The organism is Pseudarthrobacter sp. SL88 (genome assembly GCF_026672455.1).
Lineage (GTDB): Bacteria > Actinomycetota > Actinomycetes > Actinomycetales > Micrococcaceae > Arthrobacter.
Map to the genome: position 1 here is coordinate 1248133 of NZ_JAPPRD010000001.1, position 57671 is coordinate 1305803.

Below are 57671 nucleotides of genomic sequence, written 5' to 3' on the forward strand. Positions count from 1 at the left end.
TTGGAGGACCGCATCCTGGGCGGGCTAGACGCCGAACAGCGCGAGGTGGCCAGCACCCTGAACGGACCCCTGTGCGTGCTGGCAGGTGCCGGAACCGGAAAAACCCGGGCCATCACCCACCGCATCGCCTACGGGGTCCACTCCGGCGTCTACACACCGCAGCGGCTCCTGGCTGTGACCTTCACGGCGCGGGCCGCGGCGGAGATGCGAAGCCGGCTCCGGGACCTTGGGGCAGGCAACGTCCAGGCCCGGACGTTCCATGCGGCGGCGCTGCGCCAGCTGCAGTTTTTTTGGCCGCAGGCCGTTGGCGGCACGCTGCCGAACCTCCTGGAGCACAAGGCACAGACCCTGGCCGAAGCGGCACGCCGGCTGCGGCTCAGCACGGACAGGGCGTCCATCCGCGACCTCGCCTCGGAAATCGAGTGGGCGAAAGTTTCCATGCTAACCCCGGCCAATTACTTGGAGAACGCGCAGGAGAGGGGTGCGCCGGGCGGCTTCGACCTCACCGCCGTGGCGCGCGTCTTCCAGTCCTATGAGGACGTGAAGACAGACCGCAACGTCATCGACTTCGAGGACGTCCTCCTGATCACCGTGGGGATCCTCCAGGAGGACGAGAAAGTGGCGGCCACCGTCCGGGAGCAGTACCGGCACTTCGTGGTGGACGAGTACCAGGACGTGTCGCCCCTGCAGCAGCGGCTGCTGGAGCTGTGGCTCGGTGGCCGGGACGAACTCTGCGTGGTGGGCGACGCCAGCCAGACCATCTACTCCTTCACCGGAGCCTCGCCCCGGCACCTCCTGGACTTCAAGGCCCGGTATCCGCAGGCGAACGTGGTCAAGCTGATCCGCGACTACCGGTCCACACCCCAGGTGGTGAAGCTGGCAAATGACCTGCTGGCCGGACGTCGCAGCGGTGGTCCGGCAGCGGATGCAGCGTGGGCCGCGCCCCTGCAACTGGTAGCCCAGCGGCCCGCGGGCCCGGTGCCCACGTTCACCGAGTGCACGGACGACGAAGCCGAGGCGGCCACCGTCGCCCAAAAAATCAAGGCACTGCTCGACGCCGGCACCCCGGCAAGCGAAGTTGCCATCCTTTTCCGTACCAACGGGCAGTCCGAGGCCTACGAACAGGCGCTCGCCGCCGCCGGCATCGGCTACCAGCTACGCGGCGGAGAGAGGTTCTTTGCCCGCAAGGAAGTCCGGGACGCCATCCTCCAGTTGCGTGCGGCCACGAGGGCGGTGAGCGAAGAGGGGGCCAGTGAACCGCTCGGGCAGTTGGTCCGGGACATTGTCTCCTCCCTCGGGTATACGGACTCCGCCCCGCACAGCGGCGGCGCACTGCGGGAACGGTGGGAGTCCCTGGCGGCGCTGGTGGCCCTCGCCGATGAGCTGGTCCAGGTCCGCGGCCAGGAGTTCGGACTGGCGGACTTCGTTAACGAACTCCAGGAACGATCGCTCGCCCAGCACGCCCCCACGGTGCAGGGCGTCACCCTGGCGTCCCTGCACGCCGCGAAAGGCCTGGAATGGGACGCCGTGTTCCTGGTGGGCCTTAGTGAAGGCCTGATGCCCATCTCCTTCGCCGATTCCCCGGAATCGGTGGATGAAGAGCGCCGGCTCCTGTACGTCGGCATCACCCGTGCACGGGAGAACCTTTCCCTGTCCTGGAGCACGGCGCGAACTCCTGGCGGACGGGCCAACCGGAAACCGTCCAGGTTCCTTGACGGACTCCGCCCCAATTCCGTGGCAACGTCCAGCACCCGTGGAAAGGGCCCGGCTCCACGACGGAAGGCTGCAGCCCCCGCAGTGTGCAGGGTCTGCGGCAGCATGCTGTCCTCTGGCGCGGAGCGCAAGGTGGGAAGGTGCAATGCGTGCCCGCCCAGCTACGAGGAACAGACGTTCGAAGCCCTGCGGAGCTGGCGCCGCGAAGTTGCCCTCTCTGCCGATGTGCCCGCTTTCGTGGTCTTCACCGATGCCACCCTGACCGCCATTGCCGAGGCGAGGCCGGCATCAATTGAGGACCTCGCCGGCCTGGCGGGCGTAGGTCCATCAAAGCTTGAGAAGTACGGCGAAGACGTCCTGAAGGTGCTGACCGAAAGCACTGAGCTGTGAGGTCCGGCGGGCCGCCCGCAATGACCACAGCCGACGGCGCGCCGGTGGAGGTCAGGCGGTCTTCCCGCCGGACCCGGACGGTGGCGGCGTTTTGGGAGGACGGGACTGCCGTCGTCGCCATCCCTGCGCGGTTTACGTCGGCCCAGGAAACCGAGTGGGTCCGGCGCATGCTGGCAAAGCTGCAGCGGCAGGGGGAGCGGCGCAGCGCGGCGGGTAGGAAACGGCCGGCGTCCGATGCCGCCCTCGCAGCCCACGCCGCCCACCTTTCTGCCCAGTACCTGGGTGGGCGGTCAACTCCGGCTTCCGTCCGGTGGGTCAGCAACCAGAATTCACGTTGGGGCTCTGCCACGCCGGCGGAGGGCACTATCCGGCTTTCGGACAAGCTGAAGCCGATGCCCCAGTGGGTTATTGACTATGTCCTGCTCCACGAACTCGCGCACCTCCTCGTGGCCGGGCACAACGCCGCGTTCTGGAAGCTGCTCGAGGCGTATCCGGAAACGCAGCGTGCGAAAGCCTTCCTGGAAGGGGTGTCCTATGCCTCGGCGCGCGGTCTGGCCACCGGCCGCGGAGCCGGGGACAACAAAACCGGCGCCCTGCCGGAGCCCGAAGGCTGGCCGGAGGACGCCGACTAGGTGGAGCGTGCTGCCGCCGCAGCGGGAAGGTCAGGCCTTCGGCTGGGTACCTTCGCCGTCGCCGCCGGTGCCGTCGTCACCGGTGTTGTCGGCACCGGAGCCGGCTGAGCCCGGAGCCTCGCCGGAACCCGCGCCGCCGTCGCCGCTCTCGGCGGGGCCAGCCGACGTTCCAGCGGCATCATCGATGGTGGGGGCATCAAAACCACCGCTGAGCAGCTTCTGCAGGGCATCATCCACTTCGCTGTCGCTGGCCTCGGCCAGCTTGCGGCGGGCGCTGAAGCCCTTGGGATCGTCAAGGTCCTCGGCGGTGGGCAGCAGGTCCGGGTGGTGCCAGATGGCGTCCCGGCCTTCGACGCCACGCTCCTCCTTGAGGGCGGCCCACAGCGTTGCCGCATCCCTGAGGCGGCGCGGCCGCAGCTCCAGCCCCACCAGTGAGGCGAAGGCATGCTCTGCCGGGCCGCCGGTTGCGCGGCGCCGCCGGACGGTTTCACGCAGGGCGGCAGCGGAGGGGAGCACATTCTCGGTGGCCGCGGCCGTCAGTTCGTCGACCCAGCCCTCCACGAGGGCCAGCGCCGTTTCGAGCTTCTCCAGGGCCTGCTCCTGCGCAGGGGTGCGCTTGGGCATGAATACGCCCTGGGAGAGGGCTTCCTGGATTCCCTCGGGGTTGCTCGGGTCCAGGTCCCGGGCCAGTTCCTCGATGCGCGAGGTGTCGATGTGGATGCCGCGGGCGTATGCCTCGATGGCCCCGAGGAGGTGCCCCCGCAGCCAAGGGACCTGCACGAACAGCCGGGCGTGGGCGGCCTCACGCACTGCAAGGAACAGCCGGATGTCGTTTTCCGGCAGGGACAGGCCCTCGCCGAAAGCTGCGACGTTGGCCGGCAACAGGGCCATTTCCAGGTCCGCAAGCGGTACGCCGATATCCGTGGAGCTGACAACGTCCGCGGAGAGCGCGCCGATGGCCTGGCCCAGCTGCATCCCGAAGATGGCACCGCCCATGTTCTGCAGCATCGAGGAGGCGCCGCCCATCATGGACTTCATTTCCTCGGGCATCTGCTCAGTCATGGCGGAGGAGAGGGCATTGGCGATGCTGTTCGCCACCGGCTCCGTCAGCCGCTTCCAGGTCCCCAGTGTTGCCTCGACCCACTCCGCGCGGGACCATGCCCGCCCGATCAGTCCGGTGGACGGCAGGTCCGTGACGCGGTCCAGCCACAGCTCCGCCAGGCGAAGGGCCTCGTCCACCTCCCGGGACTGCTGGGAGGTCACCGAAGGATCGGAACCGCTCGCGGCCACGCGCCGTGCATTGTCGTGCGCCAGCGTCCAGTTGACGGGCCCTTCGGACGGGGCACTCATCATGGCCTGGACCTGGGAGAACATCTGGGCCAGCAGGTTGGGATCGTTCGGCAGGCCGGCAGCCTTGGCGAGCTCGGCCGGATCGAAGTTTTCCATGCCCTTGCCGCCCATCAGGTTCTGCAGCATCTCGGCCAACGGGTCCTTGGGGGTGTCGTCGCCGTTCGAAGAATTGTGTGGGTTGGAGGTCATGATCCCGCCGATCGTCGGTGTGACTGTTGCTCAACCTTCACGGTACCCCGGCCATCCACGGCTGTCTGCCGCACCGGCTTGACGTTCGCTGTGGGCAAAGAGCCCCCGGGTCCTGCCACCGCGTACTGTTGTTGGGTGACTACAACCCGTGGCGGGTACCCTTCCGAGGACCACGCTTCAGAGCTTCTTTCCCAGCCCCGGCAAGGGGATCACGACGGCGGCGCGGCAGGTGGCGATGACGCGGACGGCGGCGCGGCAACAGGACCTGCGTCCCGGCCGAGCCCCAGGGTTTCGGCCATGATGCTTGCCGGCGTGACGGCGCTGGGCCTGGGCATCGCCGCCGGGGTCCTCCCCGTGCCGTACGTCATCGAGTCCCCGGGGCCCACATACAACACCCTGGGACAGGGCCAGGGAACCCCCGTCATCAAAGTCACCGGGCATGAGTCCTACCCGGCAGCGGGCAACCTGGACCTCACCACGGTCTATGTCGATGGCGGACCCAGCAGCCCGGTCAGCGTCCTGACCGCTTTCTCCGCGTGGCTTGACCGGTCCAAGTCCGTCTATCCGGTGGAGCTGATCTACCCCACGGGGACCACGAAGGAAGAAGCCGCCGAGCAGAGCGCCGTGGCCATGACCACTTCCCAGGAAAACGCCGTCGCCTCCGCCCTGAACGAACTGAAGATCCCCTTCGGCCAGCAGCTGCAGGCCGCGGGACTGTCCGACGGGTCGGCTGCGCAAGGCAAGATCCGGACCGGGGACGTCCTCAAAACCATCAATGGCAAGGACATCACGTCACTGGCCGTCATCCAGGACGAACTCTCAGCAGGCAAGGGCGCCCCCGCAGCCGTGGTGCTGGAGCGGGACGGCCAGCCGGTGACTGAGACCATTACCCCCAAGGACAACGGAGAAGGCCGGTTCATCCTCGGGGTGATGCTCAAGTACCTGTTTACGTTCCCCTTCGATGTGCATATTTCGCTGGACAAAGTGGGCGGCCCGTCGGCCGGCCTGATGTTCTCCCTGGGCATTATCGACACCGTCACCCCCGGTGACCTGACCGGCGGCAAGCACATCGCCGGTACGGGCACCATTTCGCCGGACGGCACCGTCGGGGCCATCGGCGGCATCGTGCAGAAAATGCAGGGCGCCCGCGCCGGAGGAGCCACACTCTTCCTGGCACCCGCGGAAAACTGCGGGGAAGTGGTGGGGCACATCCCGGACGGGCTCCAGGTGGTCAAAGTGGGAAAGCTCGCTGAGGCGAAGTCCGCCGTCGAACGTGCGGGCAGCGGACAGGACACAACGGGCCTGCCCACCTGCGGAAACAACTAGACTGGGCGCATCTAGACTCGACAGGAACTAAGCCTTACCGCCACTCGTGGCAAAGGTGACGGACAATTCCAGCTGCAGGCCGGGGGAGTACGTCACTCGCACGCACGCTTCGAATATCTGACGACCAGCTATGAGGTACCCAGTTTGTCCCGTCCCGCCAGCACCATGTCCACCGGCAGACCCCCTTCCCGACGCGGCGCGCTGACGCCCACCCTGATCGTTGTTGCCCTCGTCGTCGTGGGCTTCATCTTCTTCGCCAACGTCTGGACCGATGTCCTTTGGTACCGGCAGCTGGGGTTCATGGAAGTCTTCATCACCGAGAACCTGGCCAAGATCGCCATCTTCGCTGCCGGGTTCGCCGTGATGTTTGCCGGCGTGTTCTTCGCCATCCGCATTGCCTACCGCTCCCGGCCGGTCTATGCGCCTGATTCCGATATCCGGGACAACCTCAACCGGTACCAGGCACAGCTGGAACCGGTGCGCCGGGTGGTCATGATTGGCCTGCCCATCCTGTTCGGCCTCTTCGCCGGAAGCGCTGCTGCGAGCCAGTGGCAAAAGGTACTGCTCTTCTTCAACCAGGTGGGCTTCAACAAGCAGGACCCCCAGTTCAACATGGACATCAGCTTCTATGTGATGGTCCTGCCCTTCCTGGGATTCGTCACGGGCTTCCTGATCAGCGTCGTTGTCATTGCCGGCATCGCGGGCATCCTGACCCACTACCTTTACGGCAGCATCCGGCTCATGGAGCGCGGCGTCTACACCGCCCGTGCCGCCCAGATCCACATTGCCGTCACGGGCGCCGCGTTCCTGATCCTGCTGGGCGTCAACTTCTGGCTGGACCGGTATTCCTCGGTCCAGAGCAATGGCGGCCGCTGGGCCGGCGCCCTGTACACGGACGTCAACGCCGTCATCCCCACGAAGGCAATACTCGCCGTCGCTGCCGTGCTTGTAGCTGCGCTGTTCATTGTGGCAGCCATCATTGGCCGCTGGCGCCTGCCGGTTATCGGAACGGCGATGCTGATCATCACGTCCATCCTGGCCGGTGGAGTATACCCCTGGGTGATCCAGCAGTTCCAGGTCCGTCCTTCGGAAGAAACGTTGGAGAAGGACTACATTCAGCGGAACATCGACAACACCCGCAGCGCATACGGGCTCGATGGAATTCAGGAGACCCGCTACGACGCCACCAACACCGCAACCTCAGGCGCCCTGGCCCCGGACGCGCAGACCACCGCGAACATCAGGCTCCTGGACCCCAACCTGATCTCTGACGCATTCGCGCAGCTGGAACAGTACCGCCCGTACTACCAGTTCCCCGAGGCCCTCAACGTTGACCGTTACGAGGTGGACGGCAAGATCCAGGACACCGTGATCGCTGTCCGGGAACTGAACCCCACCAACGTGGCATCCAACCAGCAGGGCTGGCTGAACCAGCACGTGGTCTACACCCACGGGTATGGCGTGGTGGCGGCCAAGGGCAACAAGTTCACCGTGGACGGAAAGCCTGAGTTCCTGCAGTCAGGCATTCCTTCCAACGGTGTCCTTGGCAACGACGCGTCCTACCAGCCGCGCATCTACTTCGGTGAATCCTCGCCCGAGTACTCCATCGTCGGTGCCCCGGAAGGCACCGCTCCGCGTGAGCAGGACCGTCCATCCGGGCCGGAAGGCGAAGGTGAAACCCAGTACACGTTCACCGGTAACGGTGGCCCGAATGTGGGTTCGTTCTTCAACAAGGTCCTGTACGCCATCAAATTCCAGTCCTCGGACCTGCTGCTCTCGGACGGCGTGAACTCCGAGTCTCAGGTCCTGTACGACCGCAACCCCCGCGAACGCATCCAGAAAGTTGCGCCGTACCTCACCGTTGACGGCAACGCTTACCCGGCGGTCGTTGATGGCCGGGTGAAGTGGATCGTGGACGGCTACACCACCAGCCAGTACTACCCCTATTCGCAGCAAAAGCAGCTGTCCGAGGCCACTGCTGATACGCAGACCACCTCCGGCCGTGCCGTGGCGCTGCCGAACAGCACTGTGAACTACATCCGGAACTCCGTCAAGGCAACCGTGGACGCCTACGACGGGTCCGTCACCCTGTACGCCTGGGATGACCAGGACCCCATCCTCAAGGCCTGGAACAAGGTGTTTCCCACGTCCCTGAAGCCCTATTCGGAGATGTCCGGTGCAGTGATGAGCCACGTCCGGTACCCGGAGGACCTGTTCAAGGTCCAGCGTGAACTGCTGGGCCAGTACCACGTGACGGACCCCCGCAGCTTCTACAAGAACAACGACGCCTGGAGCGTCCCGGCCGATCCCACCGTGGACACGGACGTCAAGCAGCCGCCGTTCTACATGTCGCTGCAGATGCCGGACCAGGACAAGCCGGCGTTCCAGCTCACGTCTTCCTTCATTCCGCAGATCGTGAACAACAACGCCCGCAACGTCCTCTACGGCTTCCTGGCGGCGGATTCCGACGCCGGAAACCAGGCAGGGGTCAAGGGTGAGGGCTACGGCAAGCTTCGCCTGCTCAATATCCCGCCGGAAACCCAGGTCCCCGGCCCGGGCCAGGCGCAGAACAAGTTCAACTCCGATCCCACGGTGTCCCAGGCCCTGAACCTGTTGCGCCAGGGCGCCTCGGACGTGCTGAACGGCAACCTGCTGACCCTGCCCGTGGGCGGCGGCATCCTGTACGTGCAGCCGGTCTACCTGAAATCGACCGGTGAGACCTCCTATCCCACCCTGCAGCGCGTGCTGGTGGCATTCGGTGACAAGGTGGGCTTCGCACCCACCCTGGACGAAGCACTCAAGCAGCTCTTCGGCGGTAATTCCGGCGCAGCGGCGGGCGATTCGGACAACAACGGGCAGGCGCCTGCGGGGCCGGCTACTCCGTCGGAGCCGGGAGCGGACGCCAAGGCTGAGCTGAAGGCGGCGCTGGACGAAGCAAATGCTGCCATCCAGGCCGGCCAGTCAGCTCTTGCATCCGGTGACTTCGCCGCTTACGGTGAGGCGCAGAAGCGGATCACCGCGGCGCTGAAGAAGGCCGTGGATGCCGAGGCCAAGATTCCCGGCACCACCCCGGAAGCCAGCCCGGCACCAACGGCAACGCCGTCACCGTCGCCTAGCAACTAGCGGGGTGTGCGGCGTCCTGAGGTACCCCCGGGCGCACAGGACCTGAACGAAAGTACGACGACGTAACGCGGCATCCGCTTCCTCCGGGAAGCGGGTGCCGCTTGCGTAACGGACGTCACGCTCCGTCGATTTGGCCTGGCGTTCACCTCCCGGTAAAGTAGTTCTTGCGACGCGGGGTGGAGCAGTTCGGTAGCTCGCTGGGCTCATAACCCAGAGGTCACAGGTTCAAATCCTGTCCCCGCAACTGGTAAAAGACCCGGACACTGGAAACAGTGTCCGGGTCTTTTTTGTGCCCCTGCGCGTGCCGTTGGCGGTGCCACGGCACGCCCCCGCCGCGTGGCTGGAAGGTGCTTCGGGCCCAGTGGTCACGGCGGCCGAAAAGATAGGGTAGTGTTGATCAAGCGACGCGGGGTGGAGCAGTTCGGTAGCTCGCTGGGCTCATAACCCAGAGGTCACAGGTTCAAATCCTGTCCCCGCAACTATGGAAAGACCCCGTTCGGCATACCAGCCGGACGGGGTCTTCTTTTTCCGTGGATGAGGGTAGTTCCTAGTATTCTCGTTCGCAGGGCTTGCGTGCTGCGAGCACCTGGCCAGTCATTCTCGAGAGGAATGTAGTTCGATGTCCACACCCACGAAGAAGCCCGGCACCGCCACGGGTAAGCGGTCCCGACTCTACTGGGGCGTCCCGGCCGTCCTCGTGGCGCTGGTACTGGTGGTCCTCGCTGCCCGATGGCTGGTGGGCCTTCCCGCCGTGGCTTCCTTCGTGGCTGACTACCCGGGGCATTCGGAGCTGCCGGACTCGGCCCCGCAGGGCTTCCCTGCGTGGCTGGCGTGGCAGCACTTCCTCAACGCCTTCTTCCTGCTGCTGATTATCCGAACGGGCTGGCAGGTACGGACCACCACCCGCCCGAGCGCGCACTGGAACCGCAACAACAAGGGCCTGATCCGTACCAGGAACGCGCCAACGAAGATCAGCCTTGAGCTGTGGTTCCACCTCACCCTGGACGCCCTGTGGATCCTCAACGGGCTGGTGTTCGCTGTTCTCCTGTTTGCCACGGGCCAATGGATGCGGATTGTCCCCACCAGCTGGGATGTCTTCCCGAACGCCCTTTCGGCCGCGCTCCAGTACGCCTCGCTGAATTGGCCCACCGAGAACGGCTGGGTCAACTACAACGCGCTCCAGCTGCTCACGTACTTCATCACCGTCTTCATCGCCGCACCGCTGGCGTTCATCACCGGGCTGCGCATGTCCGGTGCGTGGCCCAAGAAGGCTGCCGGCCTGAACAAGGCCTACCCCATCGAGTGGGCCCGTGCAGTGCACTTCCCGGTGATGATCTACTTCGTGGCCTTCGTGGTGGTGCACGTGTTCCTGGTCTTCGCCACGGGGGCGTTGCGGAACCTCAACCACATGTACGGTGTGCGTGACGATGACGGCTGGTTCGGCTTCTGGGTCTTCGCCGCTTCCGTGGCAGTCATGGTTGGCGCCTGGTTCCTCGCCCGCCCGCTTTTCCTGCGCCCCGTCGCCTCACTGATGGGTAAGGTCAGCCGCTGACCCTGCCGGCCCGTGCAGGCGGTCAGGAGTCCTTGAGCTTCTGGTAGGCATCCAGTGCCCGCTCCCGCGACTCCGGGAGCTCCACCAGGGGCTGGGGGTAGCCGTCCAACTCCGCCGTCCATGGTTCGTGGACCGCTTTGCCCTCAAGGCCGGCGATCTCCGGAATGAAGCGGCGCAGGTAGTCGCCGCCGGCGTCGAACTTCTTGCTTTGGGTCACCGGATTGAAGATGCGGTAATAGGGGGAGGCATCTGCGCCCGAGCCGGCCACCCATTGCCAGTTGGCGGGATTGTTTGCGGCGTCGGCGTCCACCAGGGTGTCCCAGAACCATTGTTCGCCCACCCTCCAGTCGGTCAGGAGGTTCTTGACCAGGAAGGATGCCGCTGCCATGCGGACGCGGTTGTGCATCCACCCGGTCTGCCAGAGCTGCCGCATGCCGGCGTCAACCAGCGGGTAGCCGGTCTGGCCCTGTTGCCACGCAGCCAGTTCCTTCCGGCTTAGGGATCCCCATTCGAACTTCTCAAAGTCCGGCCGGAAGCTGCGGGTGGCCAGTTCCGGATTGTGGTAGAGCAGGTGCCAGTTGAATTCGCGCCAGCCGAGTTCCGAGCGGAAGATGCCGACGTCGGCAGGAACCTGCCGCGGATGGCGGCGACGGATCTCACGCCATACCCGGAACGGACTGACTTCACCGAACCGGAGGTACGGAGACAACCGGCTGGTTCCTTCAGTGCCGGGGATGTTCCTTCCGGTCCCGTAGTCCTCGATGGGACCATCCAGGAAGTCAGTAAGGCGGTCTACCGCGCCCTTTTCGCCGGGCACCCACGTTTCGGCCAGTCCTCCGCTCCAGTCGGGCGAGGTGGGCAGCAGCTTCCAACTGCTCAGGGAGTCGCTTGACGGGAGGCCCGGGCCGGAGGAAGCGGGTTCGGGAAGGTCTTGAGGAGCGTCGAAAGGATCCCTGATGTCGCCGGCTGCCAGGCAGGCGCGCCAAAACGGTGAGTAGACCTTGTACGGGCCGCCGGCGCCGGTCCTGATGGTCCAGGGCTCGAAGAGCAGGTTGGCCTGGAAACTGGAGGCTTCGATGCCGTTCCTGGCAGCCCATTCCTTCAGGCCGGCGTCGATATCGCGTTCCGGTCCGCCGTAGCGGCGGTTCCAGAAGAGGTGGCCCGCATGCGTTTGCGTAGCCAACGAAGTGATGACATCGGCAGCCTTGCCGCGGCGCAGCACCAGCCGCGAACCCTTGGCTTCCAGGTCGGCGCCCAGTGCCGCCAGTGAGTGGTGGAGCCACCACCGGCTTGCCCTGCCGAGCGCCCGAACGCCGGGCGACTCCTCGTCCAGTACATAGACCACGGTCATCGGTGCACCGAGGTGGGCAGCTTCGGACAGGGCAGGGTTGTCGTCAAGGCGAAGGTCGTCGCGCAGCCATACGAGTGACGTCAGATCTGTGGAAGCCATGCCACCACGCTACACACCGGGGAACGGCAAAGGGCCGGGACTTTCCGTCCCGGCCCCTCAGCGTTGGCAATTACCTGCGTTCGCAGGCTCAGAGCTTGTCGAAATCCGCCTCATCCACATGGGATGCGGAAGCGGCCGAATTGCCCGAACCGATGGCCTGGGTGCTCTTGCCGCCGGACTTCAGTGCGGCCAGGCGGGCCTCGATCTCCACCTGCTCACCAAGGTCTTCCAGCTGGTTGAACTGTGCATCGAGACTCGATGCAGCGAGTTCCTGCTGGCCGCGGACCTTGGCCTCTTCGCGGCGGATTTTCTCTTCGAAGCGTCCCACCTCGCTGGTGGGATCCATGATGTCGATGCTCTTGATGGCGTCGTGGACCTGCGACTGTGCGGCCGCGGTCTTGGACCGGGCCACCAGTTCGTTGCGCTTGCTGGTGAGCTGGTTGAGCTTGCCCTTCATCTGGTCGAGGCCGGTCTTGAGCTTGTCGACCACTTCGCGCTGCGAGGCGATGCTGGGCTCCGCGCCCTTGGCCTCGCTTTCGGCAGCCATCTGGCGCTGCAGGGCCACCTTGGCCAGGTTGTCGAACTTCTCGGCGTCCGTCACATCGCCGCTGCTGCGGAACTCATCGGCCTTGCGGGAGGCTGCCAGGGCCTTGTTGCCCCAGTCGTGGGCATTGCGGACATCCTCGTTGTAGTCGTCTTCGAGCATGCGGAGGTTGCCGATGGTCTGTGCCACGGCTGACTCAGCCTCGGCGATGTTGTTGGTGTAGTCCCGGACCATCTGGTCCAGCATCTTCTGCGGATCCTCAGCGTTGTCCAGCAAGGAGTTGATGTTTGCCTTCGCCAGCTGAGCGATGCGGCCGAAAATGGACTGCTTAACCATGGTGTTACCTTTCGTCCTGCTCTGTTGTGGCCACTGCTGCCGGTGAACAGTGGTGTATTGCGCCTATCCGCCCGCCGGCATTCCGGCGGGCGCCTAGCTTGTGGTGATCAGAAGTCGCCTCCGCCGCCGGAGTCGCCGCCCCAGCCGCCGCCCATGTCGCCGCCGAAGCCGCCGGAGTCTCCGCCGAAACCGCCACCGCCGTCGCCGTGGCCGCCGCCCCAACCGCCACCGCCGCCGCCGTTGAGGATGGAGTTGATCAGGATGCCGCCCAAGATGGCGCCACCCAGGCCGCCGCCTCCGCCGCCGCCGCCGAACATGCCGCCACGGCCGTACCCCTGGTTGGCGTAGCCGTCAAAGTGGTCCACGTCCGCCTGCGCCAACTGGGCTGCCTGCGCGGCAAGGGCATGTGCCTGCTGTGCGTAGGTGAGGGCTGTGACGGGATCGGTCCGTGCGATGGAGAGCGCGTAGTCCAGGTTCCGCTGTGATTCCGCCAAACGGGTCCGTGCCTCAGTGCCGACGCCGCCTCGGCGGGCCGTGATGTAGTCCGAGGTGGCGCTGATCTGCGCCTGGGCGGACATGATGGTCTGCTGCAGCGAGGCCTGGGCCCGGCGCGCCTGCTCCTGCTGGTCGCGGATTCCGGTCAGCGACTGGTCAAGGGACTGATGGGCAGTCTCAACCCGCTGCAGCGTGGCAATGGGGTCGATCTTGCCACCCTGGATTTCGGCTTTGACCTGGGCAAGGGCAGCCTCGACGCCTGCTACCGGGCCGGCAAGCTCGGGATGGGCGCCGGATTGGATCATGGCCCGGGCCTGGGCCAGGTCCTGGGAGGTGTCCACCACCGCGGCCTCAAGGCTGTTCCGGGCCTCGTCCAGGCTGGACGAGAGCTTGGAGATGGCATCCATCAGGACATTCGTCTGGTGGAGGCTTTCCTCGGCAGCGCGTACGGCCACGGCGGCGAGGCTTGCTTCGCCCTCGTCGAGTTTCTGCTGTGCGGCGGTACTGGCGTTCTTGACGAAGGCGAGGCGTTCCTTGGCCTGGAGGATGTTGTCGGACACCTGGGCCAGGGCACTGTCGGCGTACTTGGCGCGCAGTGTGGTGAGCGATGCCTCGGCGTTGGTAATCTTCGCGTCGGCGTCGCGTGCTCCGGCATTGACGGCGGCCAGGGCCTGGGGCGCATTCTTTTCGAGTTCCCGCAGCGAGTCGAAGTCTGCCTTCTGCTCCTGCAGGGAGGCCAACGCGGCCTCTGACCGGCGGATGATCTCGCCCAGCCATGTCCGCTGCTGCTCTTCAGTGTCCGGGATGTGGTCGTCGAGCTGTTGCTGGAGCTTGAACGACTCGGTCATGTGGGCTTTGGCTTCGTCTAGGGCCTTGGTGAAGTTGCCAACGGCGGAGTCGCCGTATTGAGCCTGGGCGAACATGAGTTCCTGCTCGCTGGACTTGATGGCGTCATCAGCTTCGATCAGCAGCGACCCGCTCTTGCGGCGCAGCTCCTCGACCGTGAGGGAAGCCAGCGGGTCCACCTCGCCACCCTGGGGGCCGTAGCTGGCGCTCGAAGCCTGACCGGCTGCCTTCTTGCGGCGGTTTCGGAAGTACAGGTAGGCGCCGGCACCGCCGGCGGCCACAACGCCTGTGCCCACGAGCACCGCGGCACCGGCGCCGCCTTCGGACGGGAGCTTGCCGCTGCCGCCGCCCGCGGCGTCGCCGATCGCCGATGCCGCGTTGATTGCCGCCTGCGCGTAGTTGTCGTTGGCGAGCTGCGGCCCGATGGCTGTCGACTTGATGTTGTCGATTTGGGCGGTGGTGAACTTGCTGCCGCCCTTGTTCAGTGTGTACTGCCTGACACTGGGGTCGGTGGCAATCGCAAGTATCAGGGCATTCGGCCCCAGGTTCGCCTTCTGCGCTACTTCGTCAGTCCAGGCTTCGCGATCCGTGGGGTTTTCGAACTTCTTCACGGTGACGACATGCAGCACGGTGGCGTGGTCGGTACCAAGCTTCTTGATGGCAGCTTCGACCTTGGACTTGTCTGCGCCCAGCACTCCGGCTGAGTCGACGATCTTGCTCTGGGGATCCAGGCTGACCGGATCTTCGGCCCAGGCCGCGCCGGCGGGCACCGCAAGCAGGCCGGTAAGGCCAACGACGGCGAGAATACGTTTGAACTTTGACCGCATGTGCAACCCTTCAGCACGCCTGACACCGATTCCGGACGAATCAGTCGTCACGAAATCCAGCAGCGCCCCCACGCTTGGTGTGAAGCCGCAGGTCGCTGTGGCATTTCATCTTGATTCTATGGTGCACCCCACAGGCCGTCCATTGAGCTGAATATGCCACCAGCGAAACGTTGGGGGCAGGGCGGCTTCCAAGGGAGGTGATAGCTGGTGATCAGGCGCCAGCCGCGTTCAGCAAGCTCCCAGCAAACATCCGAACTTGTTCCAGCGACGGGGTACATAGTTAATGCAGACGAGGATGAAAGGAAGTCCCATGACTGAGAACCAAAGTTCCGGACACGGCCCCGAGGACCGGTCCACCAGCCGGAACCCCTGGCAGCAGCCCACCATGCCGGGAGACGGTCCCACGGACGCTCGGCATGCGGACAGTGCGGGTGCCGGTCCGGATGAAGCAGGAAACCAGGGCGCGGACGGCAATACTCCTACCCACGCGAACACCGGGGGAGTTGACCAAGGGCGCCAGTACCCCACGGAACAGTTTGACCGGCATGCCACGGACAACCCCACCCGGGAAATTCCGCGGGGCCAGCACCCCGAGTACCCGCAGCGCCAGCCCTTCTACGGCCAGTCGGCCTATTACGGGCAGAATCCGCAACACCAGCAGACCCAGCACGACGGGAACGCGCACCACTACGGCCAGCCCGCTGCCGGAACTGCCCACGGGGCGCCGGCCGGCGGCGTAGGACTTGCCCCCAACGCCAAGGATGCTCCGCGGCGCAAGGCGACGTTCGGCGTCGGGACCCTGGTGGCCAGCATCCTTGCTGCCGGCCTCGTCGGCGGAGGCGTTGCCACGGTGGGTTCCGGCGAGCTGTTCGGCAGCACGGGAACCTCCACTACGGCCAGCAGCAACAGCCAGCCAGGCACCGTGATCGTCAATAACCAGGACAGCGTCAATGAGATCACCGCGGCAGCCGTAAAGGCTTCGCCGAGCGTGGTCACCATCAGCGCCACCAGCGGGAGTTCCGGCGGAACCGGCTCGGGCATCGTCCTTGACGACCAGGGCCACATCCTTACCAACACCCACGTGGTGACCCTGGACGGCCAGTCCGCCAATGCCAACCTGGAAATCCGCACCAGTGGCGGCAAGGTGGTTCCCGCCAAGCTGGTGGGTACCGACCCGTTGTCAGACCTTGCGGTGATCAAGGTGGATGACACATCCGGCCTCACGCCTGCCACCCTTGGCGACTCTTCCAAGCTCAATGTGGGCGACACCGCCATTGCCATCGGTTCACCGCTGGGACTCACCGGCACCGTGACGGACGGCATCGTCTCAACCCTCAACCGCACCATCAGCGTGGCCTCATCGGCAGCGCCCGAAGGCGGTGACAACAGCCAGGGCGGGGACGAGGGCTTCCAGTTCGCGCCTCCCGGCGGCGGCCAGAGCCAGCAGAATTCAAGCCAGGGATCCATCGCCATCAATGTGATCCAGACTGACGCGGCCATCAACCCGGGCAACTCCGGCGGCGCACTGGTCAACAGCAAGGGTGAGATCATCGGCGTGAACGTTGCCATCGCCTCCGCCGGCTCGGGCACCTCATCCTCGTCCAGCGGCAACATCGGTGTTGGCTTCAGCATCCCGATCAACAACGCCAAGCGCGTGGCCCAGGAGATCATCGACACCGGCAAGGCGTCCCACGGGCAGCTGGGGGTCAGCGTCAAGGCAAAGACGACCTCCGGAGCATCCTCCGAGTTCTCCGTCGGCGCAGACGTGGCCACGGTCGAAGCCAACTCGCCCGCAGCCAACGCAGGGATCAAGGTGGGTGACGTCATCACCAAGTTCAACGACCTCGCCATCGGTGAGCCCAACCAGCTGACCGCCGCTGTCCGCGAACAGCCGGCAGGCTCTTCCGTGAAGATCACCGTCCTGCGCGGCGGCCAGGAACAGACGTTCGACGTCAAACTTGGCACCGCGGCCAGCTAGGGCAACTACACCGGTGAACCGGCAATAACGACGGCGGCGCCGCACCTTCGGGGGCGGCGCCGCCGTCGGGTGGACCACCCGGCCGCCGGGTTTCCGGATGCGGGCGTCCGCGCAGGGAAACGCACGGACACAGGGGTTAACCGGGCGTCACATGGCGGCCGCAATATGGTTAGCTAGACCTACCCGCATGCCGGGCACTCCGCGGCCACGACCTCACCCGGCTGGCTGTCCACAAGCATGGAAGGCTGCTGTCACTACAGTGGAAGATACTTTGAAGATTGTCGTCCTGGTCAAGCATGTACCGGACGCCCAGTTCGACCGCCACCTCAACGGGGAGGGCAACACTACGGACCGCGATGAAAGCATCCTGTCAGAGCTGGACGAGTACGCGCTCGAAGCGGCGCTGCAGCTCGCCGAGGCACGCGGCGGCAGCAAGGCCGGCAACCAGGTCATCGCCTTGAGCATGGGCCCCTCCGGCGCAGTCAACGCCGTCAAGAAGTCCCTGCAGATGGGTGCCACCGAAGGCGTCCACCTCACCGACGACGCCCTGGCAGGCTCCGACGCGGCCGCAACGTCGCTCGCGCTCGCAGCAGCCATCCGGCACCTCGGCCAAGTGGACCTGGTCATCACCGGCATGGCATCCACTGACGGTGAGACGTCCCTGGTGCCGGCACAGCTGGCCGAACGGCTTGGCCTCCCTCAGGTGACCTTTGCTTCCTCGCTGGAGGTCGCCGGCGGCAGCCTGACTGCGCGACGCGACGCGGACACTTCCTCGGAAACCGTGGAAGCGCCACTGCCCGCCATCGTGTCCGTGACGGACCAGATCAACGAGCCCCGGTACCCCAACTTCAAGGGAATCATCGCTGCAAAGCGCAAGAGCATCGCCACGCTGTCCCTCGCGGACATCGGAGTTTCCCCCGACCAGGTTGGCTTCGCCGGCTCCTGGACCACGGTGACCAGCGCCGAAGAACGGCCGCCGCGGACCGCCGGCACCATCATCACCGACGAAGGCGACGCCGGCATCAAGCTGGTGGACTTCCTGGCCGCCCAGAAGCTGCTCTAAGAGGATCACAGACATGGCAAAAGTACTCGTTTTCATTGACAACCCGGGCGCAGCCCTGAAGAAGAGCAGCCTTGAGCTGCTCACCCTGGCCCGCTCGCTGGGGGAGCCCGCCGTCGCCGTCAACGGTGAGCTCACCGACGCCGTCGCCGCCTCCCTTGCCGAATACGGCGCCGCGGCCGTGTTGCGGCCCTCTGCCCAGGACCTGAACGATTTCCTGGTTGCCCCCAAGGCCGCCTTCCTGGCGAACGCCGCAGAGAACACGGGAGCCGGCGTCGTCCTGCTGGATAACTCGCCGGAAGGCAAGGAAGTAGCGGCACGCCTGGCCATCCGGCTCAACGCCGGCGTCATCACAGACGTCGTGTCCGTGGATGCCGACGGAACCGCCCACAAGTCGGTCCTGGCGGGGTCCTACACCACCGCCTGCAAGGCCAAGACCCCTGTGTCCGTCCTGACTATCAAGGCCAACAACGTGGTACCGGAACCGGCGGCAGCAGCCTCGGCACCGGAAACCGTCACTGTGGAGGTTTCGGCCGGAACCGTTCCCGCTGCCCGCATCACGGCCCGCGAGCAGAAAGCGGCGAGCGGACGCCCCGACCTGACGGACGCACGCGTAGTGGTGGCCGGCGGCCGCGGAATGGACGGTGACTTCGGCCCCGTCGAGGAACTGGCAGACGCGCTGGGCGCTGCCGTGGGTGCATCGCGTGCGGCTACCGACGCAGGCTGGATCAGCCACGACGCCCAGGTGGGGCAGACCGGCAAGACCGTTTCGCCGCAGCTTTACATCTCAGCAGGCATCTCGGGGGCCATCCAGCAGAAAGCCGGGATGCAGACCTCCAAGGTCATCGTGGCCGTCAACAAGGACGCCGAGTCGCCAGTCTTCGAAATCGCGGACTTCGGAATTATCGGCGACGTGTTCGATGTGTTGCCCCAGGCAGCGGCGGAAATCAGGAAGCGCAAAGGCTGACCTTGGCTGCACTGATTCAGCAGGACCAGAGCCCGTTCAATCCGGAAATCCACCGGGTGGAGCGGGTGCTCTGTTTCGCGGCCCACCCGGATGACATCGACTTCGGCGCTGCCGGGACCATCGCCGCCTGGACGGCAGCAGGGGTGCAGGTAAGCTACTGCATCATGACCGACGGCGACGCCGGGGGATTCGATCCGGCCCACCGGGCAGACATCACCGCCATGCGTGACGCTGAGCAGCGAAGGGCCGCCGAACTGGTGGGTGTCACCGACATCCATTACCTCCACGAGCGCGACGGCTACCTCGAACCGACGCACGAGGTGATGCGGGGAGTGGTGCGGCTTATCCGCGAAATCCGTCCCGACGTCGTGCTTTCCATGCACCCTGAACGTAACTGGCAGCGCATCCAGAAAAGCCATCCGGACCATCTGGCGGTGGGGGAGGCCGTGACACGCGCCGTCTACCCGGCGGTCGAAAACCCCTTCGCCTACCCGGAACTGGCTGAAGCGGGACTCGAGGCCTACAAGCTGCCGTGGCTGTGGCTCTATGCGGGCCCGGAAGAGCGCGAAAACCATGTTGTGGACGTGACCGGCCACGTGGACGCGAAGCTTCAGGCCATTCACGTGCACGTGAGCCAGCACCCCGATGTGGCAGCCATGGAGGCAGCCGTCAGGCAGGGTATGAGCGTCAACGCCCAGCGGGCCGGGCTTCCGGCCGGCCAGAGCGCAGAGGCGTTCCATGTGGTGGCCGTGAACGGTCCAGGCACCATCGCCGGCTTCTAGCCGCCAAAGCAGAACACCCCGCCTCCTTCGGGAGGCGGGGTGTTCTTTGCATTCAGGGTCCGGCTACGCTCCGAGCGGAGCCGCTGCGACAGTGGGCAGGGTGGGGGTGCGGGAACCGCCCACAGGCTCCACGGTGATTCCTAGCGTTGCGGCTGACGAAATACCTTCAACCACAGCCGGCTTGGACAGGGCTTCCTTGTCCATCAAACCCTGGGAAACTGGTGCTGAACCGTCCTTGGGAATGAGCCACATCTGGTAGACCTTGCCCGCCGGGGGCGCCGGAACGCCGTTCATCTTCACCACTGCGGCGTTTTCCGAGGGCGAAATGAGCAATGTCGCCGTACCGCCGCCGGTAACGTCCACAGACGCTTCGCGAAGATCCGATGCCCTGACGACCTGGTTGACGGGATCGTTCTGGTCTGCGAAGTAGGCTCCCAACCCGACTCCGCCCAGGGCTATTGCCGCGGCAGCAGCAACGCCCGCGAGCCAGCGGCGTGTTCCCGAAGGCCGGCGCCGGTCTTCCCGGCGCTGGCGCGCCATGGCGAGTTCATCGCCATCGGCCGCGGCGGGCACTGTTGCCGGTGGGGCTTCGGTGGCCACTGCGTGCGCCGGAAGCTGGGCGACAATCCGTTCAAAGAGATCTGCGGGGGGTTCTTCCTCGACGCGGAAGGTGGCAGCCAGCGTTTCCCGCGCCTGGCGGACCCTGCCGAGGAAGGCCTGCCGCTCGGGCTCGGGTGCGGAGAAGACGTACTCGTCGATGGCGCGCCGCTCGTGGTCCGTCACGGCGTCCAGGGCATAAAGCTCCGCGAGATCCACGGCCCTGCCTGATGCGAGGTCCGCGGCAACCGTATCGCCGAAAGATCGGCCGTGGTGTCCTTGGTTCATGTCTGTCATCTCAACTCACCCCCAAACAGGTCTTCAAGCGGATCAGCCCGTCGCGGATTCGGGACTTAATGGTTGGTACTGCAGCGTTCAGCCGTTCAGCGACTTCCCGGTAGGTAAGGCCCCCGTAATAGGCCAGGCGTACTGACTCCTGCTGCGTTTCGGTCAAGGTCTCCAGGCAGCGGACCACAGCTTCGGCTTCCAGCCTGCTGCTGACCTCGTCGGAAACGCTGTCATGTTCGATGTCCTGCGAGCTCGCTCCGTATTTCGCTTCGCGGTCGGTGGAGGATTGTGCCGATCTCACCCGGTCCACGGCGCGCCGATGGGAAATAGTCATCAGCCAGGAGAGCGGGCTCCCCGCCGAGGAATCGAACTTTGCTGCGTTCTGCCACACCTGCAGGAATACCTCCTGGGTGGTGTCTTCGCTGAGTTCGGGATCGATCAGCACCCTGCGCGCCATGCCAAACACCCTGCGTGACGTGAGCCGGTAGAACTCGGCAAACGCTGCCTGGTCGCCGCGCGCTATCCCTTCCAGCAGGACTGCCAGTTGATGGCTGGAGTCAGCCGGGGGATCTGTTACTGCTGCCACAGCCTCGCTGTTTGGCGCCTTGGGAGTCTCCATTGCTTCCAAGCATAAGTCTCCTGGCGGAGAATCTTTAGCAATGCCATTGACATGCCGAGCGGGTCTGGACCCTGCCTCCAGAAGTGTCACCTGCTCCTCCTCCATCACGCGTGCGACGATTCCCAGCTGTAATTCGGGGCTGCGGAGCGCATGGATGGGCCGCCTGGCGGATTTCCTGAAGGCACCCGGCTCTGGCGCGACGCGGGGTGATGATGCCTGATTAGACTTTGGCGCCGGCAAACCCCTGCTGCCGCCACGCCTCATAGACGGCGATCGAGGCGGCGTTGGCCAGGTTGAGGGAGCGCAGTGCGGGCAGCATGGGCAGCCGGACCGTTGCCGTGACGTGCGGGTCGGTCTTCACCTCGGCGGGCAGGCCGTCGGATTCGCGGCCAAACATCAGCACGTCGCCGGGTTGGTAGGCGATGTCCGTGTAGCTGGCCGTGCCATCGGAGGTGAAGGCGTAGACGCGTTCGGGCTGCAGGTGGCGCCACGCGTCCTCAAGGGTGGCATGAACGGTGACGACGGCGAGGTCATGATAATCAAGGCCTGCCCGCCGGAGCTTCGCATCAGAAAAGTCGAAGCCCAGCGGCTCCACGAGGTGCAGTTCCGCACCGGTGATGGCTGCGAGCCGGATGGCGTTGCCCGTATTGCCGGGAATCTCGGGTTCGTGAAAGAGGATGCGGAACACCATCCCATCCTAGCTACCGCAGTCAGTGCATTCCGCGCAGGAGGCGGGCAAGGACCGGAACATTCACGGTGTTGGGGGCCGGGCCGGAGGACAGGAACTCCTTGAGCCCGCGGGTCAGCCCCGCAGCGTTGACGATCCTGACAGTTTCAAGTTCTCCCGCTGATCGCCGGTGCTGGTCAATCACCGGTTCGTGCAAGTTTCCACCGGGGCTGTGGACCACAGTCCATCCCGTCACGTTCAGTTCCGGGAAGATATCCTGCATTGCGCGCACCACCTGCCCAAGTTGCGGTGGTGCGATGGCGCGCCCGCCGTGGTTCAGCGTCCGGCCGTCCCACGCGTAGGCGCCCTTGGGAAGCAGCATGGAACCCACCAGCGCCAGCCGGTAGCCGGAGAGGACCGCGTGATCGATGTGGCTGTTGTCCGCGGGGGACAGGAGGCCGTTGATCAGCCTGGCGGCCGGGATGGCCGGCAGCACCTGCCGGGTGAGGAGCTGTACCGTGCGCATCTCGCGCTGGATCCTGGCCTCGGCGCCGAAGATGCCCCGTTTACGCGGCATGCCGTGGACCTGCTGGCTGGCCTGGGCGAGGGGAATCAGCGGAACCATGCCGCCGTCGTCGTAGGGCGGCACATAAACGGGCGGGTCTCCGGCGGTGTTGCGCGTCCCGGGCTGGCGGTGGACAGTGGCGGAGGCCCGGCTGCCAGCAGGCGGAGCGTCAAAATGCGGACCATTGTCCGCTGAGCCGTTCTGGAAGGAGCCTGCCGCATAGGAACGGTCGTACGCCTTGCGGCGCTGGGGATCGATGAGGGTTTCATATGCTGCTGTCACCTGCCGGAAAATCGCGGCATCGCCGCCGTGGTCCGGATGGGCCGAGCGGGCAGCGCGACGGTACGCCAGCTTGATTTCCTTGTCGGTGGCAGTGACGGCCACCTTGAGGACCTGGTAGTGGGAACTGTTGCCCTCAGTCAAACACTCATCCTTTTCTCCATACACCGGCCCGCGGGAATCCGGCCTGCCCAGTCTAGCCAGCGACCTTCCTTGCGAGACGGCCGCGGACCCTGTTCTTTCAACGTCTGTCCGGGCGCCTCGGGTTCCCGGTGCCCTGGAGTTTAGACTCGTTGGGGCACGGCCGCAGCGGCCGTCCGGGAACTGACTGGGGTGGAGATGGAGATGCCGACGGCGGACAGGGCTGCGCGCGTAAGGCCTCGGCGGGTGCCGCTGCAGGCGCTCGCGGCCGGAGCCGCAGTGGTGGGTACTTTGCTGGCGGGGTGCAGCGTAGATGTCCGTGATCCGTCCGTTCCCGAACCGGTGCAGAGTCCGTCGGTGCTGGCCACCCCCAGTATCACTCCAGGCCATGACGCTGAAGCTGTGGCTGCGCAGGACCTTCCCTTCAGCGCCGGCGGCATCCTGGCGCGCGGTGTTCCGGTGGGGCTGGCGGACGGCCTGAAGGAGGCCCCGGGGTGGAAGCAGGTCAAGGACAACGTCGCCGGTGAAAGCCAATATCTTAAGGCGGACGGTTGCCTGGTGGCGGCGAAGGTCCGGGCCAACCAGTCGGCGTTGGCCAAGGGGGACGACCGCGAATCCACAGTGGCGCTCTTCAAGTACCTGGATCCCACCATCCTCCCGGAGTACCTCAAGACGGAGAAGTTGCGGTGGGGCGGCGATCCTGACGCGCCCGCCCGTACCGTCGAGGTGCTGGCGCTGGAGCCCGCCGTTCCGCAGGGCGGCCGGGCCACGGCAATCCTGGCCCGGCTGTTTGCTACTGCAGGTTCTTCGGTCTACGTCAGTGTGTCCTGCCCCGATACCGCATCCTTGGGGTCGGCACGTGGAGACGTCGTAAAGTTCCTGCCGGTCCTGCCACCGTCCAACTAGGTGGTCCGCGGCGCTGTCTGCTCCTGCCGGGACGCTCCGTTCCGCTGGGCGCTGCTCCATTGCGCCAGGCGGTTGAGGGCCAGTGCACCCACCAGCAGGCCGAAATCCCGCAGGGCAACGTCGAAGAAACTTCCCAGGACGAGGAGGTTGATGATGATGCCGGCCAGCCATGCGGCCACCAGCAGGGATCCGAAGCGGGGGCGCACTGCGACGGCGATGCCCGCCACAACCTCCACGACACCCACCACGTACATGAAGGTCTGGGGTTGGAGCGGCACTACGGCGGTGGCCTGCGGGGCGAGGTAGATGGTCCAGTCCGTGAGCACGTTTGTGAACTTGTCCAGTCCGAACAGGATGGGCGCAACGGTGAACACCGTGCGCAGGAGCAGGAAGGCCTGCCGCGCCGGATCAACGGCCGTCAGGTGATAGGGGCGGGTGGCTGATGAAGTTTTCATGGCAACTCCTTCTAAAAGTAGATTCCACTATTTTAGAAACGTTGGGAGTCTATAATCAAGAGATCTTGACTATGGAAGTGGTGGACAATGGGTAGGCTTCCCTGGGCGCGTCGTGTGGCGGCCCTCGCCTCGCTGGCCGACGACAAGCGGCTCCGGATTTTTGAACTCGTCGCAGCCGCCCCGCATGCGCTGGGACGCGATGAAGTAGCCGGCGCGGCCGGTGTACCGAGGAGCACCGCCTCGTTCCACCTCGACCGGCTGGTCCAGGACGGCCTCCTGTCCGTGGAATTCCACAAGCCGCCGGAGCGCACCGGACCCGGATCGGGCCGGCCGGCCAAGATGTACCGGCCCGCTGCCCATGAAGTTACGGCCTCGGTTCCCGAGCGGAACTATGACCTTGCCGGAGAAGTCCTTGCTGCGGCCATTGAGCGGGCGCAAACCACGGGGGAGACGGTGGGCGATGCGCTTCGGGAAGCAGCCTTTACGGCGGGCCGCGACCAGGCCGGCGGCGCCGCCTCGCTGGAGGACTTCCTGACGGCCACGGGATACCGGCCGGTTCCGGACGGGAGTGGCGGCTACACGCTGCCAAACTGCCCGTTCCACCGGCTGTCACGGGAGTACCGGGACGTGGTCTGCGTCATGAACGGAGCCTTCCTGCGTGGCGCCGCGCAGGCCTGCGGGGGCAGCGGGGACGATGTGGCTGCCGCCGCCGTCCCGGGAGGATGTTGCGCCAGGATCAATGCAGACGCGGCCGCGGAGACATCTGCGGAGACCCTCCGGCCAGGGGCCGTCACGCCCCGGGGATAGAATTGCAGCGTGTCCGCCTACCTCGACCACGCCGCCACCACCCCACTTTCCGCTGAAGCGCTGGCCGCATTGACGCGCGAATTGGCCCGTACCGGAAACCCATCGTCGCTGCACGGCTCCGGGCGGCGGGCACGCCGCACCGTCGAGGATGCCCGGGAATCGGTGGCCGCCGCCGCCGGCGCCCACCCCTCCGAAGTCATCTTCACCTCCGGCGGTACTGAGGCTGACAACCTCGCCGTCAAGGGCCTGTTCTGGTCCCGCGTGGCTGAGGACCCGGCGCGCCGGCGGATCCTCTGTTCCGCCGTCGAGCACCACGCAGTACTGGACACTGTGGAATGGCTGGAGCGGCACGAACACGCCGACGTGACCTGGCTGCCCGTAGACAGCGACGGCGTAGTGGACCTGGACGTCCTGGGCGCCGAGCTTGCGCGCGATCCCGGATCCATCGCCCTGGTGACCGTGATGTGGGCCAATAACGAAGTGGGGACCATCCAGCCCGTTTCGCGGATTGTCGAGATGGCCCACGCAGCCGGCGTTCCTGTCCATTCGGATGCCGTCCAGGCCTTCGGCTCGGTAGAGGTGGACTTCAAGGGCTCGGAACTGGACGCCATGTCCGTGTCCGGCCACAAAATCGGCGGGCCGGTGGGCGTGGGGGCGCTGCTCCTTGGCCGGGCAGTCAAGTTGACCCCGGTCCAGCATGGAGGGGGCCAGGAGCGCGATGTCCGCTCGGGAACCCTGGATACGGCGTCGATCGCCGCTTTTGCCGCTGCTGCCCAGGGAGCCACCTCCGCCCTGGCCTCCGAGTCCAGCCGGATCGCCGCTCTTCGTGACCGGTTGATCGACGGCGTTCGGGAGCGGGTGCCCGAAGCGGTCCTCCGGGGTGCGCCCGGCGATGGCCGGCTCCCCGGCAATGCCCATTTCACCTTCCCGGGTTGTGAAGGCGATTCCCTGTTGTTCCTCCTGGATCTCGCCGGGGTGGAGTCCTCAACCGGCTCTGCTTGTACCGCCGGGGTGCCACGCCCCTCGCATGTCCTCCTGGCCATGGGGCTGGATGAGGAAACCGCGCGTGGTGCGCAGCGCTTCACCCTCGGCCACGCGTCCACGGAGGCGGACGTGGAGGCCCTGCTGGCAGCGCTTCCGGATGCCTGCGCCCGTGCGCGGCAGGCGGGGATGGCCGGCCACGAGTCCTCCATCCAGACGGCCGCAACGGTGGCCCGCCGAAGCGTACGCTGACCGTTTGCCGCTGCCGGCCGCGGGCGGGCAAGGGCGGCGATTTGCGGCCGGCCGTAGAATAGATAGGCGAGGATCGTTTTCCGGCTCGTGCCGGCGGTCCGCCCCGGGCCACGAGCCGAATACCTCCCACCAGAAAGCCAGCATGCGAGTTTTAGCAGCCATGAGCGGCGGCGTTGATTCCGCCGTTGCAGCCGCCCGCGCCGTCGAGGCAGGCCACGACGTCGTCGGCGTCCACCTGGCGCTGTCCCGGATGCCCGGTACGCTGCGGACGGGCAGCCGGGGTTGCTGCACCATTGAAGACTCGCGGGACGCCTGGCGTGCTTGCGACGTGCTCGGCATTCCCTACTACGTGTGGGATTTCTCGGAGCGCTTCAAAGAAGATGTGGTCCAGGACTTCATCGACGAGTACGCCGCGGGCCGCACCCCCAACCCCTGCATGCGCTGCAACGAACGGATCAAGTTCGCAGCGCTTCTCGAAAAGGCCATCGCCCTGGGCTTTGACGCCGTCTGCACCGGCCACTACGCCAAAGTCATCGAAGACTCCCACGGCAACCGCGAGCTCCACCGCGCAGCGGACTGGGCCAAGGACCAGAGCTATGTTCTGGGCGTCCTGACCCACGAGCAGCTCAAGCACTCGATGTTTCCCCTTGCAGACACGCCGTCCAAGGCCGAGGTCCGTGCGGAGGCTGAGCGCCGGGGATTGTCGGTAGCCAACAAGCCCGACAGCCACGACATCTGCTTCATTCCCGATGGCGACACTGCCGGATGGCTCGCCGAAAAGATCGACATGGCCACCGGGGACATCGTGGACGAAACCGGCGCGAAGGTTGGCGAGCACCCCGGGGCCAACGCCTTCACGGTAGGCCAGCGCCGCGGCCTGAAGCTCGGGCGCCCGGCCGCTGACGGCAAGCCCCGTTTCGTGCTGGAGATCCGGCCCAAGGAAAACAAAGTTGTGGTGGGGCCCGAGGCGCTGCTGGCCATCGACGAAATCCAGGGCATCAAAGTCTCCTGGGCCGGACTGCCCATCGAGGAAGTGGAAACCGGCGAAGAATTCGATTGCTATGCGCAGGTCAGGGCCCACGGGGACCCCGTGCCGGCGCGTGCCCGGATGGAAGCGGATCCCGACGCCGCGGACGCCGCGGCTCGGCTTGTGGTCACGCTGACCGACCCGCTGCGTGGTGTCGCACCAGGTCAGACGGTTGTCCTGTACCAGGGCAGCCGGGTGCTCGGCCAGGCCACCATTGACGCCGCCCGTTCGCTGCAGCGCGCAGTGCTCTAGGACATTTCCCCAGGCCGGGCAGTCGCCCGCCTCACGACGCCGCCCGGCACAATATGGGCGGCGTCTTTAGCCGTGCTGCCCCTTGACCGGCGGGCCGGAGGAAAACATCTGTTGCCCAAGGTAAATTTTGTGTCTCAACTCACAGGATTGGCGCTCCTGGGTGCTGACTCTCTGATTGAATCTACCCATCAGCACTGCGCGCCGCTGCCCGGGCTCATGCGCTTTTTCGTGGCCGGCGCGCAGGTACTCATCGGACAGAAAGTTCAGAGATGACCAAGAGCAACAAAGCACTGCACGGCGCCATCGCGCTGGCAGGCATCTCCGCGCTCGCACTGACGGCCTGCACGGGCCCGTCGGGCGGCGGCGGTACCTCCACAAACGGCAGCGGAGGCAGCACGATTACCCTCGGGACGACTGACAAAGTGGTCACCCTCGACCCCGCGGGTTCTTACGACGCCGGTTCCTTCCTGGTGATGAACCAGGTCTACCCCTTCCTGCTGAACGCCAAGCCCGGAAGTGCGGACGCCTCGCCGGACATCGCTGAATCAGCGTCCTTTACCGCCCCCACCGAGTACACGGTCAAGCTCAAATCCGGCCTGAAATTCGCCAACGGGCATGCCCTCACTTCGTCGGATGTGAAGTTCTCCATCGACCGCGTGGTGAAGATCGCGGACCCCAACGGCCCCGCGTCGCTGCTGAGCAACCTGGAATCCGTTGAGGCGACTGACGACACCACCGTTGTGTTCAAGCTCAAGGCCGCAAACGACCAGGTCTTCCCGGGCGTCCTGGCTTCAAACTCGGGACCCATCATCGACGAGGAAGTCTTCCCGGCGGACAAAGTCATGGGCGACGACGAGATCGTCAAGGCCAAGCCCTTCGCCGGTCCCTACAGCATCGACAGCTACAAGAAGAACGAGCTCATCAGCCTTAGCGTGAACCCTGACTACCAGGGACTGCTCGGCAAGCCTGCCAACGACGGCGCAAACATCAAGTACTACGCCGACGCCAATAACCTCAAGCTCGATATCCAGCAGGGCAACATCGATGTTGCCGGCCGGTCGCTGACCGCCACGGACGTCGCCGACCTGGAGAAAGATTCCAAGGTCAAGGTCCACAAGGGGCCCGGTGGCGAGCTGCGGTACATCGTCTTCAACTTCGACACCATGCCGTTCGGTGCGAAGACTCCCGAGGCCGACCCCGCAAAGGCACTGGCCGTCCGCCAGGCAATGGCCAACATTGTGGACCGCGACGCCATCGCCACCCAGGTCTATAAGGGTACGTACCTGCCTGCCTACTCCGTGGTCCCGGAAGGATTCCTCGGCGCAAAGCAGCCGTTGAAGGACCTCTACGGAGATGGCGGAAAGCCGAGCCTGGACAAGGCCAAGAAGGTCTTCGCCGATGCAGGAATCAGCGGTCCGGTCACCATCAAGCTGCAGTACAACCCGGACCACTACGGCAGCTCCTCGGGCGACGAATACGCCATGATCAAGGAACAGCTTGAAAAGTCCGGCCTGTTTACCGTGAACCTGCAGTCCACCGAGTGGGTCACCTACTCCAAGGACCGCACCGCCGATGCCTACCCGGTGTACCAGCTGGGCTGGTTCCCCGATTACTCCGATCCGGACAATTACCTCACCCCGTTCTTCGTTCCGGGTAACTTCCTGAAGAACCACTACGACAACGCCGACGTTGCGGCACTGATCCAGAAGCAGCTGACCACGGTGGACAAGGACGAGCGCGTCAAGATCCTGGGCGAAACCCAGGACGCCGTCGCCAAGGACCTCTCCACCCTGCCTTTGCTCCAGGGTGCCCAGGTCCTGGTGGCCGGTGCCGACGTCAAGGGCGTGGAGACCACCCTGGACGCTTCGTTCAAGACCCGCCTGGGTGTCATCTCCAAGTAGTCCGGCCAATTCTGCCCACGGCGGGAGATGGGGCGGGATGCATCAGCATCCCGCCCCGTTGGCCGCCTCCAGCCAGTCCTGTGGGGGAGCAATGGCGCGGGCTTTAGTTTTTAGGTAATCCGATGACCACATTGATTGAAGCGCCGCCGGAAGATTCCGACGGCCTGTTGCCGGCCAAGAAGAAGTCGTCCGGCGGGGGACTTGGCCAGTACATCCTGATCCGTTTCCTCCTGATTTTCCCCACTATCCTCATCCTGGTCACCATGGTGTTCTTCCTCATGCGGATCACAGGCGACCCGATCACCGCCGCAATGGGTGGCAGGCTGCCGCCCGACCAGCTGCAGCAGCGGATCACCGCCGCCGGCTACGACCGGCCCATCCTGGTGCAGTACTTCGAATATCTGGGACAGCTGGTGACCGGCAATTTCGGGACCACACTGTCAGACAACCGCAAAGTGACCGAAATGCTCGGCACCTACGGGTCCGCCACCCTGGAACTGAGCATCAACGCCCTGATCGTGGCGCTCCTCGTCGGCATTCCGCTGGGCATGCTGGCGGCACACCGCAGGGACCACGTTCCGGACGCCGTCCTGCGCATCTTCGCCATCCTCTGCTACGCCACCCCGGTATTCTTCGCCGGACTGCTGCTGAAGCTGACGTTCTCTGTCTGGCTGGGCTGGCTGCCGGTGGCCGGGCGGGCAAAGACATCAACCGAGCTGGCACTGACTTCGCTTCAGGCGCCCACGGGTATCTATTGGCTCGACGCATTGCGCAGCGGGAACATGGCTGCCCTGGGCGACGTCATGGCCCATGCTGTGCTTCCGGCCATCGCCCTGGGCCTCCTGACAGCAGGGATCTTCCTCCGCCTCGTACGCACGAACGTCATCGGCACGCTCGGTAAGGACTATGTCGAGGCCGGCCGTTCCCGCGGGGTCAGCGAGTTCAGGCTGGTGACCAAGCACGCGTACAAACCGGCGCTGATTCCGATCATCACCGTGATGGGATTGCAGATCGCCGTGATGCTCGGTGGTGCAGTCCTGACCGAGAAGACCTTCGAATGGAAGGGGCTGGGCTTCCAGCTGGCAACCTATCTTACGGCCCGTGACTACGTTGCCGTCCAGGGCATCGTGGTGCTCCTGGCAGTCATCGTCGCCACCACCAACTTCATCGTGGACGTCGTCGCCGCGCTGATCGACCCGCGGGTGAGGTACTGACCATGTCCACAACTGAAGTTCCAGCACCCGTGGCCAACCCGCGGGCCTCCTTCTTCCTTCGGCTCCCGGTGGTGTCGCATGTGCGCCAAAGCGTGGGGCTGCAGCGCGGGATGCTCATCATGGGCCTCGTCCTGACGGCAGTCTTTCTCCTGACCGCACTGCTTGCCCCGTTCATCGCGCCGTACGGGTTCGCCCAACTGTCTGACGGTGACGGAAACTTTCCCGCCCAGCAGCCACCCGGCGGCAAGCACCCGCTGGGCACCACCGTGGGTGGCTACGACGTCCTCTCCCGCGTGATGTGGGGAACCCAGACGGCACTGCTCGTCATCATCATCGCCGTTGTGCTGTCCATCTTCGCCGGAGTCATCCTTGGCCTCGTCAGCGGCTACATCGGCGGCTGGCTTGACCGGATCCTGGTGGTGGTGGCGGACGCCATCTACGCCTTCCCTTCCCTGCTGCTGGCGATCGTCATGGCCATCGTGATCAGCGGGGGGCAGTCCAGCCTCTTCGGTGGTGTCATGGCAGCGGCCATATCCATCACCGTGGTGTTCATCCCGCAGTACTTCCGGGTCATCAGGGCTGAGACCATCCGGCTCAAAGCCGAACCGTTCGTTGAGTCCGCCAAGGTGGTGGGTGCTTCGAACCTGCGCATCATCACCCGCCACATTTACCGGAACGCAACGCGGACACTGCCACTGATCTTCACGCTCAATGCGTCCGAGGCGATCCTCACCCTCGCCGCACTGGGTTTCCTCGGCTTCGGCATCGAACCCAGCTCCGCCTCCGAATGGGGCTTCGACCTGAGCAAGGCCCTTGCCGACACCACCTCCGGTATCTGGTGGACGGGAGTCTTCCCGGGCCTCGCCATTGTGTGGGTGGTCCTGGGACTGACCCTGGTGGGTGAAAGCATCAACGACCTCAACGATCCCCGCCTGCGCGGCCGTAAACGGGCGAACCGCAAGGCCCCGGCCGCCTCTCCGGCCGCCAACGCCGCCCCGGGACCTGACACAGAATCGAGCAACCCGTGACCGAAAACCTGGATACGCCATCGGGCAGCGGAGGCCCCGGACCGAAGACTGTCCTTGGCATCGACCATTTGCAGGTCACCTTCGCCACCGACTCCGGCGACGTTCATGCCGTCAAGGATGTGAGCCTGGAGCTCAAGGCCGGTGAAGTCCTGGCCATCGTTGGGGAGTCGGGCTCGGGCAAGACCGTCACCGCCAAAACCATCCTCGGCCTGCTACCTGAAACGGCCACCAGCTCCGGCGCCGTCCTCATCAACGGCACCAACATCATCAGCCTCAGCCCTGCCCGCCTGCGCCAGATCCGCGGGCGGGACGTGGCAATGGTGTTCCAGGAACCGTCCACGGCGCTGAATCCGGTGTTTACTGTCGGCTGGCAGATCGCAGAGGGTATCCGCGCCCACTCCGGACAGGGCGGCGGCAAGCGGGTCTCAGCCAAGGAAGCCAAGGAACGGGCCATCGATGCCCTGCGCAAGGTGGGTATCCCGGATCCTGAACACCGGGTGAACTACTACCCGCACCAGTTCTCCGGCGGGCAGAAGCAGCGGGTGGTCATCGCAGCAGCCCTCGCACTGAACCCCGGACTGATCGTGGCTGATGAACCCACCACAGCCCTCGACGTCACCGTCCAGGCGGAAATCCTGGAACTGCTCCGCGACCTGCGCGGCCAATACGGCACCTCGATCGTCCTGATTACCCACAACATGGGTGTGGTGGCAGACCTGGCCGACAGGGTGGTGGTGATGTACCGGGGCGACATCGTGGAAGAGGCCCCGGCGCGGAAGCTGTTCGCTGAGCCCAAGCAGGAGTACACCCGGCAGCTCCTGGCCGCAGTGCCGCACCTGGGCCGGAACTCGGCGTCGGAAGGGCTGACGGAACGGCGCCACCAGGAAGAGGAGGTGCTGGTCGAGGCGAAAAACCTCACCATCGAATACCCGGGAAGGCTGGGAACACCGGCATTCAAGGCAGTGGACGGCGTCAGTTTCACCCTGTCCAGGGGTGAGGTATTCGGGCTGGTGGGGGAGTCCGGCTCCGGCAAGACCACCATTGGGCGGGCCATCGCCGGCCTGAACCGGACCACCGGCGGCAGCCTCAAGGTCCTTGGCTACGAGATGCTGGACCTGCGGGAAAGGACCTTCAAACCGCTCCGCAAGGACATCGGCTTCGTCTTCCAGGACCCGGCCGCTTCCTTCAACCCGCAACTGACCATCGGGGACTGCATCGCCGAGCCTATGGTGATCCACACCCGGCCCAGCGAAGCGCAGCTGCGCAAACGCGTCGGCGAGTTGCTCGAATCAGTCCAGCTCCCGGCGTCGTATGCGGGACGGTACCCGCATGAACTCTCCGGCGGGCAGCGGCAGCGGGCGTCGCTGGCGCGCGCGCTGAGCCTGAACCCGCGGCTGCTGATTGCGGACGAGCCGACGTCGGCCCTCGACGTCTCGGTCCAGGCGAAGGTCCTGGAGCTGTTCCGGGACATCCAGGAGGAGTTCGGTTTCGGCTGCCTGTTCATCAGCCACGACCTTGCGGTGGTAGACATCCTGTCCACGTGGGTGGGCGTGCTGTACAAGGGAAAGCTGGTGGAACAGGGGATCGGCAGCCAGGTCATGGGAAGCCCGCAACACGACTACACCCGCCGCCTGATCGCATCGCTTCCCGTTCCCGATCCTGACGAGCAGGCCCGGCGGCGGGAGGAAAGCCGGGCATTGCTGGGCCTCTAGGAGCGGGGTTCGGCCACGGTGTGAAGCGCCGGTGCGGCAGACGCTGCACCGGCGCTTCACAGCCGTTTCATTACGCTGCCTGCCCATAGACTGGATGCATGACGCAGCACAACCTCCATTCTTCCGGTTCCGACGATTTTGACCCCTCCGCCAGTTCGTTGGCCGGGCAGGTCGACCAGTCGGTGATGGCTGAACTGCTGTCAATCCGCTCCAGTATTGACAACATCGATGCGACGCTGGTGTACCTGCTGGCGGAGCGGTTCAAGGCAACGCAGAAAGTCGGATTCCTCAAAGCCAACCACCGCCTGCCTGCGGGCGATCCCGGGAGGGAAGCGGCGCAGATCGCGAGGCTTCGGAGGCTGGCGGAGGACGCGCACCTGGATCCTGCGTTCGCCGAGAAGTTCCTCAACTTCATCATTGGCGAAGTCATCCGGCACCACGAAGCCATTGCCGAGGACCACCAGGCGGCGACCGGCCGGCAGGCGCAGGCGCCGACGCGCGCGTGACCGCCCAACACCCGGGGGCTTCCGCTCCGGCGCCGGAACAGCTCCTGCCCACGGAAGTGACCGCCACGGCACTCGGGCAGTGGCCGGGTGAAGACCCCTATGAAGCAGCGCGGATCATCCGTGGCGAACTCGGCAGCCCGCACATGCCGTTCCTCGCCGAGCTCCCGGCCCGCGGCGTCGGGTCCGACGCCTTGGGGCGCACCGCGTCCCTCCTTGAAGAGCTGGCCGTCGATGTGCAGCCCTTCGGCTGGCGCCTGGTGGACCGGCCCGGCAAGGATTACCGCCGCGCGGCCTCGGCGTTGTCCACGGACATCAATATCCTGGCCGATGTCGCAGGCGCAGAAGACAGCCCTGCCCCGGAAATCAAGGTTCAACTGGTCGGCCCGATGAGCCTTGCTGCTGGACTGCACCTGCATAACGGTGAGCGTGCCCTGATCGACTACGGTGCCCGGAGGGACCTCGCGGCGTCGCTGGCTGCCGGCGTGGGAACGTACCTCGGCAGGGTGGCGGCCGCCGTGCCCGGAGCCCGGCTGGTTGTCCAGCTTGACGAACCGGACATCGCTGCGGTCCTGGCCGGCACCATTCCCACGGCCAGCGGCTACCGGACGCTCCGCGCGGTGGCAGGTTCCGAAGCCCGGGATTCGTGGCGCCTGGTCCTTGATTCATTACGCGCTGCCGGCGCCGTGGAAACTGTTGTTGCGGTACCTGAGGTGGAGGCGCCTTTCGAACAGATCCTCGCGGCCGGGGCCGACGGTATCGCCGTGCCGCTCAAGGCGCTGACCACCCGCCAGTGGGAACAGCTGGCGGGTGCCGCTGAAGCGGGAAAGCGGCTCTGGATCGGTGCGCTGGACGTTGCCGGCAGTGCACGGACGAAGACCGCTGACTGTGTTGACGCAGTCTGGCGCCCGTGGCGGCAGCTCGGGCTTCCTGCCGCGGCCATCAGCAGCGTCCGGATCACTCCCTCATCCGGGCTCGCCGCCGTCACCCCGTCCCGGGCACAGGAACTCCTGGGCCAGCTCACCAAGGTGGCCGACGGCCTGAACCAGCAGGCCCTCGGCTAGGGCAGACCGCGCCGGGACGGTCAGGTTCGGTTTTCCCACCGGTCAGGCTGTGCGTAGCGGGGCAGGAAACTCTGGGCGGAGCTGCCGCCGGTGTAGGGCCGCAGCCGGTAATCGAAGCTGCCGGCGTACACCAGCACCAGGCCGATCTGCGGTTGGATGACTTTGACCTGGATGCGGTGCCTGCCGGCGGGGCCTACGGCCGGGTCCCACCATTGCTCGGCGTAGGCCTTGGCGTCCAGGGCAGACGGCAGGGGAATGCGCAGCGGCCCCAGGAAGAGGCGGGACGCCTCGGATACGCCGCGCAGCCTGCCCTCCGGGGTCACCCTGAGGTTCAGGTCGGTGACCATCCGCCGGTACCGTCCCACGTAGTCCACCAGGTGGCTTCCGCCGCGCGGACCTTTTCCTTTGCCCTGCTCCTGTTCTTCGCTCCACTGGTTGACGCTGGTGGTGTCCTGGAACATGCGGGTGCGGCCCGGGAATCGGATCTCCCGCCGTGCCGTGAGGCTGGAACGGCCGAAGGGATCGAGGTGCGCGTGGTTCTCGATGCGGAACGGGACATTCTCGCCGTACTCCGGAAAGAACGCCTCTTCGCTGCTGGTAAGCCGCATGAGTGGGCGCAGCCAGGACTGGCGGCAGCCCACGACGTCGAACGTTCCCTCACCGACGCCGTACCGCCCCGAGCCGGGCACCAGCGAAAAGTACTCCTGGAGTTCCGGCTGGAGCCGGCTAAAATCCGCGCCCAGGGCCTGCTGATAGATCGGTGCGTTCAAGGGGACCTCCTGCTGGATTGCGGCGCTTGATTCACAATCTACCGGTAGCCTTGAGCCGGATGTACATGTCGGCCAGCCCGGGGGGCAGCTGGTGCGGTTCGGCATCCACAACTTCCACGCCGAAACGGCGGAGTTCAGCGCTCACGGCGGCCCGCTGGAGGAGCGCACGCTCGGCGGCGGCTGCCCTGAACACCCCTGCAGCATCGCTGCGTTCGGACAGCATGGCGCCCAGTTGGGGGTCACGCACCGCAGCCACCACCACGACGTGCTGTACGGCCAGCTGCGCCGCCGCGGGAATGAGGCCTTCCTCCGGTGCCCCGCCGTCGAGGCTGGTCAGCAGCACCACCAGGGAGCGGTGGGCAGTTACCGCCCGTACCTTGGCAGGAACGGCGGCCCAGTCCATCTCGATGAGTTCCGGTTCCAGCGGTGCCATCGCCTGGACAAGCCGGCCCAGCAGGTTGCCCTTGCCCGCGGTGCCCGCCCGGGCGCGTGCCCTGCGGTCGAAAGCCAGGAAGTCCACCCTGTCTCCGCCGCGCTCGGCGAGGACGCCAAGCAGCAGGGCAGCTTCCAGGCCGCTGTCCAGCCGGGTCTCGTCATCGATCCTTGCCGCCGCGGTACGGGAGGTGTCCAGCACCATCAGCACGCGGCGGTCCCGCTCGGGACGCCAGGTCCGTACCACCACGGCAGAGCGCCGCGCCGTTGCCCGCCAGTCAATGGACCGGACGTCGTCGCCCCGGACGTAGTCGCGCAGGGAGTCGAACTCGGTGCCGGCGCCGCGGATCTGGACCGCCGCCTTGCCGTCGAGCTCGCGCAGCTTCTGCAGCTTCGAGGGCAGGTGCCGCCGCGAGTTGAACGGCGGGAGCACCCGGATTGACCCGGCGGAAGTGACGGTCCGCTGCCGGGCGGCAAGTCCCATGGGGCCGAAGGAACGGAAGCTAACATGCGGGGACTTTATGTCCCCCCGCCGGAAGGGCCGGAGCACGACGGCGGCACGCCGGCTTTCGCCCGCGGGCACGTCCACCGGTTGGATCGGGTCGGCCGCCCCGGCCGAAGGCTGCCAGGCGTCGCGGAAACTGCCGCGCACGCGGCGCCGGCCGTTGTTATGGATGGTGAGGGCGGCGTGCACCGGCGCGTTGAGGGCAACGTTTACGGGCCCGCCACGGACGACCTGCAGCAAGCCGGGCGATCCGGCCAGAGCAAGGTCAGCGCCTGCAACGGCTGCAAGCACAGCGGCCACGGCAAAGAACGAACCCCACCCCGGCAGCAGCAGGACCGGTACCAGCCCCAGCAGTACCAGCAGGACGAAACGCCCGGAAATGGCCATCAGCGCGGGACGGGGACCGACGCCAGGATGCTGCCCAGCACGTCATCCACCTGCACCCCGTCCATCTGTGCTTCCGGCTGCAGGGCGACCCGGTGCCGCAGGCAGGGGAGGGCGAGCGCCTTGACGTCGTCCGGTGTGACGAACGCCCGCCCGGACAGCCATGCCCAGGCCCGCGACGTGTTCAGCAGTGCTGTCGCCCCGCGTGGCGATACGCCCAGCAGGAAGGACGGGGCAGCCCGGGTAGCCCGCACGAGGTCAACAATGTACCCGATGATTTCAGGGGCCACGTCCACAGTGGCCACCGCCTGCCTGGCCCGCTCCAGGTCACGGGCATCCGCCACAGGACGCACGCCCGCCGCTGCCAGGTCCCGGGGGTCGAAACCAACGGCGTGGCGCCTGATGACTTCCATCTCGTCGCCGCGCTCCGGCAATGGCATGGTGAGCTTGAGCAGGAACCGGTCCAGCTGTGCCTCCGGCAGGGGATAGGTTCCCTCGTACTCCACCGGGTTCTGCGTGGCGGCAACCAGGAAGGGCGACGGCAACGGGCGGGGCTCCCCGTCCACCGAGACCTGGCGTTCTTCCATTGCTTCGAGCAGGGAGGCCTGCGTCTTGGGCGGCGTCCTGTTGATTTCGTCAGCCAGCAGCAGGTTGGTGAAGACCGGCCCCTCCCGGAACGTGAATTCGGACGTGTGGGAATCGTAGACCAGCGACCCGGTCACATCGCCGGGCATGAGGTCCGGAGTGAACTGCACCCGCTTGGTCTCCAGGTCCAGTGCAGCGGACAACGCCCGCACCAGCAGGGTCTTGGCGACGCCCGGCACCCCCTCCAGGAGGACATGGCCTTGCGACAGCAGGGCTATCAGCAGGCCGGTGACGGTAGCGTCCTGTCCCACAACGGCTTTGGCCACTTCATGCCGGACGTCCAGGAGCGCCTGCCGGGCGGAGTCGTGCTCCATCGGGTCAAGGACCCGCTGGCCGCTGCCATGTTCACTCATCGTCTTTTGACCTCTTTCTCCAGTGTGTGCAGTTCCCGGGCCCAGGCCACCAGGCGTGCCTCGCTGCGGGGATGATCATTGACAAGGTCGCTGACCGTGGATGCCGCCGTACCCAACTGCCGTGCCGCGGCATCAACGATGGCCTCCGCGGTGGCTCCCGGACCAAGCCGGAGGGCTGCCGCAAGACGGGACAACGTGCCCGCGCGCAGGTTGTCCCGTGCCTGGTCCATGGCCCGGTTGTCGTGGTAGAGCCGGGCGCGGCCCTCGGCAGTCTCCACTGCCTTGACCACCACGGGAAGGGGCTCGAAGACCAGCGGCCCGTGCCTCCGGCCGCGCCAGACGATGGCGGCGAGGGCGACGACCACCAGCCACGGGCCCACGAACCGCACCCAATCCGGGGCCAGTTCGTCGAGGGTGCGCGGCGATCCGGTGAGGTCCATGTCCTCCAATGACGGCAGATACCACACGAGGTCAGGGGAAGCACCCAGCAGCCGCAGCCCGAGGGAGGCATTTCCCAGCTCGTCAAGCCGTTCGTTTCCCAGGACTGCGGTGCTGCCGAGGACTACCAGCCTGCCGTCAGCGCCGGCCGCAAGCACTCCGGCGGCCGAGCCGGACGGGCGGAAACAGGTGGTCCCGCCGTCGTACACGAATCCTGACCCGCCGCTGACCTGTCCTGCCGCCCGCGCATCCGGAAGGGAGCAGCCGGGGTCCAGCGCGGGCGTGCCCTCCGGCACAACGCCTGCCTGCCGGATGCCGCCGTCCAGGGCGCGGAGCGTCTCAAGGCGTGGTGAGACCACCACTACCCGGGCACTTGAGTCCGCGAGGCCACGGAGGCGCTGCCCGTCGAGGGCTCCTTTCCGGTCGTAAATCAGGAGGGTGGGGGATGAACTGGCGTCCAGGGCAGCCATCGCTGCGTCGTAGTTCCGGACGTCGTGAACCTGCACCCCGTGGTTGCCTAAGATTTGGGCGACGGCACGGGCGCCGTCAGGGCCGGCATTGCCCACGGACAGGGGGACGACGTCTCCCTTGGGCGCCAGTTGGCCCCAGATGACCAGGCCAAGCCCGACGGCGACCAGCGCGCCGAACGCCACCAGTCCCCGGTGGCGGCGCAGCCGTGACCGGAAGGACGGGCCGGCAGCTTGCCGCGGGCCGGCATCCCGGGCAACGTCAGCTTCGGACACGGATCCGGTCATGGCAGGACCGCCGGCTGGTGCCGGTCCAGGGGACGTTCGGGTTTGGCTGCCGCCAGGGCGTCGTCGAGCCGGACCATGTCCTGGTACACCGCACCGCCGGCAGGCCTGTTGCCGTAGCGGACCGCGTCGAAGGCCGCGGCCGCCTGTGCCAGCCGCTGCGCCTCGGACCTGAACGGCACGGATAGTTCGCGTGCGGTTTCATCCGCGGTCCGGCCCGGCTGCGCATCGATGACGGCCCTGTCCTCGGCGGAGCGCACCAGGGCACGGAAACGGTCGACGACGGCGTCGCCCCACCTTCCGGCGGCCGCGGCCTCAGCGGCGCGCCGGCGGTAGTCCGTGGCAGTGACGATGGTCTCGGCACCAAAGACATCCTTCGGCTTCCGGGCGGCCGGGTTGAGCCGCGGGCGGGCCAGGACAAGGGCCACGGCTATGACCAGGACGATAACGATGCCTATGACCGGGGTGGGAACCGACCCGTCAGGTCCCGAGGGGCCGTCCAGGGAACCCAGCCACTCGAGGAAGTCGTGCCACGCGGCCTCCAGCCAGGACGGCTGGGCCTCCCGGTACTCAGGCTTTGCCAGCTCCTCCGCGGCCCACCTGCGTGCCTGTTCCGCGTCGGGAAGCACCGGCGGTTCAGCGGACATCCGGCCATGCACTTCCGGACGGCCCCTGGGAACCGCGGCCCGGTGCGGTGAATGCCGCACCCCGGCCAGGGACGCCGTCGGGATCAGCACCCGTCTCGAGCAGGCGGAGGAGCGTAATGTCCAGGCCGTCTTTCCGCATGCGGAGGTCCATGTACAGCAAGGCCATCACCGACGTCTGGAACGCGTAACCCAACGCGCCCACCAGCGCACCAAGGACAGCGGTGGCAATCCCTAAAGCCACCGCCATCCCCGCGTCCTGTCCGGATCCGCCGTGGGGCGAGACCACGGTGCCGAGGAAACTGGTCAGCAGGCTGACCGGGATCATCACTACCTGGCTGATCACGCCCACCAAAAGACTTACCACCAGTGTCATTCCGAAGATTCGCCACCAGTTGGCACGGGTCAGCTGCCAGGACCGGCGCAGGGCGGCGAGCGGACCGACTTCCTCGATGACCACCGCGGCAGGGGCCACCATGACCTTGATGGCGATCCAGGCAAATACTGCAATGAAGGCAGGGACAAGGGGAATCAGGAACAGTGCGCCCGCTGCCCGGTCGGTTCCGGCGATGAGCGCGAAAGCCGCTCCACCGAATATCAGGAAAGCAAGCAGCACGGCAGCCACCAGCAGCGCTGCGAGGCCAATCAGTGCACCGGCCCTGGATTTGGCAAGGGCCCACATCTGGCGGAACCCTGTGGGCCTGTTGAGGATCGAGCGGGCGACCGGCACCACCATGGCCCCCTGCAGTACCGCAGAAATGACGAGCGTCAGGATGCTGACCACCAGGATGGCGCCTGCGAAACCGAACCCCATGCCGGCCAAATCCGCGGGGCTGGCGCCCTCCACCCAGGCCTCGATGGAGCCGGCAGATGTGGCGGACACGGCCGTGACGACGGCGGCCAGTATCGCCGAGAGCGACTGCGCCAGCAGGGCGGCACCCAACATGGCTTTCGGGTTCCGGCGGATCGCCTGGAAGGAGCCGTCAAGGATTTCGCCGAACATCAGCGGCCGCAGTGGAACGATGCCGGGCTTTGGCGGGGCAACGTAGCGGGGCTGTCCGTAGGGGCTCCCATACTGGTGGCCGTACTGGATCCCGGAGGCGGGTCCATAGGGCGTTCCGTAGGGCTGATGCGGATAGGCAGCGCCCGGGTAAACCGGCGGGGTACCGTTCCACGGTGCCTGCTGGCCGGGTGGGGTTTGACCCGGACCTGGCTGGGCTTGGCCATGCCGGCCCGGCTGGTCCTGGCTGGCGCGTGGCTGCTGGTCCCATGGCCCGGAGGGACCCCACGACGGCGTACCACCCCAAGTCCCGCTGCCCCCGCCGGCAGTTCCCCGGTTCGGATCCGCCCATCCGTCATCGTCCCGGTCCCGCTGGTACCCGCCGCTGCCGTCCTGGCCCCGACCGGGCCAGGGTTCCCGGGAACCGTCGGAGGGCTGCTCCGGTCCAGCCGGTTCCTCCCGGCCTGAATCCTGTCCTGACACGCTCTTCCTTCCCCCATTCCGGCCGCACCGTTGTCCCGCGACCGGGCCCTGACAGCCCCTGGCCGCCGGGAAGGTCCGGCACGGTCCCAGCCTATAGTTCCGGCGTCGGACGTCCTAGCGTTCCGCCATGCCGAAGCCGCTCAACAGGACAAAGCCCCCCTGATAAGGGAATATATAACTATGAAGGCACGCATTCTGGTGGTTGACGATGATGAAGCGCTGGCCGAAATGATTGGAATTGTTCTTCGCAATGACGGCTTTGAACCCGTCTTCTGCGCGGACGGCGCCCAGGCGCTTGACATCTTCCGGTCATCGCGGCCGGACCTTGTCCTGCTGGACCTTATGCTTCCCGGCGTGGATGGCATTGAGGTCTGCCGGCAGGTCCGCGCTGAGTCGGACGTTCCGATCGTAATGCTCACCGCCAAGGCAGACACTTCCGACGTCGTCCGTGGCCTTGAATCCGGCGCCGATGATTACGTACCAAAACCGTTTAAGCCCGCCGAACTTGTGGCACGTGTTCGGGCCAGGCTCCGCCCGGGAGACCAGAAGGCGCCCGAAACCCTGCGGATCGCGGATATCACCATTGACGTTGCCGGGCACACAGTAAGCCGCGGGAGCGAACGTATCTCCCTGACGCCGCTGGAGTTCGACCTCCTGGTGGCCCTTGCCCGCAAGCCGTGGCAGGTATTCACGCGTGAACTGCTGCTCGAACAGGTGTGGGGGTACCGCCACGCGGCAGACACCCGCCTGGTCAACGTCCATGTCCAGCGCCTGCGGTCCAAGATCGAGCAGGACCCGGAAGCTCCGGAAGTTGTATTGACGGTGCGTGGTGTCGGCTACAAAGCAGGGGCCTGACCCCGCTTCCTCCGAGGGGGAACGCCGGACCGGCGTCCCCGCCCAGGCGACCCCCGGAGAAGCAGCGGATTCGGAACAGCGTGCCGTGGCACAGCCGGACCAGGAACCGCAGCATCATCAAACAGCGCAGCACCACCAGGCGCCGGAGCACACGGATGCCATCAGCCCCGGATTCAGGAAGTTCGCCTTCCGCGTGCGGATCTGGCAGCGGCGTGCCGTCATTGTCAGCCTCAGGGTGGCCAGGCTCGTTAAGACCGGTATCCTCCGGTTCCTGCCTGCCCTGCGTTACGTCGGACGCGCCCTGCAAAAGCGTTGGCGCCGTTCCCTGCAGTTCAGGACTGTCCTCACCACCCTGCTTCTGGCCGTCACGTCGTTCGCCGTAGTTGGCGCGTACCTGTCGAACCAGATCGCCAACAACCTTTTCCAGGAACGGCTGACACAGGCCGAATCGGAAACCCGGTACAACGTCAAGCAGGTCCAGGAGACGTTCGACGGCGCCCAGGTCACCGACCAGTCGAGTGTCATCACGCTGGTCTACGACACCCTGAACGCCGTGGAAGGCCGTGGCTCCGTGATCCAGCGCCGCTATGTCTTCGAAGCCATGCCGGAGCAGACCAAGCCAAGAAACCGCTGGGTGGAGTCCCGGGCCTCGGACCAGCTGACAGTCAGTGTTATCCCCCCGGAGCTCCGCAAAGCGGTCCAGGAATCCGGCAAAGACCAGTACTGGGCGTCCACCGTGATCCCTGTGGGCACCGAGGACCGGCCAGGCATTGCCGTCGGTAACAAGGTGACCTTCAACGGCACGGTCTATGAGCTGTATCTGATTTATGACCTCAACACGGCGCAGCAGACCCTGGACGAGATCCAAAGCGTCCTCTGGGCCGGCGGTGCAGTGCTGGTGCTCCTGATCGGTGCGGTGGCCTGGTACGTCACGCGCAACGTGGTCAGCCCGGTCAGCCACGCGGCGATGGTGTCGGAGAAACTGGCCGCCGGGCAACTCCAGGAACGGATGGTGGTCCGCGGCGAGGACGAGGTCGCCCGGCTGGGCGCCTCGTTCAACCACATGGCTGCCAGCCTGCAGGAGCAAATCACCCAGCTCGCCACCCTCTCGCAGATGCAGCAGCGCTTTGTGTCCGACGTGTCCCACGAACTGCGCACTCCCTTGACCACGGTCAGGATGGCGGCCGAAGTGCTGTACGACGCCCGTGACGATTTCGATCCCATCAACAAACGGTCTGCCGAGTTGCTCTACAACCAGGTGGAGCGGTTCCAGTCGCTGCTCTCGGACCTGTTGGAGATCTCCCGCTTCGACGCCGGTGTGGCGGTGCTCGATGCCGAACCGGAAGACATCCTCCAAGTCATCGCCCACGTCATCGAGGGCGCGTCGCCCGTAGCCGCGGAGTACGGATCGGAGATTGTTCTGAGTGCACCGGCCGGCGCCATCGTCGTAGACATGGACGCGCGCCGGATCGACAGGATTCTGCGGAACCTGATCCTGAACGCCGTCGAACATGGCGAGGGCAGGCCGGTGACTGTCACTGTGGCAGCGAGCGAATCCGCCGTCGGCATCGCTGTCCGTGACCACGGCATCGGCATGGAACCGGCCGAGGCGGCCCGGGTCTTCGACCGGTTCTGGCGCGCAGACCCTGCCCGCGCACGGACCACCGGCGGCAGCGGCCTGGGGCTGTCCATAGCCGCGGAGGACACCAAGCTCCACAACGGCTGGCTGCAGGCCTGGGGGAGGAAAGGCAGCGGGGCCAACTTCCGGCTTACCCTGCCGCTGCGCCAAGGCGAAGAGATCGGCAACTCGCCGGTCCAGCTCGAACCCGAAGACAACATCACCACGGGCGAACCGGGCAGCGTTCCCCGGGAACCTGACACCAGGAACATCCTGGTCCTGGAAACCGGAGCGGCGCGGTTGGCGCCGGTGCCGACGACGAAGGAGAACCCATGACCGGCCGCGGCCGTCCGGCACAGCTCGGTGCTTTCCTGCTGGCGCTGCTGGTTGTGGTGCTGGCAGGCTGCGCCCGGATCCCCATTTCGGGTCCGGTCGGCAAAAGCAGCGAAGGCAGCGCCGGCAACCTGAACGCGCCGGTCTTCCTCCCGGCTGCGCCCCAACCGGGCGCATCGCCGGAAACCATCATTGACTACTTCTACCGCGCGGGCAGCGGCTACGAGGATGACTACGCCGTGGCCCGCCAGTACCTCACGCAGGCCTCGTCCGTGTCCTGGAAGCCGGACCAGCGTGCCTTGGTCTACCGGGACGCACGCGTGGTGGCCACAGGCATCGAAAACGTCTACAACTATGAACTGGATGTGGCCTACACCGTCGATGCTGACGGCATCACCACCCAGTCCCCGGAAGGCACCGTGGAACGGATCCCCGTCACGGTCACCCAGGTGGACGGGGAATGGCGTATCTCGGCAATACCGGACGGGACCGCAATCGCTGAGGAAACGTTCAAGGTGATTTACGGCGCCTATCCCATCTACTTCTACGACCCCACATTCACCTATGCCGTCCCCGACGTCCGCTGGTTCATCAGGAACAAGACGGTCAAGGCCATGACCAGTGCCCTGCTGGCGGGGCCGGCCCCCTACCTTCGCGGCGCGGTGGCCAGCGCCTTCCCGTCGGGCATCAAACTCGCCCGCGAGTCCGTCCCGGTAGTCTCCGGGGCCGCGCAGGTGGACCTGACGGCCAAGGAACTCACGGAGACATCCCCGGAGGACCGCCTTCGGATGCAGATGCAGCTCACCCTGACCTTCCGCAGCCAGCCCGACGTCGTGAATGTCGAGCTGCGGGCCAACCAGGACCTGGTGAGGGTAGAGGACAACGGCTCAGTCCTCCCGCCGGTACAGGACAAGAGTGCGCCCTCGCGCCAGATCGCCGTCAGCGGCAATGAACTGGTGCGGTACGAAAACAACAGGATTTCGCCGCTTCCTGACATGCAGCCCGTCTCCGCCCTCGACCCGCGGTTCCCCGCGGAATCGCCGGTCTCGCAGACCGCTGCCTTCCTCAACGAGAGCCGGACAACCCTGTACAGCATCAATCCGGGCCAGCCGGCCCGCGCCCTGACGACCCGGAGCACCCTGAGCCGGCCCTCCTTCAGCCTCAACGACTGGGTCTGGTCGGCTGGCCCCGGGGGAAACGGCGCCACTGAAGTGGTGGCCTTCCGCCCCACCGGAGTCGCGGAAGGGGCATCCGTTCCGTCGGTGACGCTGGCGCCGGCCTGGCTGGCGGGACGATCCGTCAAGGAATTCCGGATATCCCGGGAAGGCGTCCGTGCGCTGGTCATTTCTGAACAGAACGGTAAGACCCGGGTCCAGGTCGCCGGGATCATCCGCGGCGGCGACGGGACACCCCGTGAACTGACCCAGCCGACCACCCTGGCGACCGACAGCAACCCGGACCAGGGTGCCTGGGTCAACGACTCCACGGTGGTGGTCATGAAGGGCGCGGCGGCGGCCAACGTGACGCCGGAATTACTCTCCCTCACCTCGGGTCAGCCCCAGCAGCTCGCTCCCTGGCCGGGCCTGGTGGCGCTCAGCGCAGGAAACGGGCCGGAGGAGATCTACGGGCAATCGTCCGAGGGCATCTTCCAGCGGCTGGGCAACGGCTGGTCGCCGCAAATCAAAGGCCCCATCGATCCTTCGTACCCGGGGTAGGGGCCACACGCACTGCCGCCCAGGGGGAACGCGGCGTTGGGCTGGGTCCACATAGGCACTCACACTGCTTTGCTTTGCTGCCTGCCCGATGAATTGTTGAGGCGTGAGCAGCGAATCAACGCCCCGCCGTGGCCGGGCAGACCCTGACCTCCTCCCGTCCCAACCGGCGGCCAGGCACCGATCAGAACATCGGAGCGCCCTTCTTCGGTTGGGCGACCAGGTGGGCGGAGCCGCGGCCGACCTCCTGGCTCTTGCCATCCCTGCCGACTGTGTAGGCTGCGGCGCCGAAGACCACCATCTCTGCCCGCACTGCGCCCGGCAGGTACGCCGGCTCACCGCGCAACCGTTCCGTGCCGAAGCTGCCGCACCCGTGCTGACAGATGTGGACGGAAGAATACTGCTGCCGGTGGTTGCAGCAGGCGTCTACAGGGAAGAACTCGCGCAGGCTTTGCTGTCCTTCAAGCGCCACGGCCAGCACCGGCTCCGGAAGTGCCTGGGCAGGGCGCTCGCAGACGCGGTGCGGACGGCAACGGGAGACCGTCAGCCCTTGGTCCTGGTTCCGGTTCCCACCAGCTCAGCCGCCTACCTGGCGAGGGGGTTCAGCCCCGTGCACCTGCTCCTTGCCGAGGCAGTCCGGCAGCTTCCCGGCGCCGTTATGCAGGACGTCCTCGCCAAGGCCACCCCTGGAGGTATCCGGACGGCGGGCGGCCAGAAAGGCCTCGACAGGGGCGACCGGACCAGGCGCGTCCGGGGCTCCATGACGGTGCGGCGGCGCGCCCGGGGCACGGTGGCCGGGAGCCGCTGCATCATCGTCGACGACGTTCTCACCACCGGTTCCACGCTGTCCGAGGCCGCGCGTGCCCTGCACCGCGACGGGGTCCTGGTGGCAGGGGCGGTGGTCCTTGCCGCAACGCGTCCACCGGTCTCGGGCAGCCCGGACAGCGCATCCTAAGCCAGCAGCGAAACTACCGCGACTTAGAAAAAAATAAACCGGGAAAGGATGAATAACGGATGACGATGAACTAACGTCGGTGATGGGTACCAAGACAGAATGTACCTTTCGATGGCGGCTCGGAGAGGGGCTCGACTGTCAGGCAGATCGGCCCAGGGAAGCGCCGCCGTCGTGTCACCGAAGTCATTTGGAGGGCACCATGGAGTTTATGATCAGCGGACGAAATCTGACAGTGTCAGACCGGTTCCGCGAATATGCCGGGGAGAAGATCTCAAAGATTGAGTCGTTGGGCGACAAAGTCCAGCGGGTCGATGCCAAGGTTTCCAAAGAGACCAACGCCCGGCAAACAGGCGACCAGTTGACCGTTGAGGTGACAGTCCTGGGCCGCGGACCGGTGATCCGCGCCGAAGCCAGCGCTGCAGACAAGTTCGCCGCCTTCGATCTCGCGTACAACAAGCTGCTTGAACGCCTCCGCCGGGCCAAGGACCGGAAGAAAGTCCATCACGGACGCCACACCCCCAAGGCTGTGAGGGAAGCAACCGCGTCCCTCGAACCGGCCAGTGCGCACGAGCCCCTTTACATGGAGGCCAGCCACCGGAGCGAGGCCAGCGAGTCATCCGCCGACAGGTCTCCCTACGACGTGGACAACGATATCCCGGCGGGCGATTCCCCTGTCCTGATCCGCCGGAAGGTCTTCCCGGCAGCGTCGCTGACGCTCGACGACGCCGTGGACAACATGGAACTCGTGGGGCACGACTTCTATCTGTTCGTCGACAAGGCCACCAATACCCCGTCGGTTGTCTACCGGCGGCGCGGCTGGACCTATGGTGTGATCACGCTTGACCACGAGTGTGAACCCGGAGATACCGTAGTCGAAGAAAAGATCCTTGCCTACCGTTCGGATGATGCTGCAGCAACCGCTTAGGGTGCTGGCAGCAATCAACAGAGAGGACTGGCGTGCCGGTTTCGCTGAGCCTTAACCAGGCCCGGCGGATCGCTCTGGCAGCACAGGGGCTCGACAAAGGACGGCCCACCGGACCCGTAACTTCGCGGACGGTGGGCCGCACCTTTGCCCGCTTGCAGCTGGTCCAGATCGATTCCGTAAACGTCCTCGCGCGCAGCCACTTCCTTCCGTTTTATTCGCGCCTCGGGAACTACGACCGGAGCATTCTGCAACGGATGTCCGGAGTTCACCCACGCCGGATGATCGAGTACTGGGCACACGAGGCCAGCTACATCCGGCCGGAACACTATGCGGACCTCCTGCTCTGGCAGAAACGTGCGTGGGTTGGTGCCGGGGGCATGGAGCCTGACCAGCGGGCTGCCATATCGGAACGGATCCTGGAAACCCTTGCCGGAAGCCGTCCCCTGACTGCATCCGAACTGACCGCCCGGATCGGCCACGTGGAAGAACGGCAAACAGGCAATTGGGGCTGGAACTGGAACGCCGTCAAAAGGGTCCTCGAACACCTTTTTGAAGCGGGGTTCGTCTCCGCAGCTGCACGGACAGAACAATTCGAGCGGAAATACACCCTCACGGCGAGAATTCTCCCGCAGGCCGGAAACGGCACGGGGGAGGCCCCCACGGGAACCCAGGATCGGGTCAGGGCACTGGACCGGCTGACGGACGCTGCCGCCCGCGCGCACGGCATCGGAACGGTCCGGTGTTTCGCCGATTACTTCCGGACGCCCGTCAAGGCAACAGCGCAGTCCGTGGAACGCCTGGTCGAGCAGGGCGCCCTGGAGCCTGTGACTGTCCGGGGCTGGAACCGTGATGTCTACCGCCATGCAGGTGCTGTCCTGCCCCGGCGGGCCACGGGCCGTGCCCTGCTAAGCCCCTTTGATTCCCTGGTGTTCGAACGCCGCCGGCTGGAAGAACTCTTCGGTTTCCATTACCGGATTGAGATCTACACGCCAGAACACAAGCGGCGGCACGGCTACTACGTCCTTCCCTTCCTCCTCCGGGATGGCATCGTTGCCCGGGTGGACCTGAAGGCCGACCGCGCAGGTGGAAAACTGCTGGCCCGGGCCGCCTTCGCCGAGCCGGCCGCCCCGCCGGACACCGCCGTCGAACTCGCCGCGGAACTGCGCCTTATGGCTGAATGGCTGGGCCTTCAGTCCGTGGAGGTCTGGCCCTCGGGTGACCTCGCACCCGGCCTCGCGCGGGCGGTCGGCAACGCGGACTCCGATCCGCTCTGAGGGAAACCGACACCGGCAGGTTGTCTCTCCCGTAGACTAAAAACGCCAGAATTCGGCGGCATGAGACTGGGAGCATCTTCACGTGGCATCACTTATTGAAAAACTTCTCCGCACGGGTGACAAGAAAACACTTCGGCAACTGCGGAATTATGCCGACTCCATCAATGCCCTCGAAGACTCGTTCAAGACCTTTACCGATGCCGAGCTCCGTGAAGAAACGGACCGGCTCCGCGAACGCCACCAGGACGGCGAAAAGCTCGACAGCCTCCTGCCGGAGGCCTTCGCCGCTGTTCGGGAAGCGTCTTCGCGCACCCTGGGAATGCGGCACTTCGACGTCCAGCTGATGGGTGGCGCCGCCCTCCACCTGGGCAACATTGCTGAAATGAAGACCGGTGAAGGCAAGACCCTGGTGGCAACCGCTCCTGCCTACCTGAATGCCCTCACGGGTAAGGGTGTCCACGTGGTCACCGTGAACGACTACCTCGCCGAATACCAGTCCGACCTCATGGGCCGCGTCTACCGCTTCCTCGGGCTGACCAGCGGATGCATCCTCGCCAACCAGGACCCTGCGGTCCGGCGCGAGCAGTACGCTGCGGATATCACCTACGGAACCAACAACGAATTCGGGTTCGACTACCTGCGCGACAACATGGCCTGGGACAGGAACGAACTGGTCCAGCGCGGACACAACTTCGCCATCGTCGATGAAGTGGACTCCATCCTCATTGACGAGGCCCGTACCCCGCTCATCATCTCGGGACCGGCCCAGGGCGATACGAACCGCTGGTACAGCGAATTCGCAAAGGTTGTTCTTCGGCTGCAGCCCGAAAAAGACTACGAAGTCGACGAAAAGAAGCGCACCGTTGGCGTCCTGGAGGGCGGCATCGAAAAGGTTGAGGATTACCTCGGCATTACGAACCTGTACGAGTCCGCCAATACGCCGCTGATCGGCTTCCTCAACAACGCCATCAAGGCCAAGGAACTGTTCAAGCGGGACAAGGACTACGTCATCATGGACGGCGAAGTCCTCATCGTTGATGAGCACACCGGCCGTATCCTGGCCGGCCGCCGCTACAACGAGGGCATGCACCAGGCGATCGAGGCCAAGGAAGGCGTCGAGATCAAGGCGGAGAACCAGACCCTGGCCACCGTCACCCTGCAGAACTACTTCCGCATGTACGGCAAACTCTCCGGCATGACCGGCACGGCTGAAACTGAAGCCGCCGAGTTCATGAGCACCTACAAGCTCGGCGTTGTGGCCATTCCCACCAACCGCGACATGCAGCGCATCGACCAGTCCGACCTCGTCTTCAAGAACGAAACAGTGAAGTTCGACGCCGTCGTCCGGGATATTGCCGAACGCCATGAAAAGGGCCAGCCCGTCCTGGTGGGTACCACCAGCGTCGAAAAGAGCGAGTATCTTTCCCGGCTGCTCGCCAAGGACGGCATCCGCCACGAAGTCCTGAATGCCAAGAACCACGCACGGGAGGCCGCGATCGTTGCGCAGGCCGGCCGTAAGGCAGCCGTCACGGTGGCCACCAACATGGCGGGCCGAGGCACCGACATCATGCTGGGCGGCAATGCCGAGTTTACTGCGGTCGCCGAACTTGCCAAGCGCGGCCTCGACCCGGAGGAAAACTCCGAGGAGTACGAGTCCGCCTGGCCGGCTGCACTTGAAGCAGCCAAGCAGGCCGTCAAGGATGAGCATGAAGAGGTCCTGAACCTGGGTGGACTGTATGTCCTCGGTACCGAACGGCATGAGTCCCGTCGCATTGACAACCAGCTCCGCGGCCGTTCCGGACGCCAGGGCGACCCTGGCGAATCCCGGTTCTACCTTTCCCTGACGGACGACCTCATGCGGCTGTTCAACTCGGGTGCCGCAGAACGCCTCATGAACAGCTCCGTTCCTGACGATGTGGCCCTCGAATCCAAACTTGTATCCCGTGCCATCGCCTCGGCGCAGGGCCAGGTGGAGGGCCGCAACGCCGAGCAGCGGAAGAACGTGCTGAAGTACGACGACGTCCTGAACCGCCAGCGTGAAGCGATCTACAGCGACCGTCGCCGGATCCTCGAGGGTGACGACCTGCACGAAAAGGTGCAGTTCTTTGTCGAGGACACCATCATGGCCCTGATTGACGACGCCACCGCTGAAGGCAACGGCGACGACTGGGACTTCAACCAGCTGTGGACCAATCTCAAGACGCTGTACCCGGTGAGCGTGAGCGCGGATGACATCATCGAAGAAGCCGGAGGAAAGTCCCGGCTGACGGTGGAGTTCCTGAAGGAAGAGCTGCTTTCGGATGCCCGGCTTGTCTACCAGGCGCGGGAGGAAAGCATCGGGTCGGAGAGCATGCGGGAACTGGAACGCCGCGTCGTGCTGTCAGTCATCGGGCGCAAATGGCAGGAACACCTGTACGAGATGGACTACCTCAAGGAGGGCATCGGGCTGCGTGCCATGGCCCAGCGCGATCCCCTTGTGGAGTACCAGCGTGAGGGTTTCACCCTGTTCCAAAGCATGATGGAAGCCATCCGGGAGGAAAGCGTTGGGTTCCTGTTCAACCTGGAAGTCGAAGTGACTCCGGCCCAGGACGTGGTGGTGGAGGACGCCGCCGGCGGACACACCGAGCATGTTGAGCCGCAGGTCCGGGCGGCCGGTCTGGAAGCGCCCGAAAAGCCTGCGCAGCTGCAGTACACGGCACCCAGCGAGGGCGGTGGCACCCAGACCCGGGTGGAAACCCGTTCCTCAGGGCGCTCAGGCAACCCCGCGAAGGCTGCGGAGCAGGATGCGGCAAAGGAAGCCGCCAAGCGTCCGGCCAAAAAGAAGCGGCGCTAAAGCGGCGTCCACGGACGACGGCGTGTAAGGCAAGGGCAGGGCCAGCGGGAGACAGCATCCCGGGGTCCTGCCCTTCCTTGGTCCGGGCGGCCATGCGGGTGATTATCCAATGACGAGTTCCGTGACTCGCCAAACCTGCTTGCTGCGCTCCAGGCGGACTGCCACGGCCCGCGCACGTACGTCATCGACTACCACTGCACTTGCTTCGTAGGTGCCTTCCGCCACTTCGCAGATCCTTACTGACCTGACAATGGAGTTCCGGTGCAGCCGGCCCAGCGCAGGATTTCCGGTCCTGGTGATTTCCCGCCGAATCAGTGCGGCCCGATGCTGGAGGGCAGCGAGGCATCGGGGGTCAAGCCGGCGGGCCAGCTGGTGGACGGGCCGGATACCGGCCAGCACTTCCATGGCCGCCTGCACTGTTCCCCGGGTGAGGGCCCGGACTTCCGCTTCCTCGTCGGCTGCCCGGAGCTGAACCGGCTCTCCGGGACGCGGGGCCTGCCGGCCCTGGCCGAGGGCCCGCAACTGGCCCTGTCGCAGCTGTGTCTGGCGCAGCGCCTCCTGGCTGGCTGCGCCAGGGGTGAAGCCCTTTTCAGCACTACTTTCGGTTCCTCCCTGGAGGGCGCGGATCGGCGTTACTGCTGGCATTGCTTTCCCCTTTGTTCTTGCGGTGCCGGCACTCGGCCGGCATGGTTACGGATGCTTAGGTCGGTGAGGGTGGCTGCAGGACTTGGCCCGGGAGCAGGACATCCGGGTTCTGGCCGATGACAGCCCTGTTGGCTTCGTACCATCGGGGCCACTCAAGGGCGACGTCGATGTCGGAAGCATTGCTGCCCAACTGGCCCCGCACAATGTCCCACAGGGTGTCCCCCGCGAGGACTGCCACGGTTCCTGTTGTGTGAACTGACCCCCCAACCGGTGTGGCGCCTCCGCGCGTGGCGGGGGAGGCCATCAGTCCTGGGTCCACCACCGGGGTGGTGCGGGGCTGCCATCCAGGCTGCAGCCGGGAATGGTCCGCGGCGCCGGAGCCCGCGTCCGCAGTGATTGGGGCAGCAGCGGGCGTTGCTTGCGCAAGTTCGTCCGGTGCCGTTGACGTCGGGATCAATCCCGGCGTCACTGTCTGCTCCGGAATGCTCGCATCCGAGGCCGCAGCCGGTGTGGAGGTGGCGTCCGACATAGGGTCGCCTGCCGTACCTGTGGAAGGTACCGAGCTCGGGGCCGGCATGTCCGGGGTTGCCTCCATAGCCGAGGCATAGTCCTGCGTGGGCGCCCACTGCGGACCCGGAGCGGGGGTCTCGGCGTTTGCCGCTGCACCCGATACCAGTTGTAATGAGACGGCCGCGACGACCAGGCGCCTCATGAAGGCCGGCGAAAGCCTGCGCGTCAGCGAAGCTGCACGGACCTTTCCTTGCCGCTCCAGGAGCACGCCCGCGCCGGCGGCCAGAAGGCACAGGAACCACCAGGCGATCAATGACGAACCCGAAAATAATGCTACGGCCCCCAGGATGTCCTCGGCGGACGTGCTCTGGTGCCTGGCCGATGCCTCCTGCCACTGCAGGACAAGACCGCATCCAATAAAGACGAGCACAGCTCCCAGGACCAACAACGCCAGGGCCGTAAGGGCGTCCATTCTGATTCCGTGGGAGTCGCGCTTCATCATTATTCATCCTTTTGATGCAGTTTGATGCAGTTTGGTAATGCTTGATTCAGTTTGCGCCTGTGTTCTGTCATATGTCCATACGGTGGAGAGAAAAAGTTCCTGGAATTGACGGCCTGCCCGGTCGGACTTACTGTGGCCGAATGCGCTGGGATGCACTCTTCAACGACCTCGAAAGCCAGCTGGCGGAATCGGACCGGCTTTCACTGGAGGCCGAGATCGGGGAGAGGACCCGCGCTGAACTGGTGGCCATCGCGTTGTCCGACAGGCTCCGCGGAGTACTTGGATGCACGCTGGGGGTCCACCTCCGGAACGGAGAATCTGTCCATGGCCGCCTTGCCCACGCTGGTGCCGAGGCGCTGGTTATTGACGAAGACTGGTACCAGGTCCTCATTCCATACCCGGCGGTTGCCCGCTACGTGGGCATGGGCAGGCTTGCGCAAACCGAGCCGTCAGCCGTGCGGCGCGCGCTTGGGTTGGCGCATTCGCTCCGTGCCCTTGCCAGGGACAGAGCTGAGCTGAGTATCAGCCTCGGTGGCAGCGCGGGCATCACACGGTTGGAAGGCGTGATCGACCGCGTGGGCAAGGACTATGTGGACTTAGCGGCAGTGACTCCCGGTGAAGCCCGGAGGAGCCGGAACGTGGGAGATGTATCAACCGTGCCGTTCGCCGCGCTTGCGGCCATCAGGTCGAGGAAACAAGCCGGACTGTAGCCAACGCCCGGGCCCGGCACTGCCGGCAGGGACGAAACACGCGCCCGCTCAGACCGACTTCGACTTGGACTCCTGAATCATCCTGCTGGCTTCTGCGTAGCGTTCCTCGATGTACTGTTCCAGCATCTTCTCTTCCACACGCCATTGCCCGCGTCCACCAACCTGAATGGCCTTCAATTCCCCGCTCCGTACCAGTGCGTAAGCGGCTGGAGAGTTGATCTGAAGCTGCTCGGCAACATCTGCGAGTGTGAGGAACCTGGGCATGCCTCCATTTTGCCATCCGAACGGGGTGCACGCTTGCGTTATCCACAGTTCCGCCATATTTGGGGCTTTGACTTTTGTTCCGGCGTCCGTCCCGCAACAATGAGGTGTCCGGCCGCGGAACGGCCCGCCGGCACGTCGAGGGGGAGAAACGGCATGGTTCCAGAAACTTCAGCCGCATCAGCACGCCTGAAGCGCCCGTCGTGGAAAGATCCGCGCCTGCTGGTGGGGATCCTCCTGGTGCTTGCGTCAGTGGCGGGAGTTGTATTCCTGGTCGGAAGTGCAGACCAAACCACGGAGGTCTACGCTGCCCGCGACGGGATAGCCGTGGGCGAAGCGCTGACGGAGGAGAACGTGGTCCGTGCCAAGGTGCGGCTCGGCGATTCGGAACAGCACTACATCACCGCCGAATCCGGGTTGCCCCAGGGCGTAGTGGCCGTGCAGCGCATCGGAAAAGACCAACTGGTCCCTCGTGCCAGCCTCGGGGAGGTTGACGACCTTGACCGCAAACCAGTGGCCATTACGGTGGACGAAACGCTGCCTGCGCAGGTTATCGCCGGGGCCCGCGTGGATGTCTGGGTTGCCCAGCCGGATGCCAAGAACGGATTCAGTGAGCCTAAGCTCCTGCTGCCGGGTGCAGAAATCGCCGAGGTAACAGCAGGTTCAACAACTCTCGGATCCGCCAAGAGCACAGTGCTGATGGTGCTGGTGGAGGACAGTCGGATGCCGGCCATCCTGGGCGCCCAGGCCAACGACGCCCGGATCTCCGTCGTGTGGAACCCCGGGGGCGCCAAGTGAGCATACCTGTCGTTACCGTCGGGCAAAGCCGGGAAGATCTGGTGGGCGGACTCGAACGCCTGCACGGCCCTGTCACCGTGGTCAGGAGGTGCGCCGAACTCCCCGAACTGCTGGCAGCGTGCCAAAGCGGGCTGGCCAGGGCGGCCGTCGTGGCAGACGGATCCGAAGGCCTCACGGCTTCGTTGGTAGACCGGCTGGGAGCCGTTGGCGTGGCCATCATCGCCCTCACCGACAGCGCCGAGGAAGCAGCGCGGCTCCGCAAGATCGGTGTTGCATCAGCCCTGACAGGCGTCCAATCCGCAGAACTTTCGGACCGGATCGCCGACGCCGTAGAGCAGTTGACAGGAGCGCCGGGCCGTACTGCCGCAATGAGCTCCCTCGCGGACACCGGTGCAGCCCTGCATCCCGTTGCCGCGGAGCCTGAGCCAGATACGGGCGGGCCAGGACCAGGTCGAATCATCGCAGTGTGGGGTCCCGCCGGCTCTCCGGGCCGGACCACCCTCGCCGCCAACATGGCAGCTGAACTGGCGGCCGACGGCGAGCAGGTCCTCCTCATCGACGCCGACAGCTACGGGGCGAGCGTCGCTGCGGTCCTCGGACTGCTCGACGAATCGGCTGCATTGGCCCAGGCCTGCCGGCTTGCGGACCAGGGCGCCCTGGATGCAGACGCCCTCCGCAGGCTTGCCGCTCCTGTGGCAACGACTGCCGGTACCTTCAAGGTACTCACCGGCATAACGCGGGCAGATCGCTGGACGGAGCTCAGGGCACCGGCCCTGGCGATCGTCCTGGAACGGGCGCGGCAGATCGCCGACGTTGTTGTGGTGGACACCGGCTTCTGCCTGGAAGCGGATGAAGAACTGAGCTTTGACACCATGGCGCCACGGCGAAACGGGGCAACCCTGCGTGCACTGGAGATGGCAGACACCGTGTTCGCGGTCGGGGCTGCTGATCCCGTGGGCGTGCCGAGGTTGGTTAGGGGCCTTGCTGAACTGGAGAACGCTGTTCCCCAAGCCTCGCCCACGGTGGTGATGAACAAAGTGCGGTCGTCCTCTGTTGGCAGGGGCCCCGAACGGCAATTGCGGGATGCCTGGGAGCGTTACGGTCCGGCATCCGAGCTTCAGGCATTCCTCCCGTACGACAACGCTGCCGCGGATGCTGCCCTGCTTGCCGGATCATTGCTGCTCGAATCGTCGCCCCAGTCAGCCCTTCGCCGCTCAATCCGCGAACTCGTTTGTGCATCCGTCCAGCAAAAGCCCAAATCCTCTGTATTTTCTTCCACAGCAGGCCGCAGGGCAAAGGACTAGGCTCGCCATAAGAGCTGCAAAGGTGCAGCGCATATCGTGTGATGGAGGCGTTTGTTGATGTCGTCTGGATCCAGCGTGGAGGATCAGGCCCTTTCCGTAGAAGGCTTTGAAGGCTTCATGGGGGACTACTACCAGCATCTCGCCGAGGAGGACGCGCGCAGCTATCCGCAGGAGCTGCTGGCTAAGCGGGCGGACCATCACCGCGAGGTCGCATCGGGGCGTCTGCCCGGGCAGGCGAAGGTGGCCATTGCCGATGAGGAAGACAGCAGCGTCGTATTCGTCGTCACGGACGACATGCCTTTCCTGGTGGATTCAGTCAACGCTGAACTGGTCCGTCAGCATGCGGCCATCAAGCTGGTCATCCACCCTATGTTCGTTGCCACGCGCAACCGGGAATCCGGGCACCTGGTTAAGGTCAACAGGGTTCCGTCGCATATCGGAATTTCCAGCGGTGACACCGCAGCGATGCCGAGCCTGTCCCACCTGATTGCCACCGGCGAAAATGCCTCATATATGGAGTCATGGATCGCCGTCGAGATCGGCCGCATCTCCGACGAAGCCAAAGCGTCGCTGCTTGAAGGACTGCAGCGAGTGCTTAAGGACGTACGCGCGGCCGTCGAAGACTGGCCCAAAATGCGCCAAAAGGCGCTGGAGATCGCCGAAAGCCTTGACCAGGTAGCCAACCCGGCCCAGATCGCCGAACTGCGGCAGGCGCAGGACCTCCTGCGCTGGCTCGACGACGGCAACTTCACCTTCCTCGGATACCGGGAATACGTCCTCATCAACGTGGACGGGGAGGACGTCCTGGAATTGCGGGAGGACAGCGGCCTTGGCTTGCTCCGGGCAGCGGCCGATTCCCCCCACATCCAGCATCTGACTGATACAGGACGCAAAAAGGCGCGGGAAAAGCGTGCCCTTGTCATCACGAAGGCCAATTCCCGTTCCACCGTCCACCGGTCCGCCTACCTGGACTACATCGGCGTTAAGAGTTTCGACGCCGCCGGCAACGTCAATGGAGAACGGCGCTTCATCGGGCTGTTTGCCACCAGCGCCTACACCGGTTCAGTGCGTGAAGTCCCGATCGTCCGGGAAAAGGTCGACGCCGTTCTCCGCAATGCGGGGTTCCCACCGGACTCGCACTCCGGAAAGGACCTGCTCGGCATCCTGGAGACCTATCCCCGCGACGAGCTGTTCCAAATCGAAGTCCCCGAC

General features: G+C 65.6%; 48 protein-coding genes and 2 tRNA genes (2 of these 50 only partly in view). 32 read left to right on the plus strand and 18 right to left on the minus strand.

Annotation, left to right across the window (positions count from 1 at the left end):
• Nucleotides 1-2103 carry the 3' portion of an ATP-dependent DNA helicase UvrD2 gene (locus OVA06_RS05770; protein ID WP_268156944.1) on the plus strand. 51 nt of this gene lie to the left of the window's left edge, so 2103 of the gene's 2154 nt are visible here — the last part of the coding sequence; its start codon lies beyond the left edge, outside the window; its stop codon occupies nucleotides 2101-2103.
• A 20-nt stretch (nucleotides 2104-2123) separates the two neighbouring features.
• Entirely contained in the window at nucleotides 2124-2735 is a 612-nt protein-coding gene (locus OVA06_RS05775; RefSeq protein WP_056084907.1) for a M48 metallopeptidase family protein, read from the plus strand.
• A gap of 30 nt (nucleotides 2736-2765) precedes the next feature.
• Here the strand turns inward: OVA06_RS05775 and OVA06_RS05780 are convergent, their stop codons facing one another.
• Nucleotides 2766-4274: a zinc-dependent metalloprotease gene (locus OVA06_RS05780; protein WP_268156947.1), complete on the minus strand. Its 1509-nt coding sequence runs from the start codon at nucleotides 4272-4274 to the stop codon at nucleotides 2766-2768.
• Nucleotides 4275-4409: 135 nt separating this feature from the next.
• Here OVA06_RS05780 and OVA06_RS05785 point away from each other — a divergent pair, with 135 nt between their 5' ends.
• From OVA06_RS05785 to OVA06_RS05805, 5 genes are all read left to right on the plus strand, one after another.
• Nucleotides 4410-5600 carry a YlbL family protein gene (locus OVA06_RS05785; protein WP_442793522.1) on the plus strand — a complete coding sequence of 397 codons (1191 nt, stop codon included), beginning with the start codon at nucleotides 4410-4412 and terminating at the stop codon, nucleotides 5598-5600.
• Between the two features lie 165 nt (nucleotides 5601-5765).
• Nucleotides 5766-8723: a UPF0182 family membrane protein gene (locus tag OVA06_RS05790; protein ID WP_200937957.1), complete on the plus strand. Its 2958-nt coding sequence runs from the start codon at nucleotides 5766-5768 to the stop codon at nucleotides 8721-8723.
• A 170-nt stretch (nucleotides 8724-8893) separates the two neighbouring features.
• Nucleotides 8894-8967, plus strand: a tRNA-Met gene (locus OVA06_RS05795).
• A 161-nt stretch (nucleotides 8968-9128) separates the two neighbouring features.
• Nucleotides 9129-9202, plus strand: a tRNA-Met gene (locus OVA06_RS05800).
• 140 nt (nucleotides 9203-9342) lie between these two features.
• Entirely contained in the window at nucleotides 9343-10275 is a 933-nt protein-coding gene (locus OVA06_RS05805; protein ID WP_268156950.1) for a cytochrome b/b6 domain-containing protein, read from the plus strand.
• A gap of 22 nt (nucleotides 10276-10297) precedes the next feature.
• On the opposite strand, the gene OVA06_RS05810 is transcribed toward OVA06_RS05805, so the two are convergent.
• The 3 genes from OVA06_RS05810 to OVA06_RS05820 form a co-directional block, all read right to left on the minus strand.
• The gene (locus OVA06_RS05810) at nucleotides 10298-11725 is read right to left on the minus strand and encodes a cryptochrome/photolyase family protein (RefSeq protein ID WP_268156953.1); all 1428 of its coding nucleotides are present in this window, start codon (nucleotides 11723-11725) and stop codon (nucleotides 10298-10300) included.
• Nucleotides 11726-11813: 88 nt separating this feature from the next.
• Nucleotides 11814-12605, minus strand: a complete 792-nt coding sequence (locus OVA06_RS05815) for a PspA/IM30 family protein (RefSeq protein ID WP_056084922.1) — start codon at nucleotides 12603-12605, stop codon at nucleotides 11814-11816.
• Nucleotides 12606-12712: 107 nt separating this feature from the next.
• On the minus strand, nucleotides 12713-14773 hold the full coding sequence (locus OVA06_RS05820) for a TPM domain-containing protein (protein ID WP_056085383.1): 2061 nt from the start codon (nucleotides 14771-14773) through the stop codon (nucleotides 12713-12715).
• A 310-nt stretch (nucleotides 14774-15083) separates the two neighbouring features.
• On the opposite strand from OVA06_RS05820, the gene OVA06_RS05825 reads away from it, so the two are divergent.
• From OVA06_RS05825 to OVA06_RS05840, 4 genes are all read left to right on the plus strand, one after another.
• Nucleotides 15084-16751 carry a S1C family serine protease gene (locus tag OVA06_RS05825; protein WP_268156957.1) on the plus strand — a complete coding sequence of 556 codons (1668 nt, stop codon included), beginning with the start codon at nucleotides 15084-15086 and terminating at the stop codon, nucleotides 16749-16751.
• A 271-nt stretch (nucleotides 16752-17022) separates the two neighbouring features.
• Nucleotides 17023-17814, plus strand: coding sequence for an electron transfer flavoprotein subunit beta/FixA family protein (locus OVA06_RS05830; protein WP_015937642.1), 792 nt, complete (start codon nucleotides 17023-17025; stop codon nucleotides 17812-17814).
• Between the two features lie 13 nt (nucleotides 17815-17827).
• On the plus strand, nucleotides 17828-18778 hold the full coding sequence (locus OVA06_RS05835) for an electron transfer flavoprotein subunit alpha/FixB family protein (protein WP_268156959.1): 951 nt from the start codon (nucleotides 17828-17830) through the stop codon (nucleotides 18776-18778).
• Nucleotides 18779-18780: 2 nt separating this feature from the next.
• Nucleotides 18781-19560 (plus strand): PIG-L deacetylase family protein, encoded by a 780-nt coding sequence (locus tag OVA06_RS05840; protein ID WP_056084931.1) that lies wholly within the window; start codon nucleotides 18781-18783, stop codon nucleotides 19558-19560.
• A 63-nt stretch (nucleotides 19561-19623) separates the two neighbouring features.
• On the opposite strand, the gene OVA06_RS05845 is transcribed toward OVA06_RS05840, so the two are convergent.
• The 4 genes from OVA06_RS05845 to OVA06_RS05860 all read right to left on the minus strand — a co-directional run bounded on the left by OVA06_RS05845 (nucleotide 19624) and on the right by OVA06_RS05860 (nucleotide 22719).
• Complete coding sequence (locus tag OVA06_RS05845) at nucleotides 19624-20454, minus strand: anti-sigma factor (RefSeq protein WP_268156962.1); 831 nt, start codon at nucleotides 20452-20454, stop codon at nucleotides 19624-19626.
• A 1-nt stretch (nucleotide 20455) separates the two neighbouring features.
• Nucleotides 20456-21064: a sigma-70 family RNA polymerase sigma factor gene (locus OVA06_RS05850; protein WP_056084934.1), complete on the minus strand. Its 609-nt coding sequence runs from the start codon at nucleotides 21062-21064 to the stop codon at nucleotides 20456-20458.
• Nucleotides 21065-21284: 220 nt separating this feature from the next.
• Nucleotides 21285-21752 (minus strand): tRNA (cytidine(34)-2'-O)-methyltransferase, encoded by a 468-nt coding sequence (locus OVA06_RS05855; protein WP_056085388.1) that lies wholly within the window; start codon nucleotides 21750-21752, stop codon nucleotides 21285-21287.
• A 22-nt stretch (nucleotides 21753-21774) separates the two neighbouring features.
• Nucleotides 21775-22719, minus strand: a complete 945-nt coding sequence (locus OVA06_RS05860) for a J domain-containing protein (RefSeq protein WP_268156964.1) — start codon at nucleotides 22717-22719, stop codon at nucleotides 21775-21777.
• Nucleotides 22720-22920: 201 nt separating this feature from the next.
• On the opposite strand from OVA06_RS05860, the gene OVA06_RS05865 reads away from it, so the two are divergent.
• Entirely contained in the window at nucleotides 22921-23622 is a 702-nt protein-coding gene (locus OVA06_RS05865) for a hypothetical protein (RefSeq protein WP_261619175.1), read from the plus strand.
• On the opposite strand, the gene OVA06_RS05870 is transcribed toward OVA06_RS05865, so the two are convergent.
• Nucleotides 23619-24077: a hypothetical protein gene (locus OVA06_RS05870; protein WP_261619176.1), complete on the minus strand. Its 459-nt coding sequence runs from the start codon at nucleotides 24075-24077 to the stop codon at nucleotides 23619-23621. The two genes, OVA06_RS05865 and OVA06_RS05870, sit on opposite strands and share 4 nt — an antisense overlap.
• Before the next feature lie 87 nt (nucleotides 24078-24164).
• On the opposite strand from OVA06_RS05870, the gene OVA06_RS05875 reads away from it, so the two are divergent.
• From OVA06_RS05875 to OVA06_RS05915, 9 genes are all read left to right on the plus strand, one after another.
• On the plus strand, nucleotides 24165-24884 hold the full coding sequence (locus OVA06_RS05875; protein WP_268156966.1) for a helix-turn-helix transcriptional regulator: 720 nt from the start codon (nucleotides 24165-24167) through the stop codon (nucleotides 24882-24884).
• 9 nt (nucleotides 24885-24893) lie between these two features.
• Nucleotides 24894-26117 carry a cysteine desulfurase family protein gene (locus tag OVA06_RS05880; protein WP_268156969.1) on the plus strand — a complete coding sequence of 408 codons (1224 nt, stop codon included), beginning with the start codon at nucleotides 24894-24896 and terminating at the stop codon, nucleotides 26115-26117.
• Nucleotides 26118-26259: 142 nt separating this feature from the next.
• The gene (gene mnmA, locus OVA06_RS05885) at nucleotides 26260-27396 is read left to right on the plus strand and encodes a tRNA 2-thiouridine(34) synthase MnmA (RefSeq protein ID WP_082497507.1); all 1137 of its coding nucleotides are present in this window, start codon (nucleotides 26260-26262) and stop codon (nucleotides 27394-27396) included.
• A gap of 269 nt (nucleotides 27397-27665) precedes the next feature.
• Entirely contained in the window at nucleotides 27666-29297 is a 1632-nt protein-coding gene (locus OVA06_RS05890; protein ID WP_056084949.1) for an ABC transporter substrate-binding protein, read from the plus strand.
• Between the two features lie 122 nt (nucleotides 29298-29419).
• Entirely contained in the window at nucleotides 29420-30511 is a 1092-nt protein-coding gene (locus OVA06_RS05895; RefSeq protein ID WP_056084952.1) for an ABC transporter permease, read from the plus strand.
• Between the two features lie 2 nt (nucleotides 30512-30513).
• Nucleotides 30514-31539 carry an ABC transporter permease gene (locus OVA06_RS05900; protein WP_056084955.1) on the plus strand — a complete coding sequence of 342 codons (1026 nt, stop codon included), beginning with the start codon at nucleotides 30514-30516 and terminating at the stop codon, nucleotides 31537-31539.
• Nucleotides 31536-33251: an ABC transporter ATP-binding protein gene (locus tag OVA06_RS05905; RefSeq protein ID WP_056084958.1), complete on the plus strand. Its 1716-nt coding sequence runs from the start codon at nucleotides 31536-31538 to the stop codon at nucleotides 33249-33251. The genes OVA06_RS05900 and OVA06_RS05905 overlap by 4 nt, the downstream gene beginning before the upstream one ends.
• Before the next feature lie 98 nt (nucleotides 33252-33349).
• The gene (locus OVA06_RS05910) at nucleotides 33350-33757 is read left to right on the plus strand and encodes a chorismate mutase (RefSeq protein ID WP_056084961.1); all 408 of its coding nucleotides are present in this window, start codon (nucleotides 33350-33352) and stop codon (nucleotides 33755-33757) included.
• Nucleotides 33754-34818 carry a hypothetical protein gene (locus OVA06_RS05915; protein WP_268156974.1) on the plus strand — a complete coding sequence of 355 codons (1065 nt, stop codon included), beginning with the start codon at nucleotides 33754-33756 and terminating at the stop codon, nucleotides 34816-34818. The genes OVA06_RS05910 and OVA06_RS05915 overlap by 4 nt, the downstream gene beginning before the upstream one ends.
• Before the next feature lie 20 nt (nucleotides 34819-34838).
• Here OVA06_RS05915 and OVA06_RS05920 read toward each other — a convergent pair whose 3' ends face one another.
• From OVA06_RS05920 to OVA06_RS05945, 6 genes are read right to left on the minus strand one after another with little or no spacing between them, the layout of a single operon-like run.
• Nucleotides 34839-35588, minus strand: coding sequence for a DUF4166 domain-containing protein (locus tag OVA06_RS05920; protein WP_268156976.1), 750 nt, complete (start codon nucleotides 35586-35588; stop codon nucleotides 34839-34841).
• Between the two features lie 31 nt (nucleotides 35589-35619).
• Nucleotides 35620-36912, minus strand: a complete 1293-nt coding sequence (locus OVA06_RS05925; protein ID WP_268156978.1) for a DUF58 domain-containing protein — start codon at nucleotides 36910-36912, stop codon at nucleotides 35620-35622.
• Nucleotides 36912-37907 (minus strand): AAA family ATPase, encoded by a 996-nt coding sequence (locus OVA06_RS05930; RefSeq protein ID WP_056084968.1) that lies wholly within the window; start codon nucleotides 37905-37907, stop codon nucleotides 36912-36914. Before OVA06_RS05930 ends, OVA06_RS05925 begins: the two co-directional genes overlap by 1 nt.
• The gene (locus OVA06_RS05935) at nucleotides 37904-39100 is read right to left on the minus strand and encodes a DUF4350 domain-containing protein (RefSeq protein WP_268156981.1); all 1197 of its coding nucleotides are present in this window, start codon (nucleotides 39098-39100) and stop codon (nucleotides 37904-37906) included. Before OVA06_RS05935 ends, OVA06_RS05930 begins: the two co-directional genes overlap by 4 nt.
• Nucleotides 39097-39744, minus strand: coding sequence for a DUF4129 domain-containing protein (locus OVA06_RS05940; protein WP_056084975.1), 648 nt, complete (start codon nucleotides 39742-39744; stop codon nucleotides 39097-39099). The genes OVA06_RS05935 and OVA06_RS05940 overlap by 4 nt, the downstream gene beginning before the upstream one ends.
• Nucleotides 39734-41224 (minus strand): DUF7847 domain-containing protein, encoded by a 1491-nt coding sequence (locus OVA06_RS05945; RefSeq protein WP_268156983.1) that lies wholly within the window; start codon nucleotides 41222-41224, stop codon nucleotides 39734-39736. The genes OVA06_RS05940 and OVA06_RS05945 overlap by 11 nt, the downstream gene beginning before the upstream one ends.
• Before the next feature lie 180 nt (nucleotides 41225-41404).
• Here OVA06_RS05945 and mtrA point away from each other — a divergent pair, with 180 nt between their 5' ends.
• The 7 genes from mtrA (at nucleotide 41405) to secA (ending at nucleotide 51729) form a co-directional block, all read left to right on the plus strand.
• Nucleotides 41405-42079 (plus strand): MtrAB system response regulator MtrA, encoded by a 675-nt coding sequence (gene mtrA / locus OVA06_RS05950; protein ID WP_015937620.1) that lies wholly within the window; start codon nucleotides 41405-41407, stop codon nucleotides 42077-42079.
• Between the two features lie 160 nt (nucleotides 42080-42239).
• Complete coding sequence (gene mtrB, locus OVA06_RS05955) at nucleotides 42240-44033, plus strand: MtrAB system histidine kinase MtrB (RefSeq protein WP_056085398.1); 1794 nt, start codon at nucleotides 42240-42242, stop codon at nucleotides 44031-44033.
• Nucleotides 44030-45745 carry an LpqB family beta-propeller domain-containing protein gene (locus tag OVA06_RS05960; protein WP_056084978.1) on the plus strand — a complete coding sequence of 572 codons (1716 nt, stop codon included), beginning with the start codon at nucleotides 44030-44032 and terminating at the stop codon, nucleotides 45743-45745. Before mtrB ends, OVA06_RS05960 begins: the two co-directional genes overlap by 4 nt.
• Nucleotides 45746-45848: 103 nt before the next feature.
• The gene (locus OVA06_RS05965) at nucleotides 45849-46697 is read left to right on the plus strand and encodes a ComF family protein (RefSeq protein WP_268156987.1); all 849 of its coding nucleotides are present in this window, start codon (nucleotides 45849-45851) and stop codon (nucleotides 46695-46697) included.
• Between the two features lie 199 nt (nucleotides 46698-46896).
• Nucleotides 46897-47622 carry a ribosome hibernation-promoting factor, HPF/YfiA family gene (hpf, locus tag OVA06_RS05970; protein ID WP_056085400.1) on the plus strand — a complete coding sequence of 242 codons (726 nt, stop codon included), beginning with the start codon at nucleotides 46897-46899 and terminating at the stop codon, nucleotides 47620-47622.
• A 32-nt stretch (nucleotides 47623-47654) separates the two neighbouring features.
• Nucleotides 47655-48896, plus strand: a complete 1242-nt coding sequence (locus tag OVA06_RS05975) for a winged helix-turn-helix domain-containing protein (protein WP_268156990.1) — start codon at nucleotides 47655-47657, stop codon at nucleotides 48894-48896.
• A gap of 82 nt (nucleotides 48897-48978) precedes the next feature.
• Complete coding sequence (gene secA, locus OVA06_RS05980; protein WP_056084987.1) at nucleotides 48979-51729, plus strand: preprotein translocase subunit SecA; 2751 nt, start codon at nucleotides 48979-48981, stop codon at nucleotides 51727-51729.
• Nucleotides 51730-51831: 102 nt separating this feature from the next.
• On the opposite strand, the gene OVA06_RS05985 is transcribed toward secA, so the two are convergent.
• On the minus strand, nucleotides 51832-52374 hold the full coding sequence (locus OVA06_RS05985; protein ID WP_056084990.1) for an Rv3235 family protein: 543 nt from the start codon (nucleotides 52372-52374) through the stop codon (nucleotides 51832-51834).
• Between the two features lie 55 nt (nucleotides 52375-52429).
• Entirely contained in the window at nucleotides 52430-53386 is a 957-nt protein-coding gene (locus OVA06_RS05990) for a LysM peptidoglycan-binding domain-containing protein (protein WP_268156993.1), read from the minus strand.
• Nucleotides 53387-53526: 140 nt separating this feature from the next.
• On the opposite strand from OVA06_RS05990, the gene OVA06_RS05995 reads away from it, so the two are divergent.
• A complete protein-coding gene (locus OVA06_RS05995) occupies nucleotides 53527-54096 on the plus strand; it encodes a hypothetical protein (RefSeq protein ID WP_268156995.1) in 570 nt (189 codons plus the stop codon).
• Nucleotides 54097-54144: 48 nt separating this feature from the next.
• Here OVA06_RS05995 and OVA06_RS06000 read toward each other — a convergent pair whose 3' ends face one another.
• A complete protein-coding gene (locus tag OVA06_RS06000; protein WP_045729765.1) occupies nucleotides 54145-54360 on the minus strand; it encodes a helix-turn-helix domain-containing protein in 216 nt (71 codons plus the stop codon).
• Between the two features lie 153 nt (nucleotides 54361-54513).
• Between OVA06_RS06000 and OVA06_RS06005 the strand changes: the two genes are divergently transcribed.
• The 3 genes in view from OVA06_RS06005 to OVA06_RS06015 are tightly spaced (at most 57 nt apart) and all read left to right on the plus strand, a layout consistent with a single transcriptional unit that may run on beyond the window.
• Entirely contained in the window at nucleotides 54514-55155 is a 642-nt protein-coding gene (locus OVA06_RS06005) for a hypothetical protein (RefSeq protein ID WP_056085000.1), read from the plus strand.
• Nucleotides 55152-56459, plus strand: a complete 1308-nt coding sequence (locus OVA06_RS06010) for an AAA family ATPase (protein ID WP_268156998.1) — start codon at nucleotides 55152-55154, stop codon at nucleotides 56457-56459. The genes OVA06_RS06005 and OVA06_RS06010 overlap by 4 nt, the downstream gene beginning before the upstream one ends.
• Nucleotides 56460-56516: 57 nt before the next feature.
• A protein-coding gene (locus OVA06_RS06015; RefSeq protein ID WP_268157000.1) for an NAD-glutamate dehydrogenase crosses the window boundary here: on the plus strand, nucleotides 56517-57671 show its start. 3699 nt of this gene lie beyond the right edge of the window; only the first 1155 of its 4854 coding nucleotides appear in the window; it begins with the start codon at nucleotides 56517-56519; its stop codon lies off the right edge, out of view.

Bases quoted from the DNA above. Each gene is read 5' to 3' on its own strand.
- OVA06_RS05990 (WP_268156993.1), bottom strand. From the start codon at position 53,386: ATGATGAAGCGCGACTCCCACGGAATCAGAATGGACGCCCTTACGGCC.
- OVA06_RS05805 (WP_268156950.1), top strand. From the start codon at position 9,343: ATGTCCACACCCACGAAGAAGCCCGGCACCGCCACGGGTAAGCGGTCC.
- OVA06_RS05940 (WP_056084975.1), bottom strand. From the start codon at position 39,744: ATGTCCGCTGAACCGCCGGTGCTTCCCGACGCGGAACAGGCACGCAGG.
- OVA06_RS05930 (WP_056084968.1), bottom strand. From the start codon at position 37,907: ATGAGTGAACATGGCAGCGGCCAGCGGGTCCTTGACCCGATGGAGCAC.
- OVA06_RS05820 (WP_056085383.1), bottom strand. From the start codon at position 14,773: ATGCGGTCAAAGTTCAAACGTATTCTCGCCGTCGTTGGCCTTACCGGC.
- OVA06_RS05790 (WP_200937957.1), top strand. From the start codon at position 5,766: ATGTCCACCGGCAGACCCCCTTCCCGACGCGGCGCGCTGACGCCCACC.
- OVA06_RS05780 (WP_268156947.1), bottom strand. From the start codon at position 4,274: ATGACCTCCAACCCACACAATTCTTCGAACGGCGACGACACCCCCAAG.
- OVA06_RS05835 (WP_268156959.1), top strand. From the start codon at position 17,828: ATGGCAAAAGTACTCGTTTTCATTGACAACCCGGGCGCAGCCCTGAAG.
- OVA06_RS05875 (WP_268156966.1), top strand. From the start codon at position 24,165: ATGGGTAGGCTTCCCTGGGCGCGTCGTGTGGCGGCCCTCGCCTCGCTG.
- OVA06_RS05845 (WP_268156962.1), bottom strand. From the start codon at position 20,454: ATGACAGACATGAACCAAGGACACCACGGCCGATCTTTCGGCGATACG.
- OVA06_RS05775 (WP_056084907.1), top strand. From the start codon at position 2,124: ATGACCACAGCCGACGGCGCGCCGGTGGAGGTCAGGCGGTCTTCCCGC.
- OVA06_RS05815 (WP_056084922.1), bottom strand. From the start codon at position 12,605: ATGGTTAAGCAGTCCATTTTCGGCCGCATCGCTCAGCTGGCGAAGGCA.
- OVA06_RS05890 (WP_056084949.1), top strand. From the start codon at position 27,666: ATGACCAAGAGCAACAAAGCACTGCACGGCGCCATCGCGCTGGCAGGC.
- mnmA (WP_082497507.1), top strand. From the start codon at position 26,260: ATGCGAGTTTTAGCAGCCATGAGCGGCGGCGTTGATTCCGCCGTTGCA.
- OVA06_RS05870 (WP_261619176.1), bottom strand. From the start codon at position 24,077: ATGAAAACTTCATCAGCCACCCGCCCCTATCACCTGACGGCCGTTGAT.
- OVA06_RS05850 (WP_056084934.1), bottom strand. From the start codon at position 21,064: ATGGAGACTCCCAAGGCGCCAAACAGCGAGGCTGTGGCAGCAGTAACA.
- hpf (WP_056085400.1), top strand. From the start codon at position 46,897: ATGGAGTTTATGATCAGCGGACGAAATCTGACAGTGTCAGACCGGTTC.
- OVA06_RS05895 (WP_056084952.1), top strand. From the start codon at position 29,420: ATGACCACATTGATTGAAGCGCCGCCGGAAGATTCCGACGGCCTGTTG.
- OVA06_RS06000 (WP_045729765.1), bottom strand. From the start codon at position 54,360: ATGCCCAGGTTCCTCACACTCGCAGATGTTGCCGAGCAGCTTCAGATC.
- OVA06_RS05995 (WP_268156995.1), top strand. From the start codon at position 53,527: ATGCGCTGGGATGCACTCTTCAACGACCTCGAAAGCCAGCTGGCGGAA.
- OVA06_RS05825 (WP_268156957.1), top strand. From the start codon at position 15,084: ATGACTGAGAACCAAAGTTCCGGACACGGCCCCGAGGACCGGTCCACC.
- OVA06_RS05810 (WP_268156953.1), bottom strand. From the start codon at position 11,725: ATGGCTTCCACAGATCTGACGTCACTCGTATGGCTGCGCGACGACCTT.
- OVA06_RS05865 (WP_261619175.1), top strand. From the start codon at position 22,921: ATGCCGACGGCGGACAGGGCTGCGCGCGTAAGGCCTCGGCGGGTGCCG.
- OVA06_RS05910 (WP_056084961.1), top strand. From the start codon at position 33,350: ATGACGCAGCACAACCTCCATTCTTCCGGTTCCGACGATTTTGACCCC.
- OVA06_RS05925 (WP_268156978.1), bottom strand. From the start codon at position 36,912: ATGGCCATTTCCGGGCGTTTCGTCCTGCTGGTACTGCTGGGGCTGGTA.
- OVA06_RS05985 (WP_056084990.1), bottom strand. From the start codon at position 52,374: ATGCCAGCAGTAACGCCGATCCGCGCCCTCCAGGGAGGAACCGAAAGT.
- OVA06_RS05900 (WP_056084955.1), top strand. From the start codon at position 30,514: ATGTCCACAACTGAAGTTCCAGCACCCGTGGCCAACCCGCGGGCCTCC.
- OVA06_RS06005 (WP_056085000.1), top strand. From the start codon at position 54,514: ATGGTTCCAGAAACTTCAGCCGCATCAGCACGCCTGAAGCGCCCGTCG.
- mtrA (WP_015937620.1), top strand. From the start codon at position 41,405: ATGAAGGCACGCATTCTGGTGGTTGACGATGATGAAGCGCTGGCCGAA.
- OVA06_RS05935 (WP_268156981.1), bottom strand. From the start codon at position 39,100: ATGACCGGATCCGTGTCCGAAGCTGACGTTGCCCGGGATGCCGGCCCG.
- OVA06_RS05960 (WP_056084978.1), top strand. From the start codon at position 44,030: ATGACCGGCCGCGGCCGTCCGGCACAGCTCGGTGCTTTCCTGCTGGCG.